The 57,671-nt window shown below is 46.4% G+C and carries 57 protein-coding genes, 1 tRNA gene and 1 other RNA gene (1 of these 59 running past the window's edge); 12 read left to right on the plus strand and 47 right to left on the minus strand.

Annotated elements, in window-relative coordinates; translation table 11 throughout:
* Nucleotides 1-55: 55 nt before the first annotated feature.
* A protein-coding gene (locus L7D49_RS11900; protein ID WP_238080140.1) for an IS3 family transposase occupies nucleotides 56-1,410 on the plus strand; the annotation gives its coding sequence in 2 pieces (ribosomal slippage) (nucleotides 56-509 and nucleotides 509-1,410; 1,356 coding nt in all).
* A gap of 214 nt (nucleotides 1,411-1,624) precedes the next feature.
* Nucleotides 1,625-3,241 carry a hypothetical protein gene (locus L7D49_RS11905; protein ID WP_238081107.1) on the plus strand — a complete coding sequence of 539 codons (1,617 nt, stop codon included), beginning with the start codon at nucleotides 1,625-1,627 and terminating at the stop codon, nucleotides 3,239-3,241.
* A 422-nt stretch (nucleotides 3,242-3,663) separates the two neighbouring features.
* Here the strand turns inward: L7D49_RS11905 and L7D49_RS11910 are convergent, their stop codons facing one another.
* The gene (locus L7D49_RS11910; protein ID WP_238081109.1) at nucleotides 3,664-4,986 is read right to left on the minus strand and encodes an oligosaccharide flippase family protein; all 1,323 of its coding nucleotides are present in this window, start codon (nucleotides 4,984-4,986) and stop codon (nucleotides 3,664-3,666) included.
* Nucleotides 4,987-5,085: 99 nt separating this feature from the next.
* Entirely contained in the window at nucleotides 5,086-6,183 is a 1,098-nt protein-coding gene (locus L7D49_RS11915) for an amidase domain-containing protein (RefSeq protein WP_238081111.1), read from the minus strand.
* Nucleotides 6,184-6,632: 449 nt separating this feature from the next.
* Between L7D49_RS11915 and L7D49_RS11920 the strand changes: the two genes are divergently transcribed.
* Complete coding sequence (locus L7D49_RS11920) at nucleotides 6,633-7,466, plus strand: polysaccharide deacetylase family protein (protein ID WP_238081113.1); 834 nt, start codon at nucleotides 6,633-6,635, stop codon at nucleotides 7,464-7,466.
* A 130-nt stretch (nucleotides 7,467-7,596) separates the two neighbouring features.
* On the opposite strand, the gene L7D49_RS11925 is transcribed toward L7D49_RS11920, so the two are convergent.
* The 16 genes from L7D49_RS11925 to clpP all read right to left on the minus strand — a co-directional run bounded on the left by L7D49_RS11925 (nucleotide 7,597) and on the right by clpP (nucleotide 22,851).
* A complete protein-coding gene (locus tag L7D49_RS11925; protein WP_238081115.1) occupies nucleotides 7,597-7,746 on the minus strand; it encodes a hypothetical protein in 150 nt (49 codons plus the stop codon).
* A gap of 246 nt (nucleotides 7,747-7,992) precedes the next feature.
* Nucleotides 7,993-8,353, minus strand: a transfer-messenger RNA (tmRNA) gene (ssrA, locus tag L7D49_RS11930).
* Between the two features lie 159 nt (nucleotides 8,354-8,512).
* Nucleotides 8,513-8,980: an SsrA-binding protein SmpB gene (gene smpB / locus L7D49_RS11935; protein WP_184211722.1), complete on the minus strand. Its 468-nt coding sequence runs from the start codon at nucleotides 8,978-8,980 to the stop codon at nucleotides 8,513-8,515.
* 45 nt (nucleotides 8,981-9,025) lie between these two features.
* Nucleotides 9,026-11,323, minus strand: a complete 2,298-nt coding sequence (gene rnr, locus L7D49_RS11940; RefSeq protein ID WP_418895879.1) for a ribonuclease R — start codon at nucleotides 11,321-11,323, stop codon at nucleotides 9,026-9,028.
* A 94-nt stretch (nucleotides 11,324-11,417) separates the two neighbouring features.
* Nucleotides 11,418-12,173, minus strand: coding sequence for an alpha/beta hydrolase (locus L7D49_RS11945; protein WP_272493175.1), 756 nt, complete (start codon nucleotides 12,171-12,173; stop codon nucleotides 11,418-11,420).
* A 146-nt stretch (nucleotides 12,174-12,319) separates the two neighbouring features.
* Nucleotides 12,320-12,547: a preprotein translocase subunit SecG gene (gene secG / locus L7D49_RS11950; protein WP_238081121.1), complete on the minus strand. Its 228-nt coding sequence runs from the start codon at nucleotides 12,545-12,547 to the stop codon at nucleotides 12,320-12,322.
* 130 nt (nucleotides 12,548-12,677) lie between these two features.
* On the minus strand, nucleotides 12,678-13,973 hold the full coding sequence (gene eno, locus L7D49_RS11955; protein ID WP_238081123.1) for a phosphopyruvate hydratase: 1,296 nt from the start codon (nucleotides 13,971-13,973) through the stop codon (nucleotides 12,678-12,680).
* Nucleotides 13,974-13,990: 17 nt separating this feature from the next.
* Complete coding sequence (gene gpmI / locus L7D49_RS11960) at nucleotides 13,991-15,517, minus strand: 2,3-bisphosphoglycerate-independent phosphoglycerate mutase (RefSeq protein WP_238081125.1); 1,527 nt, start codon at nucleotides 15,515-15,517, stop codon at nucleotides 13,991-13,993.
* A complete protein-coding gene (gene tpiA, locus L7D49_RS11965) occupies nucleotides 15,510-16,268 on the minus strand; it encodes a triose-phosphate isomerase (protein ID WP_238081127.1) in 759 nt (252 codons plus the stop codon). The genes gpmI and tpiA overlap by 8 nt, the downstream gene beginning before the upstream one ends.
* Before the next feature lie 14 nt (nucleotides 16,269-16,282).
* Entirely contained in the window at nucleotides 16,283-17,467 is a 1,185-nt protein-coding gene (locus L7D49_RS11970; protein WP_272493176.1) for a phosphoglycerate kinase, read from the minus strand.
* A 208-nt stretch (nucleotides 17,468-17,675) separates the two neighbouring features.
* On the minus strand, nucleotides 17,676-18,683 hold the full coding sequence (gap, locus tag L7D49_RS11975; RefSeq protein ID WP_238081129.1) for a type I glyceraldehyde-3-phosphate dehydrogenase: 1,008 nt from the start codon (nucleotides 18,681-18,683) through the stop codon (nucleotides 17,676-17,678).
* A 19-nt stretch (nucleotides 18,684-18,702) separates the two neighbouring features.
* Nucleotides 18,703-19,743: a sugar-binding transcriptional regulator gene (locus L7D49_RS11980; protein WP_238081132.1), complete on the minus strand. Its 1,041-nt coding sequence runs from the start codon at nucleotides 19,741-19,743 to the stop codon at nucleotides 18,703-18,705.
* 103 nt (nucleotides 19,744-19,846) lie between these two features.
* Complete coding sequence (locus L7D49_RS11985; RefSeq protein WP_238081133.1) at nucleotides 19,847-20,080, minus strand: glutaredoxin family protein; 234 nt, start codon at nucleotides 20,078-20,080, stop codon at nucleotides 19,847-19,849.
* Between the two features lie 573 nt (nucleotides 20,081-20,653).
* The gene (locus L7D49_RS11990) at nucleotides 20,654-21,481 is read right to left on the minus strand and encodes a TPM domain-containing protein (protein ID WP_238081136.1); all 828 of its coding nucleotides are present in this window, start codon (nucleotides 21,479-21,481) and stop codon (nucleotides 20,654-20,656) included.
* On the minus strand, nucleotides 21,481-22,059 hold the full coding sequence (locus tag L7D49_RS11995; protein ID WP_238081138.1) for a LemA family protein: 579 nt from the start codon (nucleotides 22,057-22,059) through the stop codon (nucleotides 21,481-21,483). Before L7D49_RS11995 ends, L7D49_RS11990 begins: the two co-directional genes overlap by 1 nt.
* Nucleotides 22,060-22,248: 189 nt before the next feature.
* The gene (gene clpP, locus L7D49_RS12000) at nucleotides 22,249-22,851 is read right to left on the minus strand and encodes an ATP-dependent Clp endopeptidase proteolytic subunit ClpP (RefSeq protein WP_238081140.1); all 603 of its coding nucleotides are present in this window, start codon (nucleotides 22,849-22,851) and stop codon (nucleotides 22,249-22,251) included.
* Nucleotides 22,852-23,035: 184 nt separating this feature from the next.
* On the opposite strand from clpP, the gene L7D49_RS12005 reads away from it, so the two are divergent.
* A tRNA-Arg gene (locus L7D49_RS12005) sits at nucleotides 23,036-23,107 on the plus strand.
* A gap of 141 nt (nucleotides 23,108-23,248) precedes the next feature.
* On the opposite strand, the gene L7D49_RS12010 is transcribed toward L7D49_RS12005, so the two are convergent.
* The 18 genes from L7D49_RS12010 to L7D49_RS12095 form a co-directional block, all read right to left on the minus strand.
* On the minus strand, nucleotides 23,249-23,506 hold the full coding sequence (locus L7D49_RS12010) for an HPr family phosphocarrier protein (protein ID WP_238081142.1): 258 nt from the start codon (nucleotides 23,504-23,506) through the stop codon (nucleotides 23,249-23,251).
* Between the two features lie 36 nt (nucleotides 23,507-23,542).
* On the minus strand, nucleotides 23,543-24,484 hold the full coding sequence (gene whiA, locus L7D49_RS12015; protein WP_238081144.1) for a DNA-binding protein WhiA: 942 nt from the start codon (nucleotides 24,482-24,484) through the stop codon (nucleotides 23,543-23,545).
* Between the two features lie 30 nt (nucleotides 24,485-24,514).
* On the minus strand, nucleotides 24,515-25,489 hold the full coding sequence (locus L7D49_RS12020; protein ID WP_238081146.1) for a gluconeogenesis factor YvcK family protein: 975 nt from the start codon (nucleotides 25,487-25,489) through the stop codon (nucleotides 24,515-24,517).
* Nucleotides 25,490-25,493: 4 nt separating this feature from the next.
* Nucleotides 25,494-26,381, minus strand: a complete 888-nt coding sequence (gene rapZ / locus L7D49_RS12025; protein ID WP_238081148.1) for an RNase adapter RapZ — start codon at nucleotides 26,379-26,381, stop codon at nucleotides 25,494-25,496.
* 5 nt (nucleotides 26,382-26,386) lie between these two features.
* Complete coding sequence (locus tag L7D49_RS12030) at nucleotides 26,387-26,866, minus strand: 8-oxo-dGTP diphosphatase (RefSeq protein WP_238081150.1); 480 nt, start codon at nucleotides 26,864-26,866, stop codon at nucleotides 26,387-26,389.
* Nucleotides 26,867-27,133: 267 nt separating this feature from the next.
* Complete coding sequence (trxB, locus tag L7D49_RS12035) at nucleotides 27,134-28,084, minus strand: thioredoxin-disulfide reductase (protein WP_238081152.1); 951 nt, start codon at nucleotides 28,082-28,084, stop codon at nucleotides 27,134-27,136.
* Nucleotides 28,085-28,181: 97 nt separating this feature from the next.
* Entirely contained in the window at nucleotides 28,182-29,705 is a 1,524-nt protein-coding gene (locus L7D49_RS12040; protein WP_238081154.1) for a tetratricopeptide repeat protein, read from the minus strand.
* 90 nt (nucleotides 29,706-29,795) lie between these two features.
* Nucleotides 29,796-30,338 (minus strand): acyltransferase, encoded by a 543-nt coding sequence (locus tag L7D49_RS12045; protein WP_238081156.1) that lies wholly within the window; start codon nucleotides 30,336-30,338, stop codon nucleotides 29,796-29,798.
* Nucleotides 30,335-30,988 carry a pyrophosphatase PpaX gene (ppaX, locus tag L7D49_RS12050; RefSeq protein ID WP_238081159.1) on the minus strand — a complete coding sequence of 218 codons (654 nt, stop codon included), beginning with the start codon at nucleotides 30,986-30,988 and terminating at the stop codon, nucleotides 30,335-30,337. Before ppaX ends, L7D49_RS12045 begins: the two co-directional genes overlap by 4 nt.
* On the minus strand, nucleotides 30,981-31,922 hold the full coding sequence (locus tag L7D49_RS12055; RefSeq protein ID WP_238081161.1) for a nucleoside recognition domain-containing protein: 942 nt from the start codon (nucleotides 31,920-31,922) through the stop codon (nucleotides 30,981-30,983). The genes ppaX and L7D49_RS12055 overlap by 8 nt, the downstream gene beginning before the upstream one ends.
* Nucleotides 31,923-31,938: 16 nt before the next feature.
* Nucleotides 31,939-32,745, minus strand: a complete 807-nt coding sequence (gene lgt / locus L7D49_RS12060) for a prolipoprotein diacylglyceryl transferase (protein ID WP_238081163.1) — start codon at nucleotides 32,743-32,745, stop codon at nucleotides 31,939-31,941.
* Between the two features lie 3 nt (nucleotides 32,746-32,748).
* Nucleotides 32,749-33,699: an HPr(Ser) kinase/phosphatase gene (hprK, locus tag L7D49_RS12065; protein WP_238081165.1), complete on the minus strand. Its 951-nt coding sequence runs from the start codon at nucleotides 33,697-33,699 to the stop codon at nucleotides 32,749-32,751.
* 236 nt (nucleotides 33,700-33,935) lie between these two features.
* A complete protein-coding gene (locus L7D49_RS12070; RefSeq protein WP_238081167.1) occupies nucleotides 33,936-35,099 on the minus strand; it encodes a DUF4097 family beta strand repeat-containing protein in 1,164 nt (387 codons plus the stop codon).
* A gap of 105 nt (nucleotides 35,100-35,204) precedes the next feature.
* On the minus strand, nucleotides 35,205-38,078 hold the full coding sequence (gene uvrA, locus L7D49_RS12075) for an excinuclease ABC subunit UvrA (protein WP_238081169.1): 2,874 nt from the start codon (nucleotides 38,076-38,078) through the stop codon (nucleotides 35,205-35,207).
* A gap of 7 nt (nucleotides 38,079-38,085) precedes the next feature.
* Complete coding sequence (uvrB, locus tag L7D49_RS12080) at nucleotides 38,086-40,068, minus strand: excinuclease ABC subunit UvrB (RefSeq protein ID WP_238081171.1); 1,983 nt, start codon at nucleotides 40,066-40,068, stop codon at nucleotides 38,086-38,088.
* Between the two features lie 715 nt (nucleotides 40,069-40,783).
* A complete protein-coding gene (locus L7D49_RS12085; protein WP_238081173.1) occupies nucleotides 40,784-41,020 on the minus strand; it encodes an IDEAL domain-containing protein in 237 nt (78 codons plus the stop codon).
* Between the two features lie 122 nt (nucleotides 41,021-41,142).
* Nucleotides 41,143-42,345 (minus strand): ABC transporter permease, encoded by a 1,203-nt coding sequence (locus L7D49_RS12090; protein ID WP_238081175.1) that lies wholly within the window; start codon nucleotides 42,343-42,345, stop codon nucleotides 41,143-41,145.
* Nucleotides 42,329-43,078 carry an ABC transporter ATP-binding protein gene (locus tag L7D49_RS12095; RefSeq protein WP_238081177.1) on the minus strand — a complete coding sequence of 250 codons (750 nt, stop codon included), beginning with the start codon at nucleotides 43,076-43,078 and terminating at the stop codon, nucleotides 42,329-42,331. The genes L7D49_RS12090 and L7D49_RS12095 overlap by 17 nt, the downstream gene beginning before the upstream one ends.
* Before the next feature lie 187 nt (nucleotides 43,079-43,265).
* Between L7D49_RS12095 and L7D49_RS12100 the strand changes: the two genes are divergently transcribed.
* From L7D49_RS12100 to L7D49_RS12120, 5 genes are all read left to right on the plus strand, one after another.
* Nucleotides 43,266-43,691, plus strand: coding sequence for an HIT family protein (locus L7D49_RS12100; protein ID WP_238081179.1), 426 nt, complete (start codon nucleotides 43,266-43,268; stop codon nucleotides 43,689-43,691).
* A gap of 106 nt (nucleotides 43,692-43,797) precedes the next feature.
* Nucleotides 43,798-44,322 carry a tryptophan transporter gene (locus tag L7D49_RS12105; RefSeq protein ID WP_238081181.1) on the plus strand — a complete coding sequence of 175 codons (525 nt, stop codon included), beginning with the start codon at nucleotides 43,798-43,800 and terminating at the stop codon, nucleotides 44,320-44,322.
* A 145-nt stretch (nucleotides 44,323-44,467) separates the two neighbouring features.
* Nucleotides 44,468-44,830 carry a YtxH domain-containing protein gene (locus L7D49_RS12110; RefSeq protein WP_238081183.1) on the plus strand — a complete coding sequence of 121 codons (363 nt, stop codon included), beginning with the start codon at nucleotides 44,468-44,470 and terminating at the stop codon, nucleotides 44,828-44,830.
* A 139-nt stretch (nucleotides 44,831-44,969) separates the two neighbouring features.
* Entirely contained in the window at nucleotides 44,970-45,545 is a 576-nt protein-coding gene (locus L7D49_RS12115; protein WP_336246393.1) for an HTH-type transcriptional regulator Hpr, read from the plus strand.
* Nucleotides 45,546-45,678: 133 nt separating this feature from the next.
* A complete protein-coding gene (locus L7D49_RS12120; protein WP_375709196.1) occupies nucleotides 45,679-45,870 on the plus strand; it encodes a hypothetical protein in 192 nt (63 codons plus the stop codon).
* 67 nt (nucleotides 45,871-45,937) lie between these two features.
* On the opposite strand, the gene L7D49_RS12125 is transcribed toward L7D49_RS12120, so the two are convergent.
* Nucleotides 45,938-46,030, minus strand: coding sequence for a YjcZ family sporulation protein (locus L7D49_RS12125; RefSeq protein ID WP_238081187.1), 93 nt, complete (start codon nucleotides 46,028-46,030; stop codon nucleotides 45,938-45,940).
* 141 nt (nucleotides 46,031-46,171) lie between these two features.
* On the opposite strand from L7D49_RS12125, the gene L7D49_RS12130 reads away from it, so the two are divergent.
* A complete protein-coding gene (locus L7D49_RS12130; protein WP_238081189.1) occupies nucleotides 46,172-47,044 on the plus strand; it encodes a peptidylprolyl isomerase in 873 nt (290 codons plus the stop codon).
* 58 nt (nucleotides 47,045-47,102) lie between these two features.
* On the opposite strand, the gene yhaM is transcribed toward L7D49_RS12130, so the two are convergent.
* From yhaM to L7D49_RS12170, 8 genes are all read right to left on the minus strand, one after another.
* Nucleotides 47,103-48,041, minus strand: a complete 939-nt coding sequence (yhaM, locus tag L7D49_RS12135) for a 3'-5' exoribonuclease YhaM (protein WP_238081191.1) — start codon at nucleotides 48,039-48,041, stop codon at nucleotides 47,103-47,105.
* On the minus strand, nucleotides 48,038-50,935 hold the full coding sequence (locus L7D49_RS12140; RefSeq protein WP_238081193.1) for an ATP-binding protein: 2,898 nt from the start codon (nucleotides 50,933-50,935) through the stop codon (nucleotides 48,038-48,040). Before L7D49_RS12140 ends, yhaM begins: the two co-directional genes overlap by 4 nt.
* Before the next feature lie 9 nt (nucleotides 50,936-50,944).
* On the minus strand, nucleotides 50,945-52,162 hold the full coding sequence (locus tag L7D49_RS12145; protein ID WP_238081196.1) for a metallophosphoesterase family protein: 1,218 nt from the start codon (nucleotides 52,160-52,162) through the stop codon (nucleotides 50,945-50,947).
* Nucleotides 52,163-52,267: 105 nt separating this feature from the next.
* The gene (locus L7D49_RS12150; protein WP_238081198.1) at nucleotides 52,268-53,530 is read right to left on the minus strand and encodes an ABC transporter permease; all 1,263 of its coding nucleotides are present in this window, start codon (nucleotides 53,528-53,530) and stop codon (nucleotides 52,268-52,270) included.
* Nucleotides 53,523-54,422 carry an ABC transporter ATP-binding protein gene (locus L7D49_RS12155; RefSeq protein ID WP_238081200.1) on the minus strand — a complete coding sequence of 300 codons (900 nt, stop codon included), beginning with the start codon at nucleotides 54,420-54,422 and terminating at the stop codon, nucleotides 53,523-53,525. Before L7D49_RS12155 ends, L7D49_RS12150 begins: the two co-directional genes overlap by 8 nt.
* A gap of 62 nt (nucleotides 54,423-54,484) precedes the next feature.
* Nucleotides 54,485-54,787, minus strand: coding sequence for a DUF2178 domain-containing protein (locus tag L7D49_RS12160; RefSeq protein ID WP_238081201.1), 303 nt, complete (start codon nucleotides 54,785-54,787; stop codon nucleotides 54,485-54,487).
* A gap of 17 nt (nucleotides 54,788-54,804) precedes the next feature.
* A complete protein-coding gene (locus tag L7D49_RS12165) occupies nucleotides 54,805-55,116 on the minus strand; it encodes a DUF2178 domain-containing protein (RefSeq protein ID WP_238081203.1) in 312 nt (103 codons plus the stop codon).
* A gap of 3 nt (nucleotides 55,117-55,119) precedes the next feature.
* A complete protein-coding gene (locus L7D49_RS12170) occupies nucleotides 55,120-55,317 on the minus strand; it encodes a helix-turn-helix transcriptional regulator (RefSeq protein ID WP_269135977.1) in 198 nt (65 codons plus the stop codon).
* Between the two features lie 185 nt (nucleotides 55,318-55,502).
* On the opposite strand from L7D49_RS12170, the gene L7D49_RS12175 reads away from it, so the two are divergent.
* Together L7D49_RS12175 and mgsA are read left to right on the plus strand one after the other, a co-directional pair.
* The gene (locus L7D49_RS12175; protein ID WP_238081206.1) at nucleotides 55,503-55,688 is read left to right on the plus strand and encodes a YhzD family protein; all 186 of its coding nucleotides are present in this window, start codon (nucleotides 55,503-55,505) and stop codon (nucleotides 55,686-55,688) included.
* 34 nt (nucleotides 55,689-55,722) lie between these two features.
* Nucleotides 55,723-56,142: a methylglyoxal synthase gene (mgsA, locus tag L7D49_RS12180; protein ID WP_238081208.1), complete on the plus strand. Its 420-nt coding sequence runs from the start codon at nucleotides 55,723-55,725 to the stop codon at nucleotides 56,140-56,142.
* A 51-nt stretch (nucleotides 56,143-56,193) separates the two neighbouring features.
* On the opposite strand, the gene L7D49_RS12185 is transcribed toward mgsA, so the two are convergent.
* Both L7D49_RS12185 and L7D49_RS12190 read right to left on the minus strand, forming a co-directional pair.
* Nucleotides 56,194-57,006, minus strand: coding sequence for an STAS domain-containing protein (locus L7D49_RS12185; RefSeq protein ID WP_238081210.1), 813 nt, complete (start codon nucleotides 57,004-57,006; stop codon nucleotides 56,194-56,196).
* Between the two features lie 100 nt (nucleotides 57,007-57,106).
* A protein-coding gene (locus L7D49_RS12190) for an enoyl-CoA hydratase (RefSeq protein ID WP_238081212.1) crosses the window boundary here: on the minus strand, nucleotides 57,107-57,671 show its 3' portion. Its footprint extends 218 nt past the window's final position; the window shows 565 of its 783 coding nt (coding positions 219-783); the start codon falls outside the window, past its right edge — the gene reads right to left on this strand; the stop codon is at nucleotides 57,107-57,109.

Raw genomic sequence — 57,671 nt, forward strand, 5'->3', positions numbered from 1 at the left:
TGAACTGCACCCCAATTGTTAGACACCATCTAATAATTGGAGGTGCAGTTTTTCTATGGCTAAATTTACTGTAGAAGATAAGTTACATGCAGTTAATCGTTATTTAAATGGCAGGGAAAGTTCACATGAAATAGCCAAGTCTTTGCAGACAGATAATAAAGCAATCCTTAAGTGGGTCAAACAATACGAATATCATGGTGCCGAAGCTTTTATTAAGTCTTGTACAACTTACACACAACAGTTTAAACTGGACGTACTCAATTACATGATTGAACAGGGCACATCCTTAAATGAAACTGCGGCTATTTTTAAGATCCCTTCCCCTTCTACAATTTTAGTTTGGAGGAAACAGTTGGAGACACAAGGAGTGGATGCCCTTCAATCAAAGAAAAAGGGGCGTCCATCCGTGAAAAAGGAATCCAATCAACAACATAAACCTGCACCGGTTAAAGGGTCTACTGAGGCGCTTGAAGCTCGTATTAAACAACTAGAAATGGAAAACACGTATTTAAAAAAGTTGAATGCCTTAGTTCAAAACAAGGAAAAATCACCAAAAAAGACAAAGCGCAAGTAGTCTTTGAACTAAGGCATGCATATCCGGTAAAGTTACTCGTGAAGCTCGCTGGTATTCCACGGAGTACGTATTATCATTTGGTGGCACGTCTGAATCAGCCAGATCCAGACGCAGATATAAAGGCAGAAATTAAGTCGATTTATGAAGAACACGAAGGACGTTATGGCTATCGTCGTATCCGTGATGAGCTTGCCAATCGTGGACGAAAGGTGAATCATAAGAAGGTTCAGCGCATCATGAGAGAGTTAGGTTTAAAGTGCTTGGTCCGTATGAAAAAATATAAATCTTATAAAGGGACGGTTGGTAAAATCGCGCCTAATAATTTAGAACGCAACTTTACTGCAGATGCCCCAAACGAAAAATGGGTCACCGACATTACGGAATTTAAGCTGTTTGGGGAAAAACTTTATTTATCACCTGTATTGGATTTGTTTAACGGTGAGATCATTACCTATACCATTGGTTCAAGACCAACGTATTCACTTGTTTCCGATATGTTGGAGAAGGCTTTGGAACGCTTGCCGGAGGACCACCAGCTACTAATGCATTCGGATCAAGGTTGGCATTATCAAATGAAGCAATATCGTCACGCACTTGAGTCTAGGGGGATTGTGCAAAGTATGTCCCGCAAGGGAAACTGTTACGACAATTCTGTGATGGAAAATTTCTTTGGCATTATGAAATCCGAGTTCCTCTATTTAAAGGAATTTGAAAGTGTAGAACATTTCAAAATAGAACTGGAAAGATACATCAATTACTATAATACAAAACGGTTGAAGGCAAAATTAAAAATGAGTCCGGTGCAATACCGAACTCATTTTACCCAAGCTGCCTGAAGTAATACCGTGTCTAACTTTTAGGGGTCACTTCATATATCAAGGGTTTTAACACTGATTTCATCTTATGGAGACGACGGGAGTCGAACCACCTTCTCACAGAAATGCTGTCTTGTCGTTGGTTTAGGAGGATTTTTCTTCCCCCACAAAAATCTGAACCCATACTAGGCATATAACATATGATAATTAGGAAGGAATTTAAGGAGTGAGAAATATGTACAATGATTATAGGTTTGATTCAAATTCCTACTATCTTTATCCCTCGCTTGCTAACTCACATCATACGTACAATGCTCTTAATGGGTATCTTAATCCATACCGGCACTACAGACCAGTGTATAATCAAGAAGGCTCTACGATTTATGGAGGTCTTAATACATTTATATCGACATTGAACAAAAGAGGATATATTGTTCAAGAAGGAAAATTAAAATATGTAGATATTCTACAATTAGCCAGTGAAGGAAAAGTTCCCTCGTGTTTCGGAAATAATGCAAATGCTCCATATGCGGTTTTAACCTTGCCGCCGGCTCCCAACCAGGATCCATCTCAAGGACAAGATCCTCCTATAGTATATAATCCGAATAACCCTAATAATTATCCGGAAAACATAAACGCGATCATACCAGGCGCAACGTTTAAACTGAGGCCTGATGAGGCGATTGTACTTATTGGCCAGACACCCCCACCTGCCTATTATTTTAGCTTCAGAAGCTACCTTGGATTAGCAGAAAATAAACCACTTAAAGACTATAGTGATGCTGTTACAGCAGGAAACGATCAGACTGGTTTTTACCACATGCTCTTTGCAAGTCTAGGTGATTCAGTGAGTAATCGGGGAATATGGACGGAACAAACGCCTCAAGGTTCGAGCGGGTCCCCTTTTAACAGCTCCACCATTATCATTAGTACAGCTGACAGATCTGTTAATCAACAAGTACGTGATGCCCTGGGAGTTGCCGGATATAGCTCCAACATTATGAATAATGACAACATACCGTTGGATATGGTCGACATGGGACTAGAGAAAGGAAAGGATACCTTTTTATTTGTGATGAGGGCTCAATTATGGGCACAAGAGGAAATTGGCGATGCCTATATCCAGAATGTCGATAAATTTTTCAAGGTATTACGCATTACGCCTAACATTCCTTTCGCTAATCGAACCCCATGGCCGATCCCAATTCTTAAAATGAGGGAAACAAATACGACTGAATATCAAGTTTTGCCTCATGCACGAAAGGAACTTGATCACTTACGCAACGAGATTATTCAAAGATATGGAGGCTCAGAATACGACCACGTTGACTTGAATACAGATAAATGGGTTATGGAAGGTTTTCAAGGTATTATGCAGGACGTGACTTGTCTGGGAGATAATAATGATGCGCTCTATTTAAGAACAGGCAATTTCCAATTCAAAAGCGATGATGATTTTATCATCATATACGGGGTAAATCATGAAAAAACTGGAAAAGCTACATTATGCCAAGCCAGTTTCTATGGTGCAGAGCTATTAAACGGCGTTGTTGGAGCTTTCAATAGCGTTGAGTTTCCTCATTCTGCTTCTGATTTTTTTCCGGAAAAATATGAGAACACTAATTACTATTATGTATTCAAAATGGCAAGAGAGATGGATAATGACCGTGTTGTTGTTGTACCGTACAGTGAAGGCAACCCCTTAGGAAGTGCCTATGGTGTTGATAATGATCAAGATGCCTTTATAGGTTTTAGGATTTACCAAGACAAAGAAACAGGGGTTGGCCCAGATCTTTACGATATTATCTGGGATCACGCCATCTTATTTACGAAAAAAGAAAAAAATCTATAAAAAAAATTATTCTTACCCTAACATAAGTAGAAAAGGTCTTCCACCGTATATTGGTCCCGTGGAAGACCTTTTGCTTCGTTCCTATCTATTGCTAATTCGAATCGCTAGCAAAAGTTGACGCTCCAATACTTAAGCGTCTACGCGTGGTAGATTGACTACTTACGGTTCGCGCGCACCTTTGCCGTCAATCAAGGCGTTTTGAGGCCGAGAAAAGTAAACACCTTCTAAAGCTTCCACTTCCACAAAATCGAAGCAGCAAGAATAAGGCAATGCATCCTATAAAAAATAGCATGCAGCCGAGTGATTGCATGGTTCCTGATTCTATACCGATATACAACAGAAAGTTTTCGAACGGAACGTTAAGAAAGCCTTTTGACACAAGAAAAATTAATATGCCAATAACGTCATTACTTGAAACACCCTTAACATCTTTTTTGTATAATGAGCGCATTCCAGAGGAGGGCTGTTATTTCCAAGATAAAAGCGCTAATCGCAACACCTGCATAACCGAATCCCGGTATCGCCGTTAAATAATAAGCGGCGATGGCAGAAAAAATAAGGCCCACTAGTAAACCGACTAGGGGAGCCTTTTTTTGATTAGCCGCCCAAAGGATCGTTGTCGTTAGCTCCCGCATGCCGGCAATAAGAGGAGCATAAGACATGTAGCGTATTGCTTCGGTTGCCTCTTGACTACCCACAATCAGCATAGATAAATTATCCGCATAAAAAAAAAGGATTAACATGGAACTGATTCCCCAGAACCACCCGATTTTTAAGGACATACTGGAACGCTCAACAAAACTGCTTTTTTTCCCGTTTTGCCAATTGGCCGTTAACCTAGCAGCCATTGTATATGATATTGCCGCGGTAACAATAGTAGGTAGATATACGATAGTTGTCGCGATTCCGAATACCTCTCCGAAAATGGCAATAGCCTCTGATTGACTTAGGCCAGAAACTTGCAGACGGCTAGGAATGATTAACGCATCAAGAAAATCGGACGCTGGCATAACGATACGCGTTAATGTAATAGCAAAGGATGATTTGATAAACAAAAAAATTCCAGGTCCAAGGATCAGCCACCTGGCGGATTTATTATATGTTCCGTTATTGATGGCAGGTATCAGATTCAATCTTTTATTATATTTCAGCGACCAAAGAAACAATAATGCGATACAGGCACCTGGAAATGCACCGAAAACGGCACCCCCTGCGGCAGCATAAGTGCCTTGTTCCATCCATAGAACTACAAGCAAAATCATTGTTCCAACACGAACCGTTTGTTCTATTATTTCAGAAACGGCCACATATCCGTAGAACTCCACACCTTGTAAGAATCCTCGGTATAGTTGAAGCAGTGGAACAATAAAAAGCGCCGGAGCTAGGCAGCGGATGGGAAACGTCAAGCTGTTATCTCCGAGAAAATGTGCAATAGTAGGCGCTATGGCGAAACAAAGCAAACTGGAAACAGTTCCAAGAAAAAAAATGGGTACAGCCAGACTTTTATAAACAAGCCAACCCTCTTTTTTATCCTTAGCGGTCAATAATGCCAACGATGCAGGAAAACCACCTGAGAGCAACGTAAGTGCGAAACCATAAACAGAATATACAATTTGATAAATTCCCATTCCTTCTGAGCCGAGAAGTCTAAACAAAGGAATGCGAACGGCAAGGCCGATTACTTTAACGAGAAATATAGCACCAGTACGCAGCGCTGTTTGTTTAATAAAGGTAGGCAGTCTCATCTATTCACCCCAAGTGACCTTGTCCTAATAACTATATGAACAAAATCACAGGGGTAGACTACGGAGACTTTTTACAAAGACCTTTTTTCGATTTTTCAATTAATCATTGATATGAACAAGGATATATTTCGTTGTTTTATCCCAGCCGAGGTCAAACGGTACACGATACCGATCCGCAGTATGGGAATTCACTAACGGATAGCCGTTAGCATCTTGTCCTACCACAACCGAAAAATGGTCCGTATCTCCATTCAGCGTGTAGCCGATCACGTCACCTGGCTTTAATCTTGAGATTGCTCCATGTGGATGTTTGTCGCTTGATTCAGTAACTTCTGTAAATGTCCCCTTTGCAATCAAACGTCCATATCCGGAATCGAGCAAGAAATGTTCAAAAGCATCCGTTTGTATCCATGCTTTACTTCCACTTCTCCAATTGCGCGTTTTCTGCAAACCGCCGCCTTCCTCCTCGTCGCCAAGAACTTGGGATACAAAGTTGGTACAGTCTCCGCCAAGTGGTGTGTAATCCTTATATTTCGAATTGTAACGGTTATTATTCCCGGCTCCCCAAGCTAGGCCCGCGTACTTATTGGCATAGGCCACTGCACGTTCACGATTATATCGCCCTTTACTCTGTGAAGTTTCGTTGTCGGGAGAAAGATGGGGGAAGCCCACTGGTGAATCCGCTATTAACTCTGAGTTTTCTTCAAGCGGATCCAAATACCATTCCTTTAATACCATCCAATTACCATCTATTTTCTTCAATGTAAGAGCATGCCGTGTACCGACACCAAAGGATTGGGGTGGTCGTGGATATACTGTATTATAGTCATACGATATTTTGGCCGTCTGTACCAGGGAAACATACGCTACATCCCCATCTTTTTTGAAACGAGTAATACGAATAGTGGGTTCTGCTCCTATAAGCTGTATGCCACGTTTATCTGCCCAAGTATTGAGGTACTTTCCGCGTCTTAATTCCATTTGATAAGCGTAGAGGCTTACCTTCTCGGTATGGATATAATACTTGTTAATGGATTCCGGAAGTTGATTGACAAGAAAGTCATTACGATCAACAAACAACTGTGTCAGGAAAGAAGCAACCTCCCTTTTGTCGTAATCCTCTTGAGCAAACGTTTCATTCAATGGAATCAAACCGACTAATAAAGTCATTCCGAACAATAGAACTAAGCGGAACAAGCCAAACTCCTCCTTACTTTATTTATTTTCCAATATTTGTTGATGGTGCTGTACCTTTCAATCCAACTTATGATGGTTCACTTCAATAGAAAATATCCGTTTCCTAATCAAACGTGGAATGCCTGCGACTTCAACTAAATCCACAACGTCATACTGACACTTTAGTTCGAAAATTACTTGCGCTTTGATTTTGTTTATAATTTTCAAACGGAATTCTAAATTCTTCGTACAAACTGGAATGCTAGGGTTGTTGTTTGTTTTGACAGTTATATTAACTACTGTTTCTTATGAATTTATCTCCATACTATATGGAAAGGGACTAGGCACTCGTTTGATTCTGAATGGTTATAGTGACTGATCCTTAAAATCTTTTTTGAATAATTAACCCGCTTTCGTCGAAAATAACAATGGTGTTATCAACACAATGGCATAAAAAAGGAGACGAATGGATGAAAGTTCTACTATTCAAGTGGCTGTTGGTTATGGGGATATTATTTAGTTTTCATATAACAGATATCATGACTGTTCATGCGAATGAGGAACCCTCGATAAATATATCGCGACAATGGTCGAAAGCGGTCATACAAAATGATCAGGAAGAAAAAATGCCTGACCAACAGCCAGTTGACCTACGAATTTTACAACAACGGTATCCAGATATCTTTTTCTTGCAAGGTCCTGCTGATCAAAAACGAGTTGCTTTGACTTTTGATGATGGTCCTGACCCACGCTTTTCAAATGATGTATTAGATGTATTGAAACAGTATAATGTACCAGCAACATTCTTCGTGTTAGGTTCAAAAGCCGTTGCTAATCCTGATATTGTCAAGCGAATGCAAAATGAGGGGCATGTAATCGGAAACCATACTTATTCCCATCTGAACCTTGTCAAAGAAGCCGACCTCCAAACCTTAGAGCGGGAAGCAACTAGAACGGAAGATGCTTTGAACGACATTATTGGTTACCGGACAAAATTATTTAGGCCGCCATATGGCTTCTTATACAATGAATTAGTCGAAAAACTACGCGACATGAACTATTACGTGATTGGCTGGTCGGTTGATTCGTTGGATTGGCAGGAAGACCCGCCGGAAGTTATTGCTTCAAATGTATTAGACAAAATACATCCTGGCGCGATTATTCTCATGCACGATGGGGCAGAATCAACTGGAGATCGAACCAATACAATCAAATCGCTTCAACAAATTATACCGACACTGCAAGAGCAGGGATACGAGTTTGTTACAGTTCCGGAATTGTTAAATATCCCCTTTAAGAAATAGAAGGTCTCTCTTCTATTTCTTTTTAATTTCCATCAAAAAAAATATCAAGCTTTACTATGCAATTTGAACAAGAGACCTAAGAATAAGAAAAAACATAGGGAGATTTTACTCTTCCTATGTTTCATTCAAATTATTTATCTGTTTGTTTTTGCTTTTTCTTCAAATACTCCGTACGTATTTTTTCCAGGTGCTGCTTTTTATTAAATTTGACCGCCTTGTTTTGTTCATGATATTTTGCCACAGCCGTTTTACTTTTGTTGTCCAATTGATATTTCCCCACGTTGTTCACCTACTTTTCTTTTCTCATCTATAAATATAATGGGCCTTAGTTAAATGAAGTATACCTTTTACCTTTAATAGCAACTTTCATTCTAATCTGCTTAGTGATTAACGATGCAAAGCCTCTATTACTCATCATTTTATCCAAAAAATCATAAAAAATAGGGATATTGCCCAAGAGTACAACCCCTGTTCAATACCCCTATCTTTCTAAATCATTGTTACGACTACTTTTTTGTCCATTTAACTATGGAGACGGTGGGAGTCGAACCCACGTCCAAAGGCTCCAATACTTAAGCGTCTACGCGTGTAGATTGACTACTTACGGTTCGCGCTGCATTATGCCGTCAATCAAGGCGTCTTGAGCGCTATCCTGGTAGTCTCTTGCAACGGCCTCAGGAGGCGACCGTTACCGTATCCCACTAATAGGTGAGCCTAACAATGCCACATGGGCGATGGAACTGCTAGGCAGATTCATCAGCTTACGCTGCGAATGCTAAGTTGTTGTTTGTTTTGCCAGTTATTATTAACTGTCGTTTCTGACGGAGTCGAGCCCTCCGACGCGCAGCTCAAGCTCAGACCACCCCTGTCGAATCCGTAACGTCCCCGGTATAAAAGGTTGAATCAGTCAGGCGCTATGCCTGCCTTTCAACACAATCAACTGGAGAGTCAGGAAATGCTACGCCCGAAGCATAGCAGGTTTCTGAACTATCACTGTCCCTATCATACAATGTTTCTGCAGCAATTTCAATGGAAAACGCTTCCGCTTAGTATTGCTGCTTCGCTTTGAAGGCGCGTTCCATTTCGCGTTTTGCTTCTTTTTTCTTCAGGTCGTCCCGTTTGTCGTAGAGCTTTTTCCCTTTCCCGATGCCGATCAGGACTTTGGCGAAGCCGTCCTTCAAGTACATTTTGAGCGGGACGATGGCGACGCCCTGTTCTTTGATTTGGCCAACGAGCGTACTGATCTGCTTGCGATGCAATAGCAGCTTGCGGGAACGGATTGGGTCGTGGTTGTACCGGTTCCCTTGCTCGTACGGGCTAATATGCATATTGGAGATCCATGCTTCGTTGTTGCGAATGAGGACAAACGCGTCGCGAAGCTGGACCTTTCCGTTACGGACTGATTTAATTTCTGTCCCTTGGAGGACGATGCCCGCTTCGATTGTTTCTTCGATTGCGAAGTCATGGTTTGCTTTTTTATTGACCGCAATGACTTTTCCTTGGCCTTTTCCCATTGTCAACACCCCTCTAAAGCAGCCGGAGGGGATTGCCGCTCCGGCCTATTTTCTCTTTCTTGGACGTTTCTTTGTTTTCTTGGCGACGCCCTCATAGAATTTCTTCTTTTGGCTCGGTCCGCCCTGTTTTTTGCCTGGTGACGATTTGTCGCTTCGCTTTCCTTCCCCGCGTTTGCCGCCTTCCGATCCTCCTTGCTTTTTCGCATGGATGACTTTCGGCGTTTCCTTACGTGTCCGGTGGAATGATTGCTTCATGCCGGCGATTTCAAAGTCGATCGCGGATTCTTCCGGTTTGACGGATACGACGCGGATCGTCACTTCGTCCCCGATGCGGAATTGCTTGCCTGTATGGCCACCGATCATCATCATTTGGCGGTCATCGAATCGGTAGTAATCGTCTGTCATGTAGCTCACATGGACGAGTCCTTCCACCGTGTTTTCCAGCTCGACGAACATGCCGAAATTCGTAATGGACGAGATGACGCCGTCGAATTCCTCACCGATTTTATCGAGCATGTACTGTGCCTTCTTCAATGCGTCTGTATCGCGTTCTGCATCAACTGCACGTCTTTCCCTGTCGGATGTATGCTGGGCGATTTCAGGCAGTGCAGCGTTCCAGTGGGCAATCGTTTCGGACGACAGGTCCTTCTCGATCAAGTACGTGCGGATCAACCGGTGGACGATCAAGTCCGGATAACGGCGGATCGGTGATGTGAAGTGCGTATAGAAATCGGTCGACAAGCCGAAATGGCCGAGGCTTTCCTCGAAGTATTTCGCTTGTTGCATCGAACGAAGCAACATCGTCGAAATAACCGTCTCTTCCGGCAGGCCTTCGATCGATTCGATGATCTCCTGCAAGGCACGCGGGTGGACATGGTTTCCTGTCCCCTTCACGACAATACCGAAATTCGTCAGGAACTCAAAGAACCGCGCCAGTTTTTCCTCTTTCGGATTTTCGTGGATCCGGTAGATGAATGGCACATTCAGCCAGTGGAAGTGCTCCGCCACTGTTTCGTTTGCCGCGAGCATGAATTCCTCGATCAGCTGCTCGGAAACCGTCCGTTCACGCAGCACGATGTCCGTCGGCCAGCCCTCTTCATTGACAAGGACTTTCGATTCCTTAAAATCGAAGTCAATCGCGCCACGACCCATCCGCTTCTGGCGTAGGATGGCAGCGAGGTCGCCCATATCATTGAGCATCGGCACGATATGCTCATACTTTTTGAGCAGCTCTTCGTCCTTCTCCGCAATGATCTTATACACATCCGTATACGTCATCCGCTCTTTCGAATGGATGACACTTTCGAAAATTTCATGGTCGGTGATTTTTCCGCTTCCGTCAATCGTCATCCGGCACGACAATGTAAGACGGTCGACGCCAGGATTCAACGAACAGATGCCGTTCGACAGCTTATGAGGAAGCATCGGGATGACCCGGTCGGTCAAGTAGACACTCGTTCCGCGCTCATACGCTTCATCGTCCAGTGCCGTGTTCTCCCGCACATAATGGCTGACATCAGCGATATGGACGGACAGGACGTATGTGCCATCGTTGTTTTTCACGACGGAAACAGCATCATCCAAGTCTTTGGCATCCGCGCCGTCAATCGTAATGATCTGTTCGTCGCGCAAGTCACGGCGCTTGAACAAGTCTTTCTCCTGCACCGTGTCCGGAGTCGATTTAATCTCATCCATGACCTCTTGCGGGAATTCGATTTCAATGCCATGTTTATAAATGATCGATAAAATATCGACGCCCGGGTCGTTTTTATGCCCGAGAATTTGCACGACCATGCCCGTTGCCGATTTCAGTTCACTTGGCCATTCTGTAATCTCAACGACCACTTTATGGCCTTCCACTGCATTCAGGCTATGGCCTTTCGCGATGAAAATGTCCATCGGCAGCCGTTTGTCGTCCGGAATGACGAAACCGAAGCCGCGATTGTCCTGATATGTCCCAACGACTTTAGTCGTCTTCCGTTCCGCGATGCGGATGATCGTTCCTTCGCGGCGGTCGCCCATGGAGCTGTTCGCAATACGTACGAGTACGATATCGCCATTCATTGCGCCGTTCACTTCTGTCGGCGGAATGAAAATATCATCCATGCCTTCCGTTTCCGGGGTCACAAATCCGAAGCCTTTCGCATGGCCGATAAATTTGCCGCGCACGAGATTCATGCGCTCCGGCACGCCGTATCGGTTTGTCCGTGATCTGACGATGTCGCCCTTCTGCTCGAGATGGACAAGCATCTTAACCAGTTCCTTGAATTCCGCCGCCCCTTCGATTCCTAATGATTCCTGAATCTCCTGGACCGTAAGCGGTTTATACGATTCCTCTTTCATGAATGCCAAGAGACGTTCTCTTAATTGCTCATCAAAAAATTCCAATGATAAAGTCCCCTCCTTCTATCTACAACATGTTCATCTAGTTACAGTTTCACACGTTCCAATCCAATGATTCAAGAAATTGAAATACATCTTCATGGAGTTGTTCCTTTTCCGGCCCTAATGTAATGACGTGGCCGGAGTTTTCATACCATTTGATTTGCTTATCGAGCGATTCGGTGTTGTCGTAAATGACGTTGGCCGAATCGGGATCAATGACTTCATCCTGCGTCGCCTGGACGACAAATAACGGCGCATACACATGGTCGAGTTTATCTCTGACATCATATACAAGGGCCCGTAAGTCTGCCAAAGACGGCATCGTTTTTCCGCGAAGAGCATCCACTTCCTCTTCGATGACGGACTCCTCTTTTCCTTCGTACTTCTTATAGTCTTTCGCGTATTTCAACACGCCTTCAAACATCGTGTCCGTCGTCTTCATCGACATTGGCGCACACATTGTCACAATACCCTTTACCGGATAATTCATTCCTACGTTCAATGAAAACACGCCGCCCAGCGACAAGCCGGCGACTGCGATTTCCTCATAGCCTGCCTCACGCAGCTGATTATATCCTGCTTCGACATCGGCCCACCACTGGTCCGGTCCCGTCTCGATCAATTCTTCCGGCGGAACGCCATGACCGCGGTAATGCGGCGCAAGTGATGTATAGCCTTTCTTCTCCAGAAAACGGCCGAGCATCCGGACATCAGCTGATGTACCGGTAAATCCGTGCAGCAAGAGGACAGCACGCTTCCCCTTTTCAAAGAAAAACGGTTTCGGTTGAGCAATTCTCAAATCAATCATCCTTCCAAAACGTTTAGATGTAAATGGTCACCTATATGTATCATGCGCTCCTTCTCTTATCCTATTCTTCCCAATGAAAGAGAAAAGAAAACGCCTGACCCTACTTGGAAGGTCAGGCGCTGAGCAAGTCTGCTTACAATATGTTGTTAAAATTTAACGATCGCAATTGCTAAAATAAAAAACAGAATGGACAATACAATCGTCACCCGTTGGAGGACGAGGTCCAATCCACGCGCCTTTTGTTTTCCAAAAAGTTGTTCAGCACCACCGGAGATGGCTCCTGACAGGCCTGCACTTTTTCCGGATTGCAATAAGACTACTACGATTAAAGCGATTGAGACAATTAAAAGCAACGTCATTAACAAAGCATGCACTTTGTTCCCACCTCCTGCATAGTACATCACGACATTTCTATTCTATCAAACATTGCCAAACGTGACAACAACATTTGTCAATTCCGTCTGATTATGCAGAAATGTCGTGAAGAGGTTCCTGCTCGGTCTATTACTTTTTCAAGTTATAGAAAGTGCGTGCTCCTAGGTATTGCGCTGTATCATCGAGCTGATCTTCAATGCGAAGAAGCTGGTTGTATTTCGCTACGCGGTCCGTACGGGAAGGTGCACCCGTTTTGATTTGGCCAGCGTTTGTCGCTACTGCGATGTCGGCAATTGTCGTATCTTCCGACTCGCCGGAGCGGTGGGAAATAACAGCTGTATAGCCCGCGCGTTTCGCCATTTCGATCGCATCGAATGTTTCTGTCAATGTACCGATTTGATTTACTTTGATAAGGATGGAGTTTCCAACGCCCTCTTCAATGCCGCGTGCCAATTTCTCTGTATTCGTTACGAACAGGTCATCACCGACAAGCTGCACTTTTTTGCCAAGGCGTTCTGTCAGCAATTTATGGCCAGCCCAGTCGTTTTCATCCAAGCCGTCTTCGATGGAAACGATCGGGTATTTATTGCAAAGCTCTTCGTACCAATCAACCATTTCTGCTGAAGTCTTGACGATGCCTTCGCCAGCCAAGTTATAGTTGCCTGCTTCTTTGTCATAGAACTCAGAGGATGCGACGTCCATCGCGAGCAATACTTCTTCGCCTGGCTTGTAGCCCGCTTTTTCGATCGCTTCAATGATCGTAGAAAGTGCTTCTTCGTTGGAAGCAAGGTTCGGCGCAAAGCCGCCTTCATCACCTACAGCTGTGTTCAAGCCTTTTGCTTTGAGGACGCTCTTCAGGCTATGGAAGATTTCCGCACCCATGCGAAGTCCATGGCGGAATGATTCTGCACCGACTGGCATCACCATGAACTCTTGGATATCAACGTTGTTATCCGCATGTTCGCCGCCGTTTAGGATGTTCATCATTGGTACCGGCAATTGCTTCGCGTTGACACCGCCTAAGTATTGATAAAGCGGGATATCGAGATAATCAGCAGCCGCATGTGCAACCGCCATGGAAACGCCTAGAATCGCGTTCGCGCCAAGCTTTCCTTTGTTTTTCGTGCCATCGAGTTCAATCAACGCTTTGTCGACAAGAACTTGGTCAAGTACAGAGTAACGGTCCACGAGCTCTTCTGCGATAATTTCTTCGATATGGTCAACCGCCTTTAGAACACCTTTGCCATTGTAGCGGTCCGCATCTCCGTCACGCAGCTCAACCGCTTCGTATTCGCCTGTCGATGCGCCGGAAGGAACGATGGCGCGACCGAATGCTCCGCTTTCTGTGAACACTTCCACCTCGACTGTCGGATTTCCGCGTGAATCAAGGACTTCTCTTGCTTGGATATGTGTAATGATTGGCATAGTTATTCTCTCCTTAATTAAAATAATGGTGTTCCTGTCATTTCAGCAGGTTGTTCAATTCCGAGCAGCTTCAACATCGTTGGGGCCAGGTCGGCTAGAATGCCGCCCTCGCGGATCGTGATGTCATGCTTGGTAATGATGACAGGCACGGGATTCGTCGTGTGGGCTGTCATCGGTTTGTCTTCCTCTGTCCTCACTTCATCCGCATTGCCATGGTCAGCTGTTACGATCGCAACGCCGCCCTTCGCATGGATGGCATCGATGATTTGGCCGAGGCATACGTCCACCGTCTCAATCGCCTTAACTGTCGGCTCCAGCATGCCACTATGGCCGACCATGTCCGGGTTGGCAAAGTTGAGAATGATGGCATCCTGCTTGTCGTCATCAATTTGCGCAAGCAGCGCTTCCGTCACTTCCACTGCGCTCATTTCTGGCTGCAAGTCATACGTCGCGACTTTTGGAGAAGCGATGAGAATCCGGGTTTCCCCTTCAAACTCCTCTTCCCGTCCGCCGCTCATGAAGAAGGTGACATGCGGGTATTTCTCGGTTTCTGCTATACGCAGTTGCCGCAGTCCGTTCGCCGATAGGACTTCGCCAATCGTGTTGACGAGGTTATCGTTTCGGAAAACGACATCCGCCTGGACTTCCTCACTGTATTCAGTAAAGGTGACAAACTCCAGATTTTCGAGCGTTTTCGGTCCTGTATGGAATCCGTCAAACGATGGATCCGTAAACGCACGGGATAGCTGAATTGCGCGGTCTGGACGGAAATTAAAGAAGATGACCGCATCTCCTTCATTGACCGTTGCGACCGGCTTTCCATCCTTCTCGATGACGAACGGCACGACGAATTCATCCGTTACGTCCTCGTCATATGATTTGAGAATTCCTTCCGATGCAGAACCCGCCATGTTCCCTGTTCCATCGACGATCGCGCGATACGCTAGTTCCACGCGGTCCCATCGCTTGTCCCGGTCCATCGCGTAATAACGTCCCGAGACCGTCGCAATCTTGCCGACTTCCAAGTTCTCCATTACTTTTTCGGTTTGGCCGATATACTCCATCGCCGTTTTCGGGCCGACATCGCGCCCGTCCAGAAATGCGTGGACATATACGTTTTTCAGCCCGTTCATTTTCGCTAATCGCAAGAGGGCAAACATATGCTCATAATGGCTGTGGACGCCCCCGTCCGATACAAGCCCCATCAAATGAAGCGCGGTGCCATTTTGTTTTGCATGCTGGACCGCCTTCAGCAAAGCCGGGTTCTCAAAGAAGTCTCCATCCTTGATGGACTTGTTAATGCGCGTCAGGCTTTGGTAGACGATCCGGCCGGCCCCGATGTTCAAATGGCCGACTTCGGAGTTCCCCATCTGCCCTTCCGGCAAACCGACGGCTTCGCCGCATGCCGTGAGCGTGGAATGAGGAAAGTTATTCCATAGTAAATCGTAATTCTGCTTATTCGCTTGAGCGACCGCATTTCCGAATTTCTCATCCCGCAGGCCGAAGCCATCTAAGATGATGAGTGCTACCGGTCCTTTACTCATGGACGCCCGCCTCCACCAATTTCAGGAAGGATGCCGGATCTAGGCTCGCACCGCCTACGAGTGCGCCGTCGATATGCTCCTTGGACAGAAGCTCAACGATATTTTCAGGTTTCACGCTGCCGCCGTATTGGATACGGATGCTGTCTGCGATCTCCTGGTCGTACAATGCTGCGATGGCGGAACGGATTTCTTTACATACTTCATTCGCATCATCAGCCGTCGCTGTTTTCCCTGTGCCGATCGCCCAAATCGGTTCGTATGCGATAACGGCGTTGATTGCGTCTGTTCCTTCGATGTTTTGGAATGCCTTTTTCACTTGGTCAGAAACGCGGCTGACCGTCTCGCCTGCTTCACGCTCTTCCAATGTTTCACCGACACAGACGATTGGTGTCAATTGATGGGCAAAAGCAGCTTTCACTTTCGCATTAACCGACTCATCTGTTTCATTGAAATATTGCCGGCGTTCGGAGTGACCTAAAATGACATACCCGACGCCAAGGTCTGCAAGCATGGCCGGGCTTACTTCGCCCGTGAACGCGCCTTCTTCCTTGTCGTGCATCGTTTGGGCTCCGATGGAGAGAGGGGTGCCCTTCGTCATTTGGACGAGCTCAGCCAAATAGAGTGCCGGCGAGCAAATGACCGCATCGACATCCGAAGCGGGCAGCTTGCCTTTTACTTCGTCGACAAAGGTTTTTGCTTCCCCCATCGTCTTATACATTTTCCAGTTTCCTGCAATGATCGGTTTCCGCACTTCGATCTCTCCTCTCACTTATCGTTTAAAGCAGATACGCCCGGAAGTTCCTTGCCTTCCATGAATTCAAGGGATGCGCCGCCGCCTGTAGAAATGTGATCCATTTGATCTGCGACATTGAACTTCTCAACAGCTGCTGCAGAGTCGCCGCCGCCGATAACGGTATACGCTTCCGTGCGGGCCATTGCTTCAGCCACTTGTTTCGTCCCTTGCGAGAATGGCTCCATTTCAAACACGCCCATCGGCCCGTTCCAAATAACCAATTTCGATTGTTCGATTACTTTTGCATAAAGTGCTGCTGTTTCAGGCCCGATATCGAGACCCATCCAGCCGGCAGGAATTGCATCGATTTTCACTGTTTGTACGTTGGCAGTCGCAGAGAATTCATCCGCAATGACCGCGTCGATCGGCAAGTACAAGTTGACGCCTTTGTCTTTTGCTTTTTGAATGAATGAGGCTGCCAGTTCAATTTTATCTTCTTCCAAAAGCGAGTTGCCTGTGTCGTACCCTTGCGCTTTTGAGAATGTATAGGAGAGTCCGCCGCCAATTAATAAATTATCGACTTTATCAAGCAGGTGGTCGATGACTCCGATTTTGTCCTTTACTTTCGCTCCGCCAATAATTGCGGTAAACGGACGGTCCGGGTCGGATAAAGCTTTTCCAAGCACGTCCAATTCTTTTTCCAGAAGCAATCCGGAAACCGCAGGCAAATAGTCTGCGATGCCTGCTGTCGATGCATGTGCACGGTGTGCAGCGCCAAACGCATCGTTGACGAACAAGTCCGCAAGCGCAGCAAATTGTTTTGCGAGTTCAGGATCGTTCTTTTCCTCACCTGAATGGAAACGGACATTTTCAAGCAATAGGATGTCTCCGTCCTGCATGGAAGCGATTGCTTCTTCGACAGCTGATCCGATCGATTCATCCAGCTTCTTTACCGGTTTCCCGATCAATTGGGATAGTCGTTCCCCTGCCGCTGTTAGTCTGAATTCCTCTTTCACTTCGCCTTTCGGGCGGCCGAGGTGGCTTGCTAAAATGACTTTGGCCCCTTGGCTGGTCAAATATTCGATCGTCGGGATAGCAGCGCGGATTCTCGTATCATCCGTAACGGCTCCATCCTCCATCGGCACATTAAAATCAACCCGGCAAAAAACTCGTTTGCCACCTAGTTCTATATCTTTCATCGTCTGTTTGGACATCATGAAAAATAGCACACCTCCGTATGTAATGTAACTTCCTTTTGAGGGGAATCCCCATCAACTTCTTTCCGACTAATCATACCATATCCCAACATCTGCTACCGCAGAAAATAACCCGGTATCGGATGGTAGAAAAAAAGAGGAACGGGCTGATCCGTTCCTCTACCCAACTACATTATAAGACGTAGGTTGTTTGTTGGCTATGATTTGATTATAACCCTTGTTGCTGCATGTATAATGCCAAGTCGATGCAGCGTGCAGAGTATCCTGATTCATTGTCGTACCAAGAGATGACTTTCACCATATTGCCGTCAAGCACCATTGTGGACAGGCCGTCTACAGTGGAAGATGCTGTGTTGCCGTTATAGTCGCGGGACACGAGCGGGATTTCATTGTAGTACAAGAAACCTTTTAATTCATTCTCAGACGCGTTTTTCAAAGCTGCATTTACGTCTTCGACTGTCACTTCCTTGCCGACTTCTGCAACGAAATCAACGAGCGATACGTTCGGTGTTGGAACACGAACTGCCATGCCATCCAACTTCCCTTTCAATTCAGGGATTACCTTTGTAACGGCAGATGCTGCGCCAGTTGTCGTTGGAATCATGGATTCCGCAGCAGCGCGCGCACGGCGGTAATCGTCATGCGGCAAGTCCAGGATACGCTGGTCATTTGTGTATGAGTGAACTGTTGTCATCATGCCGCGTTTTATGCCAAACTCGTCGTTAAGCACTTTGACGACAGGTGCCAGGCAGTTTGTCGTACAAGAAGCGTTCGATACGATATGGTCGGAACCTGCATCATAATCCTTGTGGTTGACGCCCATAACCAATGTTTTGATATCGCCTTTTGCTGGAGCTGACAGAATTACTTTTTTCGCTCCTGCATCGATATGCTTTTGAAGTCCTTTTTGGTCGCGGAAGACGCCTGTTGATTCAATGACGACATCAACCTCAAGCTCTTTCCAAGGCAACGCCGCAGGATCTTTTTCAGCATAGACGCGAATCTTTTTGCCGTTGACGACAAGATGATTTTCATCCGATCCGACTTCCGCATCAAAGATTCCATGCACCGAGTCATACTTGAGCAAATGCGCCAGCATCGCTGCGTCCGTCAAATCGTTGACCGCGACGATTTCAATATCGTCATGCGCCATTGCTTCCCGAAATACCACTCTGCCAATTCGTCCAAATCCGTTAATCGCCATTTTCAATGTCATGTGAATGACCTCCATCTATTTAAGTATTTTTACGTAGTATCCGTTGCATTTCAGCGGCTGCCCCTTCATCGGTCACTAAGATCGTTTGCCGAGGCGCGCTAGCCATATAGGCGAGTATCGCGGCTGCTTTGCTTGCACCGCCTGCCACTGCAATTAATAGCGGGACATGTTCCAACTGTTCGGTCTTTATGCCAACCGTCCGCAGTCGATAGACAACGTTTCCGTTTTCATCGAAATAATAACCAAATGCCTCTCCAAGAGCTTTCCCCTGTTCCAGCAATTCCAATTCCTCATCCGATGAATTCCGTATCGCTGCCATCTTTTTTGCATCGCCAATCCCATGCAGGACGCAATCCGTCTTCTCATACAGCGCCATCATCTCAAGCGCGGCAGGTTCTTTCCGGAACACCTCATGCGCTTCTTCGCTTAGCGTTTCGGGGTAATAGAACGTGCTGTACGTTGCACCGCAAGCTTGGGCAAATAATGCCGAGATGACATTCGCCTGCAAGCCGATATCCTCCCCGACGCCGCCTCTTGCTGCAATAAACCGCAACCGTTCAGCTTCCGGGAATTTCCCGATAAAAGGGGGGATCGCCGCAACCGAACTGCCGCCCGTCACCGCCACAATTTGACCGTCTCCGATCAACGTAACAAATTGCTCCGCCGCCTCTTTGCCAATGACGGCTTTGACAGAAGACGTCACATCAGAGTCGCCAGGGACAACAATGACTTTCCGGATGCCGATCGTCTGCTCCAAATAGCGTGCAAGCGTATTACGGCCCGACCAATCATCCATACTAGTACGCAGCGACGACAGCATCTGCCTGCCTTCCTCTGTCACGCTGGCTCCTTCCTTCTCAATGCGGATCAAGCCCGCATCCCGAAGAGCCTCCAGCACATTACGCGCTTCCCGTTCCGACAGCTTCGCCACCTGGCCTAGCTGCCGCCTCCCGATCGGCCCGCTCATATCAATAAATTTTAATGCACTATATCGCTGTTGCATGAGATCCATCATTTCAGGCACAAGCTTCCGTTGCGCCTCGAGGAAATCCGAGTTCAATGAAAGCCCCTCTTTTCTATGGACAAAAAATGTCCCACTTATTTATTTTTGTCCCACCTAAGATAAAAAAATAGATCTTGTATTTATTGTATACCTATTCCTTTCATTTTTCAAACAAATTTAATATGTCAATATAACCGATGGATCCGTACAGTAAAACCTCGCTATCTTTCTCGATTACCGGAATCATCAGCATGTATTTTTCGTGAGCTTCATCGTCCTCTTCAATATTGACCGTCGTCCACGTAAGCGGGACATCTTCTTGCGCCAGCTTCATCATCGCTTCCGCGTCCTCGCATAAATGACAGCCTGGTCTTGTGTAAAAAGTGACTTGCATCGTTTCCACCCTCGTTCTTTGTTATGTATGGGTTGATTATAAGCGATGAGAGAGTGGGAGGACAAGTTGGGTGGGGGTGTGGTGGATGGTTTATGCGCGGGTGGAGGACGAGTATGCTCGGGTACGGGTGTCGTATGCGCGGCTGGGGTTCGTTATGCGCGGGTACGGCTGCTTTATGCGCGCCTGGCTTGTTGGTGGAGTTACTTGCTTCGCGGGATGATAACTATGATTGATTTCTTACTTCGCTCTGAATGCACTTGACCATATAGAGGTTTGATTAGCAGAAACCACATGAATTATCATGTCCTTTATGTAGGGAGAGGTTTATGCGCGGGTGTGCCTGCTGTATGCGCGGCTGGATGACGTGTATGCTCGGGTACGGGTGTCGTATGCGCGGCTGGGGGTTCTTTATGCGCGGGTACGACTACTTTATGCGCGCCCGGCTTGTCGATAGTGACTTCTGCTTCGCGGGTTGGATTAACATGATTGGTTTTTCTTATTCCGCGCTGAATGCACTTGACCATTAACAATAAAAAAACATCCAACCCACAAAGGATTGGATGCCTCATTTCATTACCAGCTTCGGCCACCGCCGCCTCCGCCACCGGAGCCGCCACCGCCGGAGAATCCTCCGCCGCCGCCAAAGCCACCACCACCGAAACCGCCTCCTCCTCCAAAGGAACCTGGGAAGAATATCGGTCCGCGTGATCGACTGCGTCTGCCCGGACCGCCACCGCCTCCACGGCCGCCTCCGCTTCCAAACATTCGGATCAAGAGGAAAATGATGATCAAGATGACGATTGGAGCTGGGATGCCTAATCCCCCACCATCATCCGAGCGTTCGATCGTTTGCACTTGTGCCAGTTCGCCATTCCAGTCATATTCTTTCGCAATTTCATTATAAAATGCTTTATATGCTTCGGTAATGGCCATATCCGGTTCGGGATTATTCTTCTCCAAGTAAGGCATGGAGACATCATCGATGATCCGTCCCACTTTTCCATCTGGGAGCGCTCCCTCCAAGCCATAGCCGACCGTTAAGTAAAACCAACGTTTACCACTTTCATTTGGCACTGTTGTTACTACTAGAAGAGCTCCATTATCTTTCCCTTTTTTACCTAATCCATATTGACGGAGAGCTTCTACAGCATATGTTTCAACTGGTTCATCTCCGATACTATCCAACGTCAGAATCGCCAGCTCCGCGGTAGTTCCGTCATTCAACTGTTTCCCTAAACGATTCAACTCCGCTTTTTGGTCTTCTGATAAAATATTCGCATGGTCTTGCACATACTCATCATATTTGTTCCAAGGAGGGACATCCGCTGCCAATGCCCGTCCCGGCAGGATGGCCGCTATGAAGATGAGGGCCATCAGGATGAAGCGGGATGCGGTGCGCATCAGCCTTTGCCATCCTCAAAGTCAACTTTAGGCGCTTCAGTTGCAGCTGGGTCTGCTTTGAAATATTCTTTTTCATCGAATCCGAAAATGGAAGCGACGAGTTTACCCGGGAAGCGCTTCGTTTGTCGGTTGTAGTTTGCTACCACGTCATTGTAGTCTTTCCGTGCGACACCGATTCTGTTTTCCGTGCCGGCGAGTTCATCCATGAGCTGGGTGAATTGTCGGTCTGCCTTTAATTCCGGATAGTTTTCAACTACGACGAGCAGTCGGCCGAGTGCGCTTGTCAGCTCTGCATCAGCTGCAGCTTGTTCTTCCGGTCCTTTGGCTCCAGCCAAACGGGAGCGGGCATCTGCGATTTCGGTCATGACTTCTTTTTCATGGCTCGCGTATCCTTTCACTGTGTTGACCAAGTTTGGAATCAAATCCAACCGCCGCTGTAATTGGTTTTCGACTTGCGCATATGATTGATCTACATCTTCTTCTAAATTAACGAACTTATTGTAACTCGGGACAAGAATAATACCGAGTACGACGATGATGCCGACGATGACTGCGATCGGTCCTAAAATTTTTTTCATTGAACTCCACTCCTCTTTCATCAATACGTTTCTTGTACCCGATTGCCGGTTGCTCTGAAACGTTGGTTGTCTAATTCTACTGGCTGGCTTGTTAAAAAGTTTCACCTTTTTTGCAGCATACGCTATTCGGGATTGGATTAGACGCAAAACGGCTACCCTCCGGTTTAGAGGATAGCCGCCGATTCTAACTTATTTTGAAAGGTCTTTCATGTCGCTTCTCGTGATGATGTGGTCAATGAGACCATACTCTTTCGCACGCTCTGCAGTCATGAAGTTGTCGCGGTCTGTGTCTTTCGCAATGACTTCGACCGGCTGGCCTGTGCGCTCGGATAGGATTGTGTTCAATTTTTCGCGAAGGAAGAGAATGCGTTTCGCTGCAATTTCAATTTCCGTCGCTTGCCCTTGAGCACCGCCGAGTGGCTGGTGAATCATGACTTCTGCGTTAGGAAGCGCATACCGCTTGCCTTTTGTTCCAGCTGTCAAAAGGAATGAACCCATAGAAGCTGCCATCCCGATACAGATGGTTTGGATGTCCGGCTTGATGAACTGCATCGTATCGTAGATCGCCATACCGGCTGTGATGCTGCCGCCAGGGCTGTTGATGTAGATGGAGACATCTTTTTCTGGATCTTCTGCTTCCAAGAATAATAGTTGTGCTACAATGGAGTTTGCGACGTTGTCGTCGATCGCGCTTCCAAGCATGATGATCCGGTCTTTCAAAAGACGGGAGTAAATGTCGTATGCGCGTTCTCCGCGGTTCGTTTGCTCAATAACTGTAGGTATTAAATTCATTCCATTTCCTCCTTTAAGGTGGATGTTACTATCAGTCTGTTGAAAGTGTATTTCAACTGTACCCTTATCATACCTATTATAGTCAACAATGGTCAAATATAATGCATTTTAAAAAACCTATTGCATTCATTCCACTTCTTTTGTATAATGAAACTTGTCCGTTACAGATATGGACCCTATATATGCCCTCGTGGTGCAATGGATAGCACGCAAGATTCCGGTTCTTGAAATGTGGGTTCGACTCCTGCCGAGGGCGTCCTCAAATACTTTATTCCGATTTGATCTGGATAAAGTATTTTTTTATGTTCAACGAAACGAACCGTTCCTTTTCAAAGAAACGGCGTTCATCTTTAAATTGAGTGCTGGACTGCCATGCGGATCCAGCACTTTTATTTTATCAGTTCTCTTTTTCCACTAACGCAGAAAGCGTATCAATCGCTTTATCTTCGTCCACGCCATCCGCCATCAACGTGATGGACGTTCCTCTTGCTACTGCCAGGCTCATGATGCCCATGATGCTTTTGGCGTTCACTTGACGCTCGTCCTTCTTTAAAAAGACGTCCGCCGAGAAGCGGTTGGCTTCTTGGACGAATAAGGCTGCTTGTCTAGCCTGCAACCCGGTTTTCATTTTCACTTCGACTGTTTTTTCCACCATAACACTTGGCTCCTCTCCACTCACTGATTTCATCTATTACTCAATGCCGCCGCCCCGAAGCTTATCTGCAATCTCTTCGATTTTGCGCAGCCGATGATTCACTCCTGATTTGCTGACCGGACCGCCTGACACCATTTCCCCTAATTCTTTCAAGGTGATATCTTGGTTTTCGACGCGCAGACGCGCGATCTCCTGCAGACGGTCCGGCAATTGATCAATTCCGATCGTGCTTTCAATGAACTTGATATTCTCCACTTGCCGCTGCGCCGCCCCGATCGTTTTGTTCAGGTTAGCCGTTTCGCAATTGACGAGTCGGTTCACGCTATTTCGCATATCCCTCAGGATCCGCACATCTTCAAACTTCATCAAGGAAACATGGGCTCCGATCAGGCTGAGGAAATCAGAAATCTTTTCCGCTTCCTTCAAATATGCGATATAGCCTTTTTTCCGCTCGATCGATTTGGCATTTAGATAAAAACTGTTCATCAATTCCACCAGCGCCTCACTATGCTCCTTATAGAAAGAGAACATCTCCAAGTGATAGGAAGATGTTTCAGGATTGTTCACTGACCCACCGGCCAGGAAAGCGCCTCTCAAATACGCTCGTTTGCAACAGTCATTTTCGACTAAAGGTGCCGCAATCTCATTGTTAAACTGAAATGTGCCAGTCAAAATATACAAATCCTCGAGAAGCTGTTTGGCACCTTCCCTGATTCTACATATGTATATATTGTTCTTCTTCAGCCTCATTTTTTTCCGTACGAGCAATTCCACTTTATAAGGATATAGTTTCTTGACGTTGGAATACAAACGCCTGGCAATCGCCGCGTTTTCTGTTTGAACATCCAGGCTCAGCTGTTTGTTCGAGAAGGAGAGAGCGCCGTTCATCCGAATGAATGCCGAAATCTCGGCTTTGATGCAACAATCATCGGACTCCACTTGCGTCAATTCCTTCTTCACTTCTGCCGCAAAAGACATGATAAACCCCTTTCCCGGCACTTCCACATGTTAACGAGCCGTTTCATTTTCAATAAAGTCCATTACCCATGAGGCAACTTTATCCGCATCATGGATGACCCTGCCGTCAGTTACAATTGAAATGGGCTCAATAAAGATCCGGGGCACAATTTCCCGCAGCACCTCTATATCATTCTCCACTTGCCACACTTGGCCGGAAAGTCCCTCCGCTTGCAGCTCGGCTGATAAATCCGTCCCATTCAACAGAACCGTATCAATAAAATTTGTTTCCGCATGATCATGCAGTGCTTTTACATGCTCTGACGCTGTATAGCGATAGGTCTCTCCCGCCTGCGTTGTCAGATTGCCAATATATATTTTCTTCGCCGCAGCCGCCACTACCGCATCCCGGATGTCCCGTACCAGGATGGTCGGAAGGATGCTTGTGTATAGACTGCCCGGTCCGAAGATAATCAAATCCGCTTGTTGAATCGCCTCCACCGTTTCCGGCAGCGGCTCTACCTCTTGCGGAGACAGATAGACCCTTCTGATTTTGCTTCCATACACGGGAATTTTCGATTCCCCTGTCACTATTGTCCCATCATCCAGTTCTGCATGCAACGTAATTCGTTGATTGGCAGCTGGCAAGACTTTCCCTTTGATGTTCAACACCCTGCCCATCTTCTCGATTGCCCGGGCAAAATCCCCGGTAATATCGGTCAGTGCAGCAAGCATCAGATTGCCTAGTGAATGGCCTTTTAGATCGTCAGATGTCGCAAAACGATATTGGAACATCTTCTCAATTAAAGGCTCAACATCTGAAAGCGCTGCCATTACTTGGCGGATATCCCCAGGAGGTGGAATATTGTATTGATCCAATAACCTCCCGGAACTCCCCCCGTCGTCAGCTACCGTAACGATTGCGGTCAGTTCGACAGGGAATTTCTTTAATCCGCGCAGCAATGTGGACAATCCGGTGCCGCCTCCAAAGACGACAATTTTTTTCATTTTACCGGATTGCATCATGTTGTCAACCCTTTCTTTTCTCAATATCCCGGTGGGTAATGATCGTCCGGTATTCTTCCTTGAACCGATTGCCAAAGTACTCGGCTAACGTAACCGAACGGTGCTGGCCCCCAGTGCAGCCGAAAGCGATGACCACTTGGGATTTCCCCTCATTTTTATATTGCGGGATGAGGAATTTAAACAGATCTGTCAGTTTCTCGATCAGCATCTGCGTATCATTCCATTTCAGGACATATTCCGATACTTCCGATTCCAATCCAGTTTTCGGCTTCAACTCCTGGATGTAGTACGGGTTTGGCAAAAACCGGACGTCGAACACTACATCCGCGTCAATCGGCATGCCATGCTTGAAACCAAAGGAGATGAAATTGACCGTAAACAACGTGCTTCCTTTAGCGGAGAACTCAGCCATAATCTTCTCTCGCAGCTCTCGCGGCTTCAGTTTCGAAGTGTTATAGATGGAGCGAGCCCGGCCTTTCAATTCTGAAAGCAGTAGCCGTTCCTTCCGGATGCCGGTGAGCGGCAGGCCGCCTTCGGCTAACGGATGCGAACGCCGAGTCTCTTTGTAGCGTCTGACCAGGGTTTCATCTTCTGCGTCCAGGAACAGCAGCTTGACAGAAACTCCTTCCAGCTGGTTCAACTCATCGAGTGCACCAATGAGCGAATCAAACAGATCGCCGCCGCGCGTATCCATGACAGCCGCGATACGTCGCATTTTCGTTTCAGATCTCATCATTAGATTTAAAAATGTTACCATCAGTTCAGGCGGCAAATTATCGATGCAATAAAACCCTAAATCCTCGAAACTCTGCATCGCGACGGTTTTCCCGGCACCTGACATGCCGGTAATGATAACGACTTCTACATCACTGTTCGGTTTTTCGTTTTCCATTCTAGTCAATCACCCTCCGTTGAATTTTGAAGTTCATATCGCAACAACTTAAATTCCTCGGTATAATAAAACGTGCCGTACTGGATGGACTGTGGCTCTGACACAGCAAACAAGAGATTCATGCGGTCTCCTTCTGCCATCGGCAATGTGTGCAGCGCTTCCGTGTCATGCCACTCCAGCTCACCTTCCCTGTTCGACTCGTACGGTGTGCCCGTTAAGTCGGTCGCGGCAAATGTGAACAACATCCACTCGTCCATCACTTCTTTGCCTTCCTCATCCATGATCATCATCGTATAGATGCCTTTCAGATGCGGCTTTACTGGCACAGCTCCAGTTTCCTCAGTGAATTCACGAATGGCTGCCTCATATATCGACTCGCCCGGGTCCATCTTGCCGCCGGGCGCAACATACCAACCTCTTCTTGGCTTTTTTAATAAAAGAACTTGCCCGTCCTTGACGACAAGTAAATTTGCGATTCTTTGCATAGGCGTTCCTCACTTTTTAGCATGCATATAACTAGTATACAACGATTTTGATGCAACAACAAAAAAAGAAGGCAACCTGACCGAAGAACGGCAGATCACCTTAAAACTTGCTATATAAAAAGGGGGGTCAATTGATACTTCTACTATAACCTAAAGTTGTTTCATTACCATTACAGGCATATTAAGGTTTGATTAAGTAGGATTTTAATAAATCAGGCGAGGAAATCCATTTTACTTCACCAGATCCAATTGATACATCCCTGCTTCTTATGCGTTGGCTTCTAGCTTCTCCGCCAATTCCTCAACATACTTCTGGCAGTTTTGTGCGGCAATACTTCCGTCACCAGTTGCTGTAACAACTTGACGCAACGTCTTTTGACGAACATCGCCTGCTGCATAGATGCCCGGGATGGATGTTTCCATCTCCTCATTTGTTACGATATAGCCGTTTTCATCCAAGATGCCTAGGTTCTTGAATGGCGCTGTCAGAGGGTCCATGCCGATGTAGATGAACATACCCTCTGTTTTGAATTCTGTCTCGGAACCATCCACAGTCGAAACGAGTGTGACAGAACTGATTTTGTTGTTCTCGCCATTCACTTGCTTGACAGTCGAATTCCATATGAAATCGATTTTTTCATTCGCAAACGCACGGTCTTGAAGAATCTTTTGTGCGCGCAGCTCATCACGGCGGTGGATAATCGTTACTTTCTTCGCGAAGCGAGTCAAGTATGTGCCTTCTTCAACAGCCGAGTCACCGCCGCCAATTACGACGATCTCTTTGTCTTTATAGAACGCACCGTCACATACCGCACAATAGCTGACGCCGCGGCCTTGAAGTTCTTTTTCTCCAGGGATGCCCATCTTACGATATTCCGCACCCGTTGAGATGATGATGGAGCGTGCTTTATATTGTTTTTTACCGGAGATGATTGTTTTGTATTCTTCTCCGTCGATGATTTCATTCACGTCGCCGTATGCGTATTCCGCACCGAAACGCTTCGCATGATCCATCATCTTCGTCGATAAGTCCGGTCCTAAGATGGACTCAAAGCCCGGATAGTTTTCGATTTCTTCTGTATTTGCCATCTGGCCGCCAGGAATACCGCGTTCCAGCATTAGCGTCGACAGACTGCCGCGAGATGTATAAACCGCAGCTGTCATTCCCGCAGGACCAGCTCCAATTATAATCACATCATAAATCTTCTCAGTTGACATGAAAATTCCTCCTCTGATACAAGTAAGCCTGCTCAAATCATATAAGATTCTAGTAGACCATTCAATTTTTCTGCTTGCTTCGACATCCTTCCTTAGCTTAGGAGTTGAAGTGAGGGAGAAACTCAATCAATTCATTGACATATTTCGTCAACGTCTTCACCGAAATACCGTATTTTTCAGCCAAGGCGGTCTTCGTCACACCGGGGTGCCGGGATGACAGGAACATATAATCAGCCGCAGCGGCAAGGGCATGCGGGTTTTTGAATGGGTATTTTTTGACGAGCGCCATTTCACATAGGGTGAACCACATTTGGAATAAATGCGTTCCTTCCTTATCTAACGGCTGATATGCATCATAGAGCAGATCTGTCGTTTCCAGAGCACGCAAGAAGTAATCTTCAAATCCGGCTCCTGCCGAAAAATCATAATGCAGGCTATGCGCAAGAAACAGTTGCTCGTACACACTTAATTTTGAAACATCAATATACGTAGGATGCGAAATGATCTCCTGCTTATGCGCAGATTTGCCGAGCAAATAGAACCCTAACAGTCTTTCACTGCGATATTTGTTTGCGATTTTGCTAAGCAAAAATTCCCGGTCTTGCTCATAGGATTCCGGCCGGGCAGATGAATGGACGTCTTTCCAAGGTTCAAATCCTGCCTTGGACGGATCCAATTCGACGAGCTTGGCATACGCTTGCTTCGCCATCTCCTCGTGCCCCGAAAAATAAGCGGAGTGGGCCAGCCAAAAATAATAGCCCGCATCCCCTTCAAACCCTCTCTTTTGCAAGCTGCGCAGCCAGTTGTATGCTTCCTCATGCTTGCCGACAAGCGCAAACGTCGCGCCTAGCTTGTAGCGATGTTCAAACTGATACGGTTTGATCTTTAACAAGAGTTCAAGTAAGGAATCGAGTTTCTCCTTATCTTTCTCATAATAATAAAAGACCGCGAGATTACAGAGGGCATGCAAGTTCCCTTTGTTCTTCTGTAAGACTTCATCTAATAACTCCTTGGCGGGCGCTATTTTTCCAATATAGAAATACGCCAGTGCCAAGTTATTATAGGCTGCCCAAAACTCTGGATAATCGACGATGATGGACTCCAGAATGTCGACCGCCTCTTCAAAGTTGCCCGACTCCATGAGCCGGCGCGCTTTCTCCTGCAAGAAATACACTTCACTGTCCGGCATCTCTTCTTCATCGAAGTACGCTTCCTCTTGCTCAGCAAAATCGATGATTTCCATCGACTCATCTGCCAAGGGGCCGTCCGGTGCGAGAGCAATATATTTCTCCGCATAAATCTTGGCGTCACGAAGCAGGCCTAAGTGGGCATGCACTTCTGCCAAGTAAAAAATGATTTCCTCTTCTTCGGGGTTCAAGCCATGAGCAGCTGTCAGCAATTCATAGGCTTCCTCAAAACGCCCCTCCTCCATTACGAGTACACCGTAATGCATAAGAATAAGAGGATCATTCGGGCTTAGTTCAACTGCGCGCCCAAAATATTTATGGGCATCGCTGAACTTGTCGCGCTGCATCGCCTGCAAGCCCTTCTTATAGTAAAACTCACCATCCGGGATAAATGAAATGACCTTCTTATTTATGTTGTTACGCTTATTATCCAATCATATTCCTCCGAAAAAAGTTAGAAGGAACGCACAGTACGTCCCTTCCAACAAACTTGCTTCATTATATCATAACTTCTAGTATCGTCATCACTTTTTGACAGAATCCGTCAACGGGGCCTCTTTTGCCTTGCGCTCGCGCATTTGCTCCGCTGTATAAATAATGCGTACCGGATTGCCGCCTGCGAGAGAACCAGGCGGGATATCCCGATTGACAAGGGAAGCCGCCGAGACGATGGCCCCGTCGCCAATCTCCACGCCAGGCAAGATTGTCGTATTGGCTCCGATCATCACTTCGCTGCCGATCACCACATCGCCAAGGCGGTATTCGTCAATCAAATACTCATGTGCCAAGATCGTCGTATTGAAACCGATAATCGTGTTCTCTCCTACTTTGATCCGTTCCGGAAACATCGTATCCGGCATGACCATTAAGGCGAAGGATGTCCGATCACCGATTTCCATCTTCAAGAACGTGCGATACAGAAAGTTCTTCATCGGGATGAACGGTGTATAGCGGGCGATCTGAATAACCAAAAAGTTTTTTGCCACTTTCCAAAAGGAGACTGTCTTATATATATGCCAGAGGGAATTAGCGCCCCCTACCGTCTTATACCTCTCCGTCCGTCTCACTGTTCTTCTCCATTTACAATAGCAAGAAGATCAGAAATATGCTGCAGCATATAATCAGGATGATACGTTCGTAAAAATGCCTCTCCCTTAAGGGACCAGGCAACGCCCGCTGTACGGACGCCGGCATTCTTTCCACCTTCTATATCATGATAGTTATCTCCGATCATGATGGCCTCATCCGCTTCAACACCCAATCGTTGCAATGCAAGCAGGAGAGGCTCGGGATCCGGTTTGGGCTTTTGCACATCGTCCACGCCAATAATCGTCTCAAATACGTCTTCCACTTGAAGAAGGCGCAACCCTCTCAGGATCATCTCATGTCTCTTTGTAGAGACAATCGCCATTTTTATACCTAATGCATGCAGCTTATGTAACGTATCGGCTACTCCTTCGAACTCCGTAACCAATTCGTCATGATGTTCAAGATTCCAATCCCGATATTCCGTTACAAGCTGATCTGCTTTTAGAGGATCTACTGTACCGAACGACTCCACCAAAGTTGGACCGAGGAAGGGGATAATATGTTCACGCAAATATTTTCCTGGGTAATGACGGTCGAGCACCGTTTGGAATGTCTGGATGATCAATTCATTTGTATCCAGTAACGTACCGTCAAAATCGAATAGTAATGCTTTGATTGGTTTAGCCATTCACAATGACCTCCTTCTGTTTCTGTCGTTCAGCTTGCTTCCAAAAATAGGCCACTACGATGGTCAGCACAAATGCAGTCACAAGGCGGATGAGCAATAAAGGCAAAATTGGAATGCCTAGCGGCACGAAAATCAGCGTATCTTCCACTACGGCATGACAGGCGACAAGGAAAATAAAAGCTAATGTGGCATCTCGTTTGCTGACGCCGTCCTCCTGCACTGCCTGAATCATCACGCCGGCTCCATAAGCCAATCCGATGACAAGACCTGCGACAAGTGTCATTGACGCATTCGGCTGAACTCCGATTACCTTTGTAAAAGGTGCCAATCCATTTGAAAACTTTTGTAAATAATTTCGGTCTTTCAAGAATTGGACGATCACCATCAATGGAATGACAATGAGTGCCAACTGTAAAATGCCGAAGGAAGCTTTCTGTAAACCAAGAAGCCCGATTTCAACCCAGCCTTCCGGTGCGGCAGTCGCTTGGGGCGCCATGCCATACTTCGCAAGTTCGCCTCCGCCTTTCCAGAAAAGGTTGATGATAATGCCGGAAAATGCCGCCAGACCGAACCGGACGACGAGGACGACCCAAAGTTTAACCCCGACCTTCAATGCCACCCCGGTCTCGATGAATATATTGTGGGCAAAACTTAACATGATGGCGATAATGAAAACTTCCTTCACGGTCAGATCAAGCGATAATATACCCGCAATGCCCGCATATAAGTTCAAAGCATTCCCTAACACGAGCGGAATGGCCGCTTCCCCACTAAGGCCGAATATTCCCATGAAAGGGGAAACCAGCTTCACGACCCACGGCAAAATCGGTGTATGCTGCAGGATGACAACTAGGATTGTAATCGGGAAAATGATCTTCCCTAATGTCCATGTCGTTTTCAATCCTGCTTTCAAGCCATTTTGTACTGTTCTCATTTCCCCGGCCCCTTGCTTATTTATCTTGATAGTTCACTTCTACTTTCTGTATGAAACGTCTGTAAATGAACAGGCTCACTCCAGCTATGATGGCAATGATGGAAACAATTTGCGCAGCCCTGAGATCCCCGCCATACAAGCTGTCTGTCCGCATGCCTTCAATGAAGAATCGTCCGATCGAATACCAGACGAGATAGAAGAAGAACACCTCTCCGCGTTTCAGATTCATTCTCCGGATGACTAAAACGATCAGCAGCCCGACAACATTCCAGAGAGATTCGTACAGGAAGGTCGGATGATATGTCACGCCATCGATCGTCATTTGATTCATAATCCAATCAGGAATGATCGTGTTCTGCTTAAACGATTCGGATACCGGTCCACCATGCGCCTCCTGATTGACGAAGTTCCCCCATCTGCCGATGATTTGGCCAATCAAAATGCCCGGAACCGCAATATCAGCGACTTTCCAAAACGAAATGCCACGCTTCTTCGTATAAATATACGTAGTCAGGAATGCCCCGATGAGAGCTCCATGGATCGCTATGCCGCCTTCCCATACTTTAATAATGTCGGCAGGATGATCCTTATAAATATCCCATTGGAAGATAACATAATATATCCTCGCACTAATGATCGAGATCGGCACGGCCCAAATGAGCAAGTCCGTCAGAAAATCAGGATGCATCCCCCGCTTAACCATTTCCCGCTGCACAACGATGAAAGCCAACACGATTCCGAGTGTGATTAAGATGCCGTACCAACGGACTGAAATCGGCCCGAGCTCAAATGCAACCGGATTGATTGCAGCTAATTCAAACATAAATCATTCGTTCCCCTCTGTTTCCACAGGTATTGTTTTCCTGTTTATTTCCATTTCTAGTTTCTTTGTAAAATTCTCGGCTGCATTGATCCCAAGACGTTTCATCCGGTAATCCATGGCAGCGACTTCGATGATAACCGATAAATTCCGTCCCGGCCGCACCGGCACCGTCAGCTTGGTCAACTCGGAGTCCATGATCGCCATCTTCTCCTCATCGATGCCTAACCGGTCATATACTTTTTCCGGATCCCATACTTCTAGATCAATGACGAGCAAAATACGTTTATCATCTTTTACTGCGCTCGCCCCGAATAACGTCATCATATCAATGATGCCGATGCCCCGTATCTCTAGCATATGCCGAAGCAGTTTCGGCGCATTGCCGATTAATACATTTTTGGCGACTTGCCTAATTTCAATACTATCATCTGCTACCAGGCGGTGGCCCCGTTTCACCAGTTCCAGTGCGGTCTCACTTTTTCCTACACCACTTTTACCGGTAATGAGCACGCCAATTCCATACACATCCACCAATACCCCATGCACCGTAGTCATCGGCGCAAGACGCCCCTCTAAAAAATTCGTCAGCATGCCCGAAAAACGAGTAGTCGGATTATCGGTCTGCAGGACGGGGATTTGGCACTTCTCGGCAGCCGCTTGCAGCTCCTCGGGCGCTTCCTCTCCATGCGCAACAATAATGGCAGGCGTCATGTCGGAGCAGAGCCGCTCCATCCGTGCCATCCGAACTTCAGCCGGAAGGCTATAAAAAAATGCTAGCTCCGTTTTACCTAATAATTGCACGCGTGCGGCGGGATAATATTCAAAAAAACCGGCTAATTCCAGGCCAGGCCTTGAGATATCACTTAATGTAATGCTACGGTTCAGTCCTGCTTCTCCTGCTAACAGCGCAAGATCGAACTTTTCTTGTATATCCTTGACTATCACCTTTGACAATATTCCCCCACCTCTCTTCGTATGTCCTTGCACCATTTTACCATGAACCGTTTCAATTGAAATCAATTCTGCGTGCGAACGGATAATTGGATAAAACTTCTGGTCTAATCATGAGAACTTTTGAGAGGCACCGTTCATGCTATACGTTTGTTTAGGGACTACTCACTATTCTGCTCCAAGCGACACAGATAAGAGCCGTCATGAATGAAACTCATGACGGCTCTTCTTTTCAGATGTTATTTCACATTGTAACAAACGATGACTGAGCCTGTTTTGGCTTCCCCATTAATGAAGAGCGGCGTGCGTTCTTCTTCAGAATTCTTATGGAAACCGATGGATCGCTGCAAGAACTGCTCTTCCACTCGTGTGCGATGTACGTCGTGAAGCTGCAAGTCAAGACGTCCCATGTTCGTTGAAATCTCACCAGTTAACGGAACGTCGGATGGCACGTAGATTTCTACAGAGCCACTGACTGTACGGGCTTCTACTTTGCGTGCATCATTATCAGTTGTTGTCACAACGACATGACCGTTAAGGGATTTCGCTTCCACGTCCTTGATCGCACCACTGACATATACCCGGCCGTTCATTGTTTCAGCATCCAGTTCTTGTCCGGTAACTTCCTTCAGCTGAATCTTCCCATTGCCTGTTTCCAGCTGTGCTTCTCCGAAAACTAAGTGGGAGCCTTCAATTTTACCGTTTGCCGTCTTGCAGTACAGCTTTTCTGTCGCCAAGTCGTTCAAAACAGTTTCCCCGTTCAACAATCGAATCGATAGCTTCTCATAATCCTTCTTCGGTACCGTGAGGATCACGTTAACTTGCGTCAATTTCAAATCACTGACGAGACGGAGTCGGCCTTCATCATTCATGAAGACAAGTTTTTTAAGGAATTCCTCTTTCGCTTCTTCTTCTGTTTTCTGATTGAACACCTTCACAGTGAAGTCGGCAACCACTTCATTGTTTTCAGTGTCTTCATTCACCTGGATCGTCAATTTCCCATTATCGATGTCCACGATGATTTCTTTCAGATCATCCACTGGTTTAATAACAGAATGTGTGAATGTACTGCCTGAGCCGAACGGTGCATCGAAGTCGAAAGTTTTTACCCGTTGCACAGCCGTCTGCATGAATTGCATGAATCGTTCTCCGACATGCCCGACATCTTTCCGCAAATCATTTAGGAAGTCATCCATGGATTCGTCCCTTTTTGCCGATTTCGGCTCTTCTTCCACCCGGCCTTCATATGTAGGCTCTTTATACGAAGTGTCAGATGAATTGTCCACCTTCGCAGAGGCCCCATTTGAATTCTTCTCCATCGCTTCCAATAGAGTAAGCGCCTCTTCGATTGTAATGGTACCGTTTTCTACCATAGTCAGGATACGTTTGCGTTCATTTTGCATTGTTCCGCCTCCTCATTAGTAACGGGTGGATCACCATCCGTAAGCAAAAAACGGCTGCCACCCATTTTGTAATACTTATATATACGAATCGGAAGTGCGGAAGTTTCACTTGCTGACGGATTGTGCTTCCTCAATTTTCATTTTCATTCGCTCACGGTCCCGTACCAAGATCGGTTTTAAATACCTACCCGTGTAGGAAGCCTGTACTTCCGCCACTTCCTCAGGTGTTCCGGTAGCAATGATCTGTCCGCCTTTTTGCCCGCCTTCCGGTCCAAGATCAATAATATGGTCGACTGTCTTGATGACATCCAAATTATGCTCGATGACAAGGACAGTATTCCCTGTATCGACCAGTCTTTGTAAGACGAGGAGCAATTTCGAAATATCATGGACATGAAGACCTGTCGTCGGTTCATCCAAAATGTAGAACGTCTTGCCATTGGAACGCTTGTGCAATTCTGAAGCCAGTTTCACACGCTGCGCTTCACCGCCGGACAATGTAGTCGCAGGCTGACCCAATTGAACATAGCCAAGCCCCACATCCACGATCGTCTGAAGCTTTCTGCTGATCTTCGGTATATTTTCGAAGAAGATCAACGCATCTTCCACTGTCATCTCCAGGACGTCCGCAATATTTTTACCTTTGTATGTGACTTCCAACGTTTCTCGGTTGTACCGTTTCCCATGGCAAACCTCACAAGGAACATAGACATCGGGAAGGAAGTGCATCTCGATCTTAATGATGCCGTCCCCTCGGCATGCTTCACAACGGCCGCCTTTCACATTGAAGCTGAACCGTCCTTTTTTATAGCCGCGCACTTTTGCTTCATTCGTCATCGCAAATACATCCCGAATATCATCAAAGACGCCTGTGTATGTCGCAGGATTCGACCGCGGCGTACGACCGATCGGAGATTGATCGATATCAATTACCTTTTCGAGTTCCTCGACTCCGGAAACCGAATCGAATTCGCCCGGCTTCTGCTTCGAGCGGTTCAATTTTTGGGCGAGCACTTTATAAAGCACTTCATTGACAAGCGTACTTTTCCCGGATCCTGAAACGCCAGTCACCGCAATGAATTGACCGAGCGGGAAGTCGACATCGACATGTTTCAAGTTGTTTTCCGAAGCACCTGTAATGCTCACTTTCCGGCCATCCGGCTCTCTTCTTTCGAGCGGCAGCGGAATGAAACGTTTCCCGCTTAAATATTGACCCGTCAAAGAATTCGGGTCCGCCATAATCTCCTCTGGCGTGCCGGCAGAAACAATCCGACCTCCAGCCGCTCCAGCTCCCGGACCGATATCAATCAAATAATCGGCGGCCATCATCGTATCTTCATCGTGTTCGACGACAATGAGCGTATTCCCGATATCCCGCATATCTTGGAGCGTGCCAATCAGGCGGTCATTGTCCCGTTGGTGAAGTCCGATAGACGGTTCATCTAAGATATAAAGGACACCGGTTAAGCGGGAGCCGATTTGAGTCGCCAGCCGGATCCGCTGTGCTTCCCCACCGGACAACGTACCCGCCGCTCGGGATAACGTTAAATAATCGAGGCCGACATTAATGAGAAACCCGAGTCTCTCTTCAATCTCCCGCAAAATCATATTGGCGATTTGGCGGTCTTTCTCTGATAGAGTCAGGCCTTTAAAGAAACGGTCTGCCTCCGTTATCGATAATTCTGTCACTTGGCCTACATGGCGGCCGTTCACTTTCACTGCTAGCGCCTCTTGCTTCAGGCGGTAGCCATGGCATGCCGGACAAGGCCGCTGCGCCATGTATTTTTCCATTTGCTCCCTAATATAATCGGAAGACGTTTCGCGAAAACGCCTTTCCACATTCGCCAATACCCCTTCGAAGTAAATATTGTTCACACGGGTATTGCCGAATTCATTTGTATATTTAAATTTGATAAGATCGTCCCTCGAACCGTAAAGCAATTTGTTCAAATCCTCATCCGATAGCTCGCTCACCGGATCTGTCATGGAAATGCCGAAATGCTTCGCGACTGTCTTGAGCAATTCAGGATAATATTGTGAGCTGGTTGGCTCCCATGGAGCGATGGCATTTTCTTTTAACGACAAAGCACGATCGGGGATGACCAGATCAGGATCCACTTCCAGCTTCGTGCCAAGCCCATCACATTCCGGACACGCTCCAAAAGGACTGTTGAAAGAGAACATTCTTGGTTCCAGCTCTCCGATGGAAAAACCACAGAGCGGACAGGCATGATGTTCACTGAATAGTAATTCCTCTCCGTCGATGATATCGACGAGCACCATTCCTTCAGCTAAACGCAGTGCAGATTCGAGCGAGTCGCTCAACCGTGATTCAATGCCTTCTTTTAAAACAATCCGGTCAATTACCACTTCGATTGTATGCTTTTTATTCTTATTCAGTTCGATGTTGTCATCGAGGTCCATCGTCTCCCCGTCGACGCGGATCCGCACATATCCCTGCTTCTTAATATCTTCTATTAATTTGGCATGGGTGCCTTTCCGTCCCGATACGACGGGAGCCAGCACTTGCAGTCGTGTCCTCTCGGGGAACTCCATTATCCGGTCGACCATCTGCTCAATCGTCTGGGACGTAATTTCTGTTCCGTGCACCGGACAGATCGGTTTGCCGATTCGCGCATAGAGCAATCGTAAATAATCATAGATTTCGGTTACCGTACCGACCGTGGATCTCGGGTTACGGCTCGTCGTCTTTTGGTCGATCGAGATGGCAGGAGACAGCCCTTCGATGGCATCCACATCGGGTTTGTCCATCTGTCCAAGGAATTGGCGTGCATAGGCGGACAGCGACTCGACATATCTGCGCTGGCCTTCCGCATAGATCGTATCGAAAGCGAGCGACGATTTCCCGGATCCGGACAGACCGGTCATTACGACCAGCTTGTCACGCGGAATCGTTACGTCAATATTTTTTAAGTTATGGGCTCGTGCCCCTTGAATGACTATCTCATTCTTCCTCATGTGCATTTCACCTTTCAGCCTTCAATTCTAGAATCGTATCACGCAATTCCGCGGCCCTTTCGAAATCCAAAGCTTTCGCCGCTTCTTTCATCTCTTTTTCGAGCGTGACGAGGAGCGTTTCTTTTTCTGCCTTCGTCAACGCCTTTCCTTTTGTCGCTTTTTCTAAGTAGGATACCTCGTCCTCGGCAACTTGAGTCGCCCGGATAACATCCCGCACTTTCTTTTTGATTGTCGTCGGAGTGATGCCGTGCTTTTCGTTGTACGCCATCTGCACTTCCCGTCTCCGCTTGGTCTCCTCGATTGCCTTATTCATCGAATCGGTATAACGGTCCGCATACATGATGACATGTCCTTCCGAGTTCCGCGCAGCCCGTCCGATCGTTTGGATGAGCGATCTTTCTGAACGGAGGAAGCCCTCTTTATCCGCGTCCAAAATGGCGACGAGAGATACTTCGGGTATATCCAAACCTTCCCGCAGCAGGTTGATGCCGACTAGGACATCATACGTTCCTAGGCGTAGTTCACGAATAATTTCAATCCGCTCGAGCGTTTTTATTTCGGAGTGGAGATATTGCACTTTAACGCCAATCTCCTTCAAATAATCGGTCAGGTCTTCGGACATTTTCTTCGTAAGTGTAGTAATCAATACCCTTTCATTCTTCCTCGTACGCTCATTGATTTCGTCAATCAAATCATCAATTTGGCCTTCGATCGGCCGCACCTCGATGATCGGATCAAGCAATCCGGTTGGACGAATGATCTGTTCGACCATTTCCGGGGAGTGTTCAATCTCATATGGTCCCGGTGTCGCAGATACATAGATGGACTGGTGGGCATATCGCTCGAACTCCTCGAACATTAGCGGGCGGTTGTCCAGCGCGGATGGCAGACGGAAACCATGATCGACAAGCACTTGCTTCCGCGCCTGGTCGCCGTTGTACATGGCTCGGATTTGCGGCAGCGTAACATGGCTCTCATCAATGACCAGGAGAAAATCGTCCGGAAAATAATCAAGGAGCGTATAAGGCGTAGCTCCCGCCGGACGCAAAGTCAAATGCCTTGAATAGTTTTCGATGCCGGAACAGAATCCCATTTCTCTCATCATTTCGAGGTCATATCGCGTCCTTTGCTCGAGCCGCTGTGCCTCCAATAATTTGTCCTGCTCGCGCAGTACTTTCAACCGCTCCTCGAGTTCGACCTCAATGTTGGCGATGGCTTTTGTCAATTTATCCTCGCCGGTGACAAAGTGAGAGGCCGGGAAGATCGCAACATGTTCCCGTTCTCCTAAAATCTCCCCTGTCAATGAATCGACTTCACGGATCCGATCGATTTCATCGCCGAAAAATTCAATGCGGATGCAGTGCTCATCTTCGGATGCCGGAAAGATTTCTACGACGTCTCCTCTTACCCTGAATGTCCCTCGGGTGAAGGCAATATCATTGCGGGAATACTGGATATCTACGAACCTTCTAAGCAGTTCATTTCTGCCGATTTCCATGCCCGGACGTAATGAAACAACGTGCTTCCCGTATTCCTCCGGAGAACCGAGGCCGTAAATGCACGATACCGAAGCGACGATCAAGACATCATTGCGCTCAAACAAAGCAGAGGTCGCAGAGTGACGGAGCTTATCAATCTCATCATTGATCGTCGCGTCTTTCTCGATATACGTATCGGTATGAGGCACGTACGCTTCCGGCTGGTAATAGTCATAGAAGCTGACAAAATACTCAACCGCGTTATTTGGAAAGAACTCTTTGAATTCGCTATATAATTGACCTGCCAACGTTTTATTGTGCGCGATGACAAGGGTCGGTTTGTTAATTTCAGTCACTACATTGGAAACAGTGAATGTCTTGCCTGTCCCGGTAGCCCCCAGCAAGGTCTGGTGCTTTTTCCCCTCTTTTACCCCTTGCACGAGCTTGGCGATCGCGGATGGCTGATCACCCTGTGGCGTGTAAGGGGCTTGTAAATTAAAAGTTTGGACCATACGAGTCCCTCCCTGAATGAATTGTCTTTATTCTATCACAGTACTCGCCATATCTAAAGAAATAAGCGAACGTACGTTTTTTTATGCAGCTAGCGAAATAATTCCTGCTTATTACGAATCTATACCCACTTTTATCCCAGAACAAATAAAAACGCTGTACAGGTGATTATTCTGTACAGCGCCCAAGCATAGACAAAAGCATATTAATTTGTTGTGACGTATAAAATTAAAATACAGCCGCTACTCACTTAAAATTTCTAGTAAAGTTGATTTCCGCTTCTGGCGGTCGCTTTCCGGGGGGCGGGCGGTGAGCCTCCTCGTCCGCTCCGCTACCTGTGGGGTCTCACCTGTCCCGCTCATCCCCCAGGAGTCGCCGCCTTCCGCTCCAATCAACGGATGTTCTGCTAAAATGGAACTAATTATTAAAAAAATAAAAAAGATAGTACCTTTTACAAAAAAATAGAAAGGTCTTCATGTAGTTACTCATCCATAAAAAATGTGTATCTAAGGCGGGAAACGCAACGTAGACTCCTATGGGAATAGCTTGAGCTGAAGACCCCGCAGGAACGTAGTGACGAGGAGACTGAAGCCAAGCCCATGGAAAGCGAAGTTGCGCTCCCTGCCGATTTGATTATTCATTCTTATTTAACTCGGAGTAGACCTTGTCTACAGTCTGACGCTGTACAGGTGGATACACTGTACAGCGCCTTATTCATCAATTGACCATTTCTAACTTTAACAATTCATCCGTATACCTTTCAAATGCCGAGACATCACGGTTATCAAGTGATGCATCGATCATTTCCAGCAACCTCTTCTTCGTCTGCTCGCGGTGGATATGGTTGAGGAACAGATCCATATAAATTTCGTTCAGTAGCTTTTCGGCATGCATCGTCGAACTGTTTTTTCCCACGGCTTTTAGGAACTCTGTATACGAATAGTTATTTTCCATCTCCCTCACCCCTGATGCCCTTTTCGTTATTATACATAACAAATCAGAATAGTTGCAAGGGTTTTGGGAATATTCTATTTTTTGAACCGATTTAACTATTCAAGGGAAGAGATGTCCCGGTTTTAAGCTTCTTTGGATGCAGATCGGATCGTAGCTTCCGAAATAAGCATGACCACAAGCCCAATCAAGATAGGCTGAAGGGACAAGCCGAACATGAAAAATGCTCCCACCACTACAACTAGCGCCTGCAGCCATTGTGCATTTCTCACTGTAGTCCGCAATGCTTGCGGCCGCTCTTTGTCACTTTCCGGAAATAGCATATCCATCCGGAAATCATCGCCCATTTTCAAAGCGTTATATAGCTGGAGAGCTGTAGCGAAAGCCAATGCTCCCGTGAAGATATAAGCGCCGATCAGAAAAGGGATGAAGAGGACACCTAACACAGACAAAACGGTGAGCCTGACCCATAGCCAGAAGATATCGTCTGTCCGGATCAATGTTCGCTTGACCAAAAATGCCTGTGGCTTTGTCTTCCCAAAGACTGGGTTCGATAAGATGGGGCCAAGCCATCTCCTTCTGCTGACCGAGCCTTTCAAATGGGGAACGTCTGTGAAATAGTTCGCAAACCGGTAAAACCGCATCATCCGATTTTGTTCCATCTTAATGAAATGCTCATATGGGAATGGTTTTTCTTTTCGTTCCTTTCTCCAATACACATCATACAGCGCTGCAACCAGCCCGGCTCCGATCAATACATAAGGCATGCCAGCCAATCCGGAATAAAGGATGGCAAAAGCCAGGACATACCGTATCAATCGGTCGATCCATATGGCATGACCGCTTCTAGCGTGATGAAAAGAGTACTCTGTCTCCGCAAATAGCCATTTCAAAAGCACAATAAAAACGGCAGTTGCCGCATAGCTCGCTGTCCCTCCTGTATGCGTCGCAGACAAGAGCGGCAAAGCGACGATGAATAAAAGAAGCGGAATAGGCAGCTGCGAGAAAAAAGTCCATCGCAAGGATCGTTTCATATAGTGGTCCAGCTGACTTTCGAGCGGAAGGAAAAAGACGACATCCGCCGGCTTCAACAAGGTAACTGGAGCTGAAATAGCGAGCGGCAATGCAATTAACAAGGATGCCAGGAGTGCTGCCGGAAAGTTCTCGGGCACTTCTTTCAGCCAGTTGCTATAGGCATAACCGCCAGCACCGATCGTAAAGACGAGAACGATCGCCAAATGTCCAGTAAAGACAAACTTCATATACCGCTGGACCTCGTTCATGTAATGAATGAACCGGTCGCTCCAAATATTACGCACGTCCTTCATTGTTCCGTTCCTTTGTCATCGCGATATACAGCTCATCCAATGAGGCGCCTGGCCGATTGAAGGCCTTCCGTAGATCGTCCATCGTCCCGTGCGCACGAACTCGTCCTTCATGCAGCAGGATGATGCGATCGCAATACTTTTCAGCCGTCGATAAAACGTGGGTGGACATCAGGACGGAAGCCCCGTTATTCTTTCGTTCCGTAATCTGATCCAGTAACGATTGAATGCCGATCGGATCCAGGCCGACAAAAGGTTCATCGATAATATATAAAGAAGGCTCCACAAGAAATGCGCACATAATCATTACTTTTTGACGCATCCCTTTGGAAAAATGGGCCGGAAACCATTTCAATCTCTTCTCCATCATAAACTCTTTCAGCAATCGCTCCGATCTTGCCTCAAACACGTCTCGATCGACGCCGTAGGCCATCGCCGTCAGCTCCAAATGTTCCTTTAGCGTGAGTTCCTCGTACAGGATCGGTGTCTCTGGTATATACGTAAAGGATTTTCGGTATTGCTCGGGGCTTTCCTTGAAGGTCATTCCATTGACCCGGATATCACCGCTATGTGGGTTCATCAGCCCAATAATATGTTTGATTGTCGTACTTTTTCCCGCACCGTTTAATCCGATCAGTCCCACCAGCTCGCCGCTCTTAATTTCAAACGACAAATCATGGAGCACCGGATTGCGGGTATAACCGCCTGTTACATGTTCTACTTCGAGAATTGCCATGACCATCCTCCATTCTTCACCTCATTTTAACAAAAATCTAACTGGAATGCTTCGTCCATCTCACCCTTCTTATGAAAAAATATGCTACACTATTGAAATTAATGCCGCGCCTTGCGAAAGAGCGCATGAGGGGATCCCCCCTTCCCTGGATAACAGGGAACAACATACGATGAAAGGATGTATATCAATGACCAGTTGTTTATTTTGTAAAATCATTGAAGGCTCCATTCCTGGAGAAATTATTTATGAGGATGATCATGTCGTCGCCTTTATGGATATCATGCCTGTCAGCGAAGGCCATTTGCTGCTCATCCCTAAAACTCACCGGGAAAACATCTATGACATGACCGAAGAGGAAGCGTCCCATCTATTTGCCGTTGCTCCGAAAATAGCGAATGCGATAAAGGAAGAATTTAAGCCTGCCGGTTTGAACCTTCTTCAAAACAACGGAGCCCCTGCTGGACAAGCAGTGTTCCATTTCCATTTGCACTTTATTCCAAGATATGACCAGAATGATGGATACCAATCGACGTGGGAACCGAAAGTAGAAGAGTTTCCACAAGAACGGATCCATCAGATTGCGGACAGCATTCGAAAACAATTACAGCATTGACCTTGAATGTTTGTCTGAAAAATTATATAATGCATGTACGTTTTCGCTGCCGATCACGAGGATACGGTAGGAGGACTAAAAGAGAACAGTTGAGGAGAGTTGAGAAATGAATACGAAAAATTTGATGCTCATGGCCATTTTGGTGGCAGTCGGTGCTGCGTTGTATCTTGTCATTCCAGGTTACGGGGAGGGCATGAAGCCTGATTTCATGCTAACGATGATGTTTATCGGGATCTTCTTATTCCCTGATGTGCGAAGTGTCTTTTTGCTTGGCGCGACAACCGGGGTTATATCCGGAATTTTCACCAGCTTCCCTGGCGGATTCCTGCCGAATATTATTGACAAGTTCATCACGGCGTTTGTCATCTTCGCCATCGTTTTACTGCTGAAAAAACTTTCACAAAAGCTCGTCGTTTCGACAGTAATTACTTGTATCGGCACCATTTTGTCCGGTACGATCTTTCTTTCAGTAGCGATTTACGTGATTGGTGCCAACGTGCCGTTCGGCTTGCTGTTTGTCACAGTTGTCTTGCCGACAATGGCGATGAACGGGGTTGTCTTCTTCATTATCTATCCAATCATTGTGAATCTATTGAAACGAACATCATTTAAAACAGCTTTATCCAATTGATTGATCACCTTCCGCTTCCGGCGGAAGGTTTTTTTATTTGTCCAGCCCCCTGCGGCAGCACGTTCTTCCTTGCCGGCGGGTCGCCCCTCATGTTTTAATAAAACTATAGAAGGAATACTATTATATACGGAAGGAGCGGAATCAAATGAAAGCTTCCACATTTATTTTAGGGCTTGTCGCGGGCTCGGCAGCCGCCGCTGTTACGGTCCTTTATTCAACTCCCCAATCGGGCAAAGAATTGCGCGGCTCCGTGAAAAGCGCATCCAGCGATTTGAAATACAAACTCCAGGACGTCAAAGTGAAATTGGCTGACATGAAACGTTCCGTCAAGCATTTGGCAAACGAAGCGAAGGAATATATTCCAGAGACCGTGGATGGAGTAAAGGAATCGATAGAGAAATGGCAAATGTCCACTGCTTCCAATCAAGTGCGATTGGAAAAAGAAATTCTCGCGATCCAAAACTCACTCGAAGAACTGGAGAAGTCGATCGCAGAACAACATCAATAAGTATTATGGGTTATCCTGACAATGCGGGATAACCTTTTTTCATCAGAAAATTAATATTATTGCAATTCCAACTTTTTTCTTTGTTACTTTCCTGCTATAATGAAAGAACTAGTAAAATATACGAAGTTGGAGGTATTTTATATTGGAAGAAAAGTTTTCTCGTAAAGAGGCGATGATTTATAGCCAACGGGTTGCCCAAATGTCGAAGGCTCTTTGGAAAGCCGTTGAAAAAGACTGGCAGCAATGGATACGTCCTTATGATCTCAATATTAATGAGCACCATATTCTGTGGATCGCTTACCATTTGCAAGGTGCGACGATTTCTGATGTCGCAAAATTCGGGGTAATGCATGTATCGACCGCTTTCAACTTCTCAAAAAAACTGGAAGAGCGAGGATACGTCCAGTTTTCCAAAAAGGAAGATGACCGACGCAATACATACATCACCGTTACCGAGGAAGGCGAAGCCCTGCTGCACGATATGAATAAAAACTATTATGATTCCGAGCATGGCATCCTGGAAGGCTCTCTTCCCATCAAAAATATTTATGGTAAATTTCCTGAATTTTTGGAAGTGATGTCTGTCATCCGCAATATCTATGGCGAAGATTTTATGGAGATTTTCGAACAAGGCTTCAAGAACATTGACGATTCATTTGATGAAGCTGAAGGTGACCTGGTCGCCGTCCATACATCCGAGAAGGCGAGATTCTAATAGCGGGCTGCTGCGCCATGACAAAACCAGGCTAGCTCCCTCTTCTTCTGTTTCCTGTAAACGAGGTAGGGAGGAAAAATAATTTCATTTTCGTTTTGCTTCTGCTATCATTAAGTAGGAACGAAGAGGAGGTATGGATTTGATCCTTACAGTAACGGTTCTGTTTTCATTATTTTACTTATATCAAATAAACAAAATGACATTTGCGCTTTGTCAGTCGAGGGAAATTCCTGAGGAAAAACAACCTAAGATCTATCGCACAGTAAATATACTTATTACCATATTAATTTTATCGTTTTACTTGGAAGTCCTGTTAAAGGTCTGAAGAGTTCACAATTTGAAAGGTCCATTTTCCCGTTAAGGAAAATGGACCTTTAGTAATTAGCAGATGCTTAGTAATAGAATGCCGCACCTACGATAATTAGCAAGATGAACAACACAACCAGCAACGCGAAACCGGAACCTTGCCCGCTATATCCACCCATTGGAGCACCTCCTCTCTCCTATATGGTATGCGAAGCATTTTTCAGCTCATAGGCTGTTTATCCGATGGAACCTTTTTGTTTTCGATACGTTTTTATGGTATAGTATCAACTGTTGTAGACAAAAGTTAGGAGAGAAAACGTATGAAAAAAACATTAATTGCCGTTTCTTTAGCTACATCCGTACTTGCCTTATCGGCTTGCAGTGATAAAAAAGCATCCGACGAAGTGATTGCATCCACGAAATATGGTAACATTACACAAGCTGATTTCTATGAAGAAATGAAAGATGCGATTGGCGTTCAAGTCGTCGAGAACATGCTTCTTCAAAAAGCGATCGAACATGAATATAAGGTTGATGACAAAGAATTAGAAGAAGCAATTAAGCAGCAAAAAGATATGTATGGTGATAACTTCGATTTATATTTACAACAAAACGGTATTACTGAAAAATTCTTTGAAAAGAATGTCAAATCTCAATTGTTGCAAAAGAAACTTGTCGATTCTTTGAAGGTCACTGATGAACAGATTAAAACTGGTATAGAAAATGCAAAGACTGAATTGCATGCTCGCCATATCCTCGTTAAAGATGAGAAAACAGCAAAAGAAGTCCTTCAAAAGTTAAAAGACGGCGGTGACTTCGCAAAATTAGCGAAAGAATATTCAACTGAAGATAAGGCTAATGAAACTGGTGGGGACCTTGGCTGGTTTGGACAAGGTAAAATGGTTCCTGAATTCGAAGCTGCTGCTTATAAATTGAAAAAAGGCGAAATTAGTGAGCCTGTCAAAACAAGCTTTGGCTACCATATCATAGAGTTGCTCGATACACGTAAAGTGGAGATAGAGAAAACAGATGAGGAACTCAAAGCAGAAGTGGAAGACAACTTGACAAGAGCCGCATTCGAAGCTCGTTTGAAAGAACTTCTAGAGAAGGCGGATGTCGAAATCAAAGAGGAAGAGTTCCAACACGCATTGGATGCTTACCTTCCTGTAAAAGAAGAAAAAGCGAAGAAGTAATGCATGATAAAAGGGCTGTTCCGTACGAATTCTCGTACAGGACAGCCCTTTGTAATTTTTATTCAAACGAAGGCTTATAGAAAGAACGATTATCGAGCGGAAAAATACGTTCCGTGAATTCGCCCGGTGATGTTTTAGCCATCGCCCGGTTTAACATATTCATTTTCGCATCAATGTTATCGATATAGTGAAGCATTTCCGCTTCCTTCAACATTGGACGTTTTGGGCTTCCCCATTCTTCCTTCCCGTGATGGGACAAGACCATATGCTGCAGCAAGGTCACTTCCTCACCTTCAATTCCTAATTCATCTGCAGCTTTCGAAATTTCATTCACCATGATGGAAATATGGCCAAGCAAGTTCCCTTCCACCGTGTACTGAGTCGCGATCGGGCCGGATAATTCTACCACTTTCCCGATATCATGCAAGATGATGCCTGCATATAGCAAATCTTTGTTCAAGGTCGGATACAACTCGGCAATCGCCTTTCCGAGCTTCAGCATGGACACGACATGATCGAGAAGTCCGGAAACGTAATCATGATGATTTTTAGTAGCCGCCGGGTATACCATAATATCCGTCTGATGTTTCTTCAAAATATGCCGGGTAATCCGCTGGATATGGGGATTTTTCATCTCAAAGAAAAATTGCAGCAGCTCCTCATATAATACTTCCTTGCTCTTTGACGCGGAAGGCACGAGATCAGAAAGGGAGATGCCCTCCTCTTCCTTTGCCGGACGGATGCTTTTTATGCGCAGCTGGTTTTTGCCGCGGTATTCATGGATTTCCCCACCGACTTTAACTATCGTTGCGGCTGCGTACATTTTTTCCTGCTCTTCTCCTGTATCCCAGAGCTTCGCTTCAATATCACCGCTTTTATCTTGAAGGATTAATGTCATGAACGGACTGCCCTGCTGTGTAATGCCTTTAACGGATTGTTTGATTAACAGAAAAAGATCAACCGGCTCACCGACTTGATGCTCTGCTATTTTTTTCATTGAAGAACCGCCCCCTGATTGCTTCCGATTTCGGAAACAGTAATGATGTTTGCCTCATGCAGATGCTTCGTCATCGTTTCGTGGCAAGTGAAATAGATGAACTGATGCTCCGCTTGCAATCTCTTCAACAATTTTATCATACGAGAAAGCCGTGTGCCGTCAAAATGGACGAACGGATCATCCATAATAATTGGAAATGGCGCTGTCCCCCGCAAGGATTCTGCCAGTGCCAAGCGCAAGGAGATATAAGCTTGTTCCTTCGTCGCCTGGCTGAGCTCCATAATCGGAAACAGCATATTGTCGTCTTGGCGAATTGCGCGGAAAAAACCTTCTTCTCCAACCGTTAATCCGACATAGCGGCCTCCTGTCAAATCGGAGAAATAATGACTGGCTCGCCGTAAAACCCCCGGCAGCTTTTTCTCTTTCAGTTCTGCCATCGTTTGGCGAATTGCCGCCGCCACCGCTTTTTTCGTAGACCATTGTCTAGCAAGCTGTGCAAATTCAGCGCGTTTGTTTTCAAACTGCTGCAGCATGCGTTCATAGGTTTCATTATCCGCCAGCCTTTTGGTCAAATGCGCTAGCCGCACCTTCTCTTCCAACAAATCTGACTGCTGTTTCGCAGCTTCTGCTAACCTGTTTTCCACTTGGCTTGCCGCCTCTTCCAATTCGCTGATGGATAGATCGGTTGGCCAATTGGAACGGTCATGCATACGGAGCTGACTTCGCAGATCATCTAATTGCCGGCTTACCAGTTCGGCATCCTGGAAGACGTCGAATGCCCGATAGAAATCTTCCTCGGTTGTAGCATCTGCTTCGCTCAAAAGTTCTTCTCTCTGGGACTGCAGCATGGCTGCGGTTTGATGCACCAGCTCGAGTTCCTCTTGCAATCCAAGCTGTTTTTCGGAATCGGTCTTCTGTTTCCCCATCCGCTCCTTCTGCTGCATCCATTCATTGCGAAGGTGGTCAAAAAGCATTTCTTCGGGCACTTCTTTCCCTAACAGACTATGTGCCTCATTCATGCATTCGGCTATCTTGCGGGCGGTATTCTGTTCCCGCTGCCGAGCAGCAAGTAATTCTCGATCCACTTCCTGGAGCTCTCGGATCATGCGAAAAATTTCCGGTATGATCTGCAAACTTGGCAGTTCGTCAAAACCATACGCTTGAAGGAACGTAAACAACTCGTCTGCTGCCAGGTCCGTCCTATTATCCGCCATTCGAAGCTCTTCTTCATATGACTTCCGATTCCGCTTTACTGCCAGTAATGAACTTTCCAGCGTTTCTTTCTTCCGGAGATAGCTATCCACTCTTTGAATGAGCGCATCCATCTGTGCTTCTTGCTTCGCATACTGCGAAATAAATTGTTGCATCTCTTTTCTTTTTGCATCCGATGGATCCCCACTTCTCGTTTTCACCACGAGGAAAGTAGCAACAGCCCCAAGCAGCACGCCGCAAATGGCAAGGATCCATTGTTGGCTGACGATTCCAACGCCTGCCAGCAGAACGGCCATCAGCAGTAAAGTGAACGGGACAATCCGCATATTCCCGGAAGGTGTATCCTTCAGGTGAATAAATGCTTTCGCTTCTGCAAGACGCCGCTGAATGCCCGGCCAGTCGGCACACCTCTTCTGTTCTTCGTCAGAAGGAGCCATTTCATCCAGGCGTAGCTTGTCTTGCATAATCGCCCTCTCTTCACTGGCTGTCTGCGCGAGCTGTCTTTGTACATAATCCACTTGTTTCGTATGCTGGTGCAGCTGGTTCAGCAACGTAAGCATTGTTTTCTCCTGCTGAATGGACACATCCGCTCCCAGCAATAAGGCCGCTTTCTCATCATCTCGAATGCCGAGGCTGGCAACATAACGTTCTCGTTTGCTGTCCAATAAACGCAGTTCCTCGAATGCGGCTCTCTTATCAGATCGCCATTGATGCCATTCGGTTTCTCTGGCAACGAGCCGGTCAAGCTGGGGGAGGAATTGCTGATCTCGCATTTCGCCTGAACCCGTTAATTTTTCCAGCTCATTTTGAAGGACTTGCCTTCTAGCCAAGACGTCGAGCAATTTGCCGTTGATAATCTCGTAGCGCCGTATGCCATCCGTCGGGAACTTCCGAACGGATAGTTGCTCTAACCGAGCCAGTAACCCCCGTTCCTTTTCAATTAAGGGAAGCATCTGGCGCTGCGTTTCTATCAGCTTGCGCTGCTGATCCAAATCCCGTTCCTCGTCTTTCAATTCAACAAGATTTCTGTCAATGGCCATCATACGATTGACAGCAGGAGCGTATTCATCTGCCTGCTCCCTTTCTTCTTTCAAGGCCTTCTCCATCTCCCGCAATTCCGCCAATCGTACGTTCATTTCGGGCACTCTTCCATTCTTCTTAAAGAGTTCGCCCATTTCCTTTTCAAGCTTTGATTCAAGCTGCAGCAACGCATCCACTCCGGTCGTTCCTGATGCAAGAAGCGTCCGGCTCAACTGTTCCTCATCCATTTTCTCGAATCCTTGCAGCTGAAGGAGGGAGAAGGAAAAGATCGATTCAAACGAAGAGCGGTCGTAGTGGCGGAGAAGCTGCTGGAGCGCCTCTTCCCCTCCCGTAGAACCGTCTTCAAAATGGACTGTCACCGTGCCAGCCGATTTGCCCCGAACGCGTTCAATGATGCACATACCCGAGTCAGGATCATCGATATGGACTTGTCCTCCATACTTACCTCCCGTCTTAGGTTCATAGCGTTGTAGAACATGATTCTTTTGGGGAAATCCGAAAAGAATATGCAGCAGGAATTGCTGGATAGTTGTCTTTCCCGCCTCGTTATGGCCATAGAGAACGTTAATGCCGTCCTGAAGGTCAATTGTCACGTTTTCATGTTTTCCAAAACCATAGATGACCAATTTTCGGATGATCATTTTATCACCTCACTCCCCACGAATCATTTCCTTTTCTATGAGCTGTTCGGCATCCACCTTGATGCGCGAGACATCCGTTTCATCGAGGACACCCAAGTACTTGCCCATTCGCACATGCTGATAAACTTCCTGCAAAGTGGATCGCCAATCATCCATTGACCAGTCTTCCATCGTGCTGACAATCGAATCAACCATGAGATTCGGCGCCGCAAGAATACCTGAAGAACGCCGTTCCAATTCCAAGCACCGAATCCAGACAAACGGCTCATTCTCCTCCAGATGTTCCCGCAAGATTTCCAGCCATTCACTATCAGGTGCTTGGCTGAATAACACAGCCGCCTCCGCATCCACTTCTGTCAAAACCAATTCCACGATGCGTCCTCGCTTCGTTTCACCTGTCTCCAACGCTTCATCGCATCGCTGTATCCACTCATTTGCGTGCCGCAGTCCGGAACAATTCACTTCCACGCGCTCAAAAAGGATTTCAGAAGTCGGCACAAATCGAAGCACCGTTTCACTCTTCGATAACTCCACTTCATAAAATCCTTTCATTCCTTTTTCATTTCGATGCCGGCCTTGAATATTGCCAGGATAAATGATGGCCGGCTCCTCTTGCAATTGCTGGCGAAGGTGGATATGTCCAAGCGCCCAGTAATCATACTGCTTTTCGAGAAGCTCTTCCTTCGTAAACGGCGCATACACAGCGTGAGTGGCATCCCCCGCGACGCTGCCGTGCAGCATGCCGATCGTCAGGCTGTTTCCTGCTGCTTTTGGATAGTCGCGGATCATAGGAGTCCGAACATGCCTTTCTTTATAGCTGAAGCCATGGATGAATACGTCTTCTCCGTTCACCTGGAATGTCACCGTTTCGACTGTATCGCCAAAGACATGGACATTAGGGGGCAAGGCGACCCTTGTCCATGTCCCACCCAAATGATCGTGATTCCCATGAGAAAGCAGAACAGGAATACCTGCGCCATGAAGCTGCTCCATCCCTTCCTGGAATTTCAGCTGTGCTCTCAAGTTCCGGTCTTCCCCGTCGTATAAGTCGCCTACAATAAGCACAAAATCGGGTTTCGATGCGAGCGCGTAATCAATCAAACGCTGAAATGCCCGGATCGTACTATTCCGGAGTGCTTCCAGCCGGGATGGCGGTAAGTCGGTCATCCCTTTGAAGGGACTCCCAAGATGAAGATCGGCTGTATGGATAAAACGGATCGTAGACATTGCACTCCTCCTTACACAACGAATATTTGTTCTTATTTTACCATATGTAACACGAATAGAAACATAAATATAAAAGGAAGCCCTCCGTAGAAGACTTCCTTTCTTTTATTCCTTCCCTAGCTGAACTGCTTTTTTAATGTCCTTCAAAGAACGGGACGGTCCATACATGAGGACGCCGCCGCGGTAGACGCGGGCACCGAACCAGCCAAGCAGGAACAAAGTGACGAGCATAATGCCGATGGATAAAAGCGGTTCCCATAGCGGCAAGTTCAGCATACCGACACGCAAGAACATGACGAGCGGTGTGAAGAACGGGAAATAAGAAGCATATTTCAAAAAGCCAAGTTCTGGATTATTAAGGCCGGCCATTGCGATTAGGAATGCCGCAACAATCAGTAACGACATCGGCATAATCATCTGCTGAACATCCTCTGTCCGGCTGACGAGCGAACCGAGCAATGCCGCCAATGTGGCATATAAGAAATAACCAAGCAGGAAGAATATAACCGCATACACCAAGGTAGCCATATTAATATCCGATAGATTCAACATATCCAGGAAACCGCCTGTTTCTTTTGCTTTCGCCGTATTGAAAGCAATGAAACCAGCCATTCCGTAGATAATGATTTGTACGATGCCGAGGGTTCCGATTCCAAACACCTTAGCAAACATATGCTTTACGGGCGATACACTGGAAATAAGGATTTCCATAACACGTGATGATTTCTCCGTAGCGACTTCCATCGCAATCATGCTGGAGTACATGATAACCGAAATATAAATGACGAACATTAACACATAGACGAGAACGCTTGCCTGCATTAATTCCTCTTCCGATTTGGCGGATGGGGATACATTCTTTTGCTCAAATTGGATCGGTGCGAAAAGCGACTGGACTTGCTCTCCTGTCAACGACAATTTTTGAGCATTCATTTGCGTCTGAATGGATTGAAGTGCTTCTTGGAGTTGACCTGGAATATCGAAATCGATGACGCTTTTCGTCATGTACTTCGCTTGAATCGTATCTGCTTCATTCAAATTCAATGTGACAAACGAATCAAGTTTTCCTTCTTTCACTTGCTTTTCAAGCTCAGCTTCTGCGAGATCGGATTGGGCAAGCTTCAAGGAATGATCATCTGCCTCCATTTCCGCTTTCAGCATCGGGAACAGAACACCGCTATTGTCGATTACCTTCAGCTCGTTTGCGGTTTCATCATCCCCCGTGACATTTTTAACTCCGTCAATGATGCTGCCGATGTTGGCAAATATAAAAATAGCCGCCACCATGATGGCTGTCGTAATAATGAAAGACTTGGCCTTTGCCTTCGTGACAAAAGCTTGTTTAAAAATAATCCAAAACTCACGCATGCTCTTTCCCCACTTTCGCTATAAAGATTTCCTGCAAGGACGGTTCCTCGATCTCGAAATGCCGGATCGGGCCGGCTTGCATTGCGCGAGTGAGCAGCTGTTGAGCAACCTGTTCGTCCTCGATTTGGAAGATGCCACCTTCTACCGTTTGCGTAAAACCGGTGACACCCGCAATGGATTCCAATGCCGTTAGATCATGGTCCGCTTTGATTTGTACATTTTGTCTGCCGAATGAGCGCTTCACTTCGCGCAGCGAGCCTCTGACAATCTGATTTCCTCTATGGATAATGCTGAGCTGTTCACATAACTCTTCGACATGATCCATCCGGTGGCTGGAGAAGACGATCGTCGCCCCATTATTCCGAAAATCGAGGATAGCGCTTTTTAGCATCTCGACATTGACGGGATCCAAGCCAGAAAACGGTTCATCTAAGATGAGCAGCTTCGGATCGTGCATCAAAGCGGCAATCACTTGGATCTTTTGCTGATTCCCTTTTGACAGCTCTTCCACCCGTTTGTTTTTATATTGTGGCACTTCGAACCGTTCGAGCCAATGGTCGATCGCCCTTTTTGCATCACTCTTTTTCATGCCTCGCAGTTCTCCGAGAAAGACGAGCTGATCCTCGACTTTCATTTTCGGATAAAGTCCGCGCTCCTCCGGCAAATAGCCGATTTCGGGACTAGTCGCATACGAAATTCTCTTGCCGTTCCACGTAATCGTCCCTTCATTTGGCGTCAGCAATCCCAACACCATCCGGAACGTTGTCGTTTTCCCTGCCCCGTTGGCCCCCAGAAAACCATACATGGTCCCTTCTTCTACCGATAAGTTCAGGTGATCGACTGCCGTGACATCACCAAACCGTTTCGTCACATTCTCCAATAATAACGTCATCTGTTTCCCCTCTCTCTTTCCCTGCTATCCTACTTACGCAATAGGCAGCATATTCGTTTCACTTATAATCTTTTATTCAGAATCATAACCGCTACAGCGTATGAAATAAGCATAATGCCGTATGCCGAGGCAACAAGCACGAATGCGAGTGAGACACCCTCAATAATGAGTGCGCAGAGCCACATGAGTGCGAGGACGATGACCGTGATCGCCCAGGAGATTGTGCGGGCTTTCGTATGTACCGCTTCGTACCGCTCATCAAACCTCCGCTCTTTCCTGCCCTTCCGGAAATAAATCAAAGCGACTAGCAGGACAGCCCCCGCTCCTGTAATAAAACCTGCGAGTGTTTCCATTGTTGGAATCATAAAGAACCCCCCCCTTTTTAATTCTGTTTATTCGCTATGGCTGCGCCAATGCCGTAGGAAATCATATGGATGGCCCAGATCGCGGCTAAGATAAAAAAGGCTAACTTTGGACCTTCCACAATCATGACAATGGCCCACGCAACTAAAATCGCAGCCGTCGTCGCGCCCCAGGAAATTGACCTGGCTTGCCGGTGGATATTTGTATAGCGCTCGTCAAACCTGCGTTCCTTCCTCCCTTTGCGCCTGCTGAAATAGAAGATAATACCAGAAATTGCCAAACCTAACGGCAATCCGGACAAAAATGCCCATATATCGAATCCTTCGTACAACTGTCATTCCTCCTCCGGTAAGAAAATATCTTCAATCCTGCAAGCAAAGAGCTTTGCGATTTTGAAGGCTAAAATGAGGGATGGGTTATATCGTCCTTTTTCCAATGAAATGATCGTTTGTCTGGATACATCCAGCTTTTCCGCAAGATCATCCTGCGTCCACCCCATCTCCGTCCTCTTTTCCTTTATCAAGTTATTCAGTTGGATGCTCCTCCCCTCGTTTTGTAAAGTTTCTTTTACGTAAAGCTAACTTTACGTAAAGTTTACTTTACCTCAATTTCATTGTCAAGCAACCTTTACATTTTATTTTTTGCACGAATGAATGGCTGTTCATTTATTAGCATGGCGTTGTATAATAGAGAAAAGTGAACGGAGGGATGGTACACATGAGGACGTATAAATTGACGGCTTATGAGAAGAATGGGGAATTGCTGACGGAGGAGACTTTCACCGCGGCGACGGACGAAGAAGCGAAGGAAAAAGGACGGGTCTTGCTGGAAGAGAAAAGCTTGGCAGAAAAGACGCATCGCCTTGCTTCGCCTGCAGGAAAGCTATTGCTCTTTCATACATGATATACTGAAGAAAAATACTTCCGGAGGTAGCTGCATGAACATCGCGCTTATTGCACACGATCAGAAAAAAGATGAAATGGTGAATTTCACTATCGCCTATGAACATATCTTTTCACAATATACGTTATACGGGACAGGCACAACGGGGAAACGAATTATGGAGGAAACCGACTTGCATGTTAACCGGTTGATGTCCGGACCTCTGGGCGGCGACCAGCAAATCGGATCAATGATCGCGACAGGTGAACTGGACCTAATCATTTTCTTCCGCGATCCCTTAACAGCTCAGCCGCACGAACCGGACGTTAGTGCCCTCTTGCGTTTGTGTGATGTCTACGGTGTTCCGCTTGCAACGAATATCGCGACCGCGGAACTGCTGATACGCGCGATTGAGAAAGGCTACTTCTCCTGGCGGGATACAGCAGAAAAATATCGTTCCAAAGGGCTTATGTGAAGAATCATAATAAAACCCGCTTCCAAATGTGGAGGCGGGTTATTATATTTATTACAACAAATACGTACGAAGTGCCTGCTGCAAAGAGCCAATCGTTTCTGTCTGTTCATCAAATCGGACGCCGAGCCTAATAATGTTGCGCACAACATCCGGCCGCAGTCCCGTAATCACAGTTCGACATCCCATCATCGATGCGCCATCAATGATTTTCATCAATTGGTCGATTACTTCGGCCTCCATATTCGCAATGCCTGATAAATCCATGAATAATGTTTGAATGCGCAATCGGCTGATTTCCATCAATACTTTCTCTTCCATAACTTTGGCACGGAAATAATCGATCGTTCCGATCAATGGAAGAATCGAAATATGCTGTGTGATGGGAATGATCGGCACCGAGAGATTTTCGACTAGATCTCTTTGTGCTTTTAACAGAGAGTCTTTATATGTTGAATAGTTGATAAAAAACGCATTCAAGAATGTATCTACACGATTATTAATCTGCTTTTCCAAACTAAAGAAGTCAAACTTGCACGGTTCCGCTTCTGTATATTTATTAATAAAGGACCAAATCGTTCTCCGGATTGCTTGTACCCATTCGAGCTTGAAGGATAAGGTAAGCGAGTGGGTTGCCCAAGCAATTCCTTCCTGTTTCGCAAATGCGAGAAGCTCCTCTTCCCTGCCTTCCATAATACAGGAAACGAGATGATGTGCATTGTTAATCAAATCAATATTGCCGATTTCAAGAATGTCATCTATTTTGTCTCTGACGGTTACAGCTTCATTCAAAAGTTCTTGTTCGAATAACTTCTTATTCTCTTCAAAGTACTTCTCGGCTGACTCATTGTTGAAGATACGGTCCATTCTTGCTCCCCCTTTTACATCTATGCATCTACATATATAGCCGTTTCAAAGAGAGAATAAACCTTTACTTAAAGATATTTTTACTGGTAATTTAATACATTCATTTCCCTGTAAAAGAAGGCTTCCTTTTTTCAATAAATGCCTGGATTCCTTCCAAATGATCGGCAGTGCTGCGCATCGCTACTTGGGCTTCGCTTTCCATTTGCAACATGTCATCCAGCTCGTTCATCTTAGGAGCGTGTAAAATCTTTTTTGTCGCCAGCATCGCCTGGATCGGGGATGCCAGCAAGTGTGCAGCGAGTCCCGAAACTGTTTGATCCAGTTGCCCGCTTGGAACAATTTGATCCACCAGTCCCTTCGCTTCTGCCTCTGAACCAGTCATCACGTCACCTTTCCAAATGAGTTGCTTCGCTTGCGCGATACCAATCCGTTCTTTCAAGAAGAAGTGGCCCGCCCCATCCGGTACTAAACCGATGCCAATGAAATTCATCGCAAGTTTACTATCTTCCTCCGCAACAATGACATCGCAGCCTAACGCCATGCTGAAACCAAGTCCTGCAGCCGCACCATGTATAGCTGCAATGGTCACTTGCGGCAAACTGTACAATCCTTTCGCCAACCGGGTCACATCCACCATCACTTTGCCGATATCCATTGGCGATTCC

The organism is Sporosarcina cyprini, assembly GCF_022048975.1.
Taxonomy (GTDB): Bacteria; Bacillota; Bacilli; order Bacillales_A; family Planococcaceae; genus Sporosarcina; species Sporosarcina cyprini.

Bases quoted from the DNA above. Each gene is read 5' to 3' on its own strand.
- L7D49_RS12100 (WP_238081179.1), top strand. From the start codon at position 43,266: ATGACCAGTTGTTTATTTTGTAAAATCATTGAAGGCTCCATTCCTGGA.
- L7D49_RS12130 (WP_238081189.1), top strand. From the start codon at position 46,172: ATGAAAAAAACATTAATTGCCGTTTCTTTAGCTACATCCGTACTTGCC.
- L7D49_RS12140 (WP_238081193.1), bottom strand. From the start codon at position 50,935: ATGATCATCCGAAAATTGGTCATCTATGGTTTTGGAAAACATGAAAAC.
- gpmI (WP_238081125.1), bottom strand. From the start codon at position 15,517: ATGAGTAAAGGACCGGTAGCACTCATCATCTTAGATGGCTTCGGCCTG.
- L7D49_RS11995 (WP_238081138.1), bottom strand. From the start codon at position 22,059: ATGAAAAAAATTTTAGGACCGATCGCAGTCATCGTCGGCATCATCGTC.
- eno (WP_238081123.1), bottom strand. From the start codon at position 13,973: ATGCCAATCATTACACATATCCAAGCAAGAGAAGTCCTTGATTCACGC.
- uvrA (WP_238081169.1), bottom strand. From the start codon at position 38,078: ATGAGGAAGAATGAGATAGTCATTCAAGGGGCACGAGCCCATAACTTA.
- rapZ (WP_238081148.1), bottom strand. From the start codon at position 26,381: ATGGAAAACGAAAAACCGAACAGTGATGTAGAAGTCGTTATCATTACC.
- yhaM (WP_238081191.1), bottom strand. From the start codon at position 48,041: ATGAAAAAAATAGCAGAGCATCAAGTCGGTGAGCCGGTTGATCTTTTT.
- L7D49_RS12120 (WP_375709196.1), top strand. From the start codon at position 45,679: ATGGATTTGATCCTTACAGTAACGGTTCTGTTTTCATTATTTTACTTA.
- gap (WP_238081129.1), bottom strand. From the start codon at position 18,683: ATGACATTGAAAATGGCGATTAACGGATTTGGACGAATTGGCAGAGTG.
- L7D49_RS12010 (WP_238081142.1), bottom strand. From the start codon at position 23,506: ATGGTGGAAAAAACAGTCGAAGTGAAAATGAAAACCGGGTTGCAGGCT.
- ppaX (WP_238081159.1), bottom strand. From the start codon at position 30,988: ATGGCTAAACCAATCAAAGCATTACTATTCGATTTTGACGGTACGTTA.
- L7D49_RS11920 (WP_238081113.1), top strand. From the start codon at position 6,633: ATGAAAGTTCTACTATTCAAGTGGCTGTTGGTTATGGGGATATTATTT.
- L7D49_RS12145 (WP_238081196.1), bottom strand. From the start codon at position 52,162: ATGTCTACGATCCGTTTTATCCATACAGCCGATCTTCATCTTGGGAGT.
- smpB (WP_184211722.1), bottom strand. From the start codon at position 8,980: ATGGGAAAAGGCCAAGGAAAAGTCATTGCGGTCAATAAAAAAGCAAAC.
- trxB (WP_238081152.1), bottom strand. From the start codon at position 28,084: ATGTCAACTGAGAAGATTTATGATGTGATTATAATTGGAGCTGGTCCT.
- L7D49_RS12185 (WP_238081210.1), bottom strand. From the start codon at position 57,006: ATGGACCGTATCTTCAACAATGAGTCAGCCGAGAAGTACTTTGAAGAG.
- L7D49_RS12160 (WP_238081201.1), bottom strand. From the start codon at position 54,787: ATGATTCCAACAATGGAAACACTCGCAGGTTTTATTACAGGAGCGGGG.
- L7D49_RS12085 (WP_238081173.1), bottom strand. From the start codon at position 41,020: ATGGAAAATAACTATTCGTATACAGAGTTCCTAAAAGCCGTGGGAAAA.
- L7D49_RS12110 (WP_238081183.1), top strand. From the start codon at position 44,468: ATGAAAGCTTCCACATTTATTTTAGGGCTTGTCGCGGGCTCGGCAGCC.
- L7D49_RS12090 (WP_238081175.1), bottom strand. From the start codon at position 42,345: ATGAAGGACGTGCGTAATATTTGGAGCGACCGGTTCATTCATTACATG.
- L7D49_RS11945 (WP_272493175.1), bottom strand. From the start codon at position 12,173: ATGATTGATTTGAGAATTGCTCAACCGAAACCGTTTTTCTTTGAAAAG.
- L7D49_RS11985 (WP_238081133.1), bottom strand. From the start codon at position 20,080: ATGCAAGTCACTTTTTACACAAGACCAGGCTGTCATTTATGCGAGGAC.
- L7D49_RS12150 (WP_238081198.1), bottom strand. From the start codon at position 53,530: ATGCGTGAGTTTTGGATTATTTTTAAACAAGCTTTTGTCACGAAGGCA.
- L7D49_RS11990 (WP_238081136.1), bottom strand. From the start codon at position 21,481: ATGCGCACCGCATCCCGCTTCATCCTGATGGCCCTCATCTTCATAGCG.
- L7D49_RS12070 (WP_238081167.1), bottom strand. From the start codon at position 35,099: ATGCAAAATGAACGCAAACGTATCCTGACTATGGTAGAAAACGGTACC.
- L7D49_RS12030 (WP_238081150.1), bottom strand. From the start codon at position 26,866: ATGCAAAGAATCGCAAATTTACTTGTCGTCAAGGACGGGCAAGTTCTT.
- mgsA (WP_238081208.1), top strand. From the start codon at position 55,723: ATGAACATCGCGCTTATTGCACACGATCAGAAAAAAGATGAAATGGTG.
- whiA (WP_238081144.1), bottom strand. From the start codon at position 24,484: ATGTCTTTTGCGGCAGAAGTGAAGAAGGAATTGACGCAAGTGGAGTCC.
- L7D49_RS12020 (WP_238081146.1), bottom strand. From the start codon at position 25,489: ATGATGCAATCCGGTAAAATGAAAAAAATTGTCGTCTTTGGAGGCGGC.
- L7D49_RS11910 (WP_238081109.1), bottom strand. From the start codon at position 4,986: ATGAGACTGCCTACCTTTATTAAACAAACAGCGCTGCGTACTGGTGCT.
- L7D49_RS12055 (WP_238081161.1), bottom strand. From the start codon at position 31,922: ATGAGAACAGTACAAAATGGCTTGAAAGCAGGATTGAAAACGACATGG.
- L7D49_RS12175 (WP_238081206.1), top strand. From the start codon at position 55,503: ATGAGGACGTATAAATTGACGGCTTATGAGAAGAATGGGGAATTGCTG.
- lgt (WP_238081163.1), bottom strand. From the start codon at position 32,745: ATGTTTGAATTAGCTGCAATCAATCCGGTTGCATTTGAGCTCGGGCCG.
- L7D49_RS11905 (WP_238081107.1), top strand. From the start codon at position 1,625: ATGTACAATGATTATAGGTTTGATTCAAATTCCTACTATCTTTATCCC.
- rnr (WP_418895879.1), bottom strand. From the start codon at position 11,323: ATGAAAGAGGAATCGTATAAACCGCTTACGGTCCAGGAGATTCAGGAA.
- L7D49_RS12095 (WP_238081177.1), bottom strand. From the start codon at position 43,078: ATGGCAATTCTCGAAGTAGAACATGTAACAGGCGGTTATACCCGCAAT.
- L7D49_RS12125 (WP_238081187.1), bottom strand. From the start codon at position 46,030: ATGGGTGGATATAGCGGGCAAGGTTCCGGTTTCGCGTTGCTGGTTGTG.
- clpP (WP_238081140.1), bottom strand. From the start codon at position 22,851: ATGAATTTAATACCTACAGTTATTGAGCAAACGAACCGCGGAGAACGC.
- L7D49_RS12105 (WP_238081181.1), top strand. From the start codon at position 43,798: ATGAATACGAAAAATTTGATGCTCATGGCCATTTTGGTGGCAGTCGGT.
- uvrB (WP_238081171.1), bottom strand. From the start codon at position 40,068: ATGGTCCAAACTTTTAATTTACAAGCCCCTTACACGCCACAGGGTGAT.
- L7D49_RS11970 (WP_272493176.1), bottom strand. From the start codon at position 17,467: ATGATGTCCAAACAGACGATGAAAGATATAGAACTAGGTGGCAAACGA.
- L7D49_RS12155 (WP_238081200.1), bottom strand. From the start codon at position 54,422: ATGACGTTATTATTGGAGAATGTGACGAAACGGTTTGGTGATGTCACG.